Source organism: Bradyrhizobium diversitatis (genome assembly GCF_016031635.1).
Lineage (GTDB): Bacteria > Pseudomonadota > Alphaproteobacteria > Rhizobiales > Xanthobacteraceae > Bradyrhizobium > Bradyrhizobium diversitatis.
This window is the reverse complement of sequence record NZ_JACEGD010000041.1, coordinates 1-53,300: the sequence shown is the minus strand read 5'-3', so window position 1 is coordinate 53,300 and position 53,300 is coordinate 1. Positions and strand designations below refer to the sequence as shown.

Sequence of the window (53,300 nt, the reverse complement as noted above, 5' to 3'; positions counted from 1 at the left end):
GATGCCCTTCTTGGCCCATCGATTGAAGCGGTTGTAGGCTGTTGTGTAAGGGCCATAGCGCTCCGGCAGATCGCGCCAGGGTGTCCCCGTACGCAGGACGAAGAAGATGCCGTTGAGCACCTTGCGATCATCCGGCCGCGGCCGGCCATTCTTCTTGCCTTCCGCCCCAGGTAACAGCGGAGAGATGATTGTCCACTCGGCGTCTGAAAGATCAAAGCGGGCCATCAGGACCTCCCTTTTGGGAAGCCTTGAATCACTCCGCCTCGTCACTCGCAAGGGGTTTGAGTACAGAACCTAGATGCCGAAGCGGGCGAGCGCGACCCTGATCGCGGCGCGTGGCAGCGATCCGAGCGATAGCCGGCCGATCATCGCGAGATAGGCGAAGGCTTCGCGATATCTGCCGAAGCGGACCGCTTGCATCGCCGAATAGGTGACGAGATGAATCTCGGCGGCCTGGCGCAATCCGCTCGCCGCGCCCTCGGGGAGTCGCGCCAGGATCAGCCCGTCGTCGAAGACCCGCGCGACCGCAGGCAGGAAATCCTGCGGGGTTCGCACCGCCGCGTTCATCGTGTTGGACGTATGCAGGCGATAGTCGAGCAGAAGCTTCGGCGCGAATGCGAACTCGCCGATCGCTGCAAGGCGGCACCAGCAATGCCAGTCCTCGCAATATCTGAGCGAGACGTCGAAGCCGCCGACGGCGCGGAAAGCGTCCGCACGTGTCAGCACAATGCCGCCGTTGACGATGAAGTTCCCGGCCGTGAGCTGCACCAGCACGTCGCCGGACGGCTTGCGGCGTCCCCTCAACAGGTCGCGCCGGCCGATCTGCCGTCCTTCGCCATCGATCGTATTGTAGTCGCCGTAGACGAGAATCGCGCGCGGAGCGCCGCGCGCCGCCGACAGCAGCGCCGCGACCGCACCGGGCCGCAGGCGGTCGTCGGCATCCAGGAAGAGAAGCCACTCGCCGTTCGCATGCCGGGCGCCGAGATTGCGTGCCGCCGACACGCCGGCAGCGTCGTTGTGCAACAGGCGCAGCCGCGGATCGCGCACGGCGCGGACGATTGCCACGGTATCGTCGGTCGAGCCGTCGTCCACGACGATCACCTCGCCGACATCGCCTTGCGTCAGCGCGCTCGCGAGAGTTTCGGCGAGATAGGCTGCTGCGTTCTTGGCGGGAATGACAATGGACACCGCGACCGAATTCGCCGGCAGCAGGCTGCGCAGGCCCGCCGGCGCGCGCGGCGCAACCGGAAGTTCGAGAACGTCGTCGGCGGTGATCAAGCGGCGGCTCGTCTTTTAATGGACTATTAACCAGGGCGCATCTGCCGCGCTGCCAACGCCAGCGAAGGCAATCTCGGCCGTTGCGGATGATATCCCCATTACGGTCGCAGCGTCGCCGCGAAGGTCTGCGCGGCGCCGGTTTCGTGTATTAGCGTTAAGCCGGTGCCATCGCGCCGGTACCAAATCTGGAAGAGTGCGGCTGCAGCCCGGCTGCACCAGTGTCCGCCATCGTCGCGATGCTGGTTGACGGAAGGTTAACGGGGATGAGCTAGAACCTGGAGCTTCCCCGGCTCCATCACCTGCCCATGGATTGCAGCTTGGATCGCAGCGCCGCTGACATCACCGACGTCGAGACCCGGTCGTTCGGCCACGTCCTGCGCGATAGGCTCGCGAGGCTGAATGCCGCGCACGCGGCGCGCTGCCTCGTCGCCGTCGCGGCGCTGCTGCTGGTGCTGGTCACGCTCGATCCGTTCCCGGACCTGCGCAATCCCGACCTCGTCGCCGTCGTCGGCGGACGCATGGCACTGACCTACATCTCCTTCGGCCTCCTGGCTGTGGTCGCGGTTCTGCTCGCCGCCGCCACCGATGCTCCGTCGCTGAGGACCCTGGTGACGCCGCTGCACCTCTGCCTCGTCGGCTGGCTGCTGATCAACATCGCCTTCTCCGAGAACCGCGGCGTTTCGCTCCAGCGGTTCGTGCTCGCGGCCAGCGTGACCTCGCTCGCCGTCTTGCTGCCGCTGTTGCCGCCGACGCAGCGCAGCTTCAATTTTTGCCTCGGTATCGCCGCGCTCGTGCTGCTCGCGCTCTGCTATCTCGGCGTCTTCCTCGCGCCGCAATACGCGATCCACACGGCCCTCGACATCACCGAGCCGCAACTTGCCGGCGACTGGCGCGGCAGCTTTGCCCACAAGAATATCGCTTCGCCGGTGATGACGATCCTGGTCTATGTCGGCATCTACCTGTCCGCGGTGGGCTCGTTCGTGATGGGGCCGGCGGTCGCAGCGCTGGCCGGCATCTTCCTGATCTTCACCGGCGGCAAGACGTCCTCGGTGCTGTGCCTTGCGATCTACGCTCTCGCCTCGCTGGTCTATGTCACGCCGGGCCTGTGGCTGAAGCGGATCATCTGCTTCGTGCCGCTGATCCTGATGAACCTTTTGACGGTCGGCAGCGTCATGAGCCCGGCGCTCGGGGCGATGACCCGGCTGCTTCCGCTCGATCCCACCTTCACCGGCCGTTCCGCGATCTGGGAGTTTGCGCTCGCGGCCGTCGCGGAGAAGCCGATCATCGGTCACGGCTATGCGGCGTTCTGGGACGACGTGACCGCGCGGCAGACCGCCCAGGGCGCCGAATGGGCGACAACCGCGGCGCACAGCCACAACAGCTATCTCGACCTCGCGGTCACCATCGGTCTGCCGGGGCTGATGCTCGTGATCCTCGCCTTCGTGGTCGCTCCGCTCGGCAACTTCCAGACGGCCCAGGCCCACAGCCGCAGCGGCGCACTGGCCAAGCTGTTCCTGACCGTGTGGTTGTTCGGCCTGTACTACGGAGCCACCGAGACCTTCCTGCTCGAACGGCAGAATCCGATCTGGTTCATGTTCGCTCTTGCCGTGGCCGGCCTGCACTTTCTGGCAAGGTTCCAATGCGTCGAGCAAATAGAGCCGAAACGCTGACAGCTTGTCGCAGCCAAGCCGCCGGTGACACCGGCTTAACGATAAGCGGCGAGGTTGCTTGTGGTCTGCAGCAAAACATAATCTATCGGGAAACATTCAGTAATCGTATGTCCAGCGGAATGACGTTTCTCAGCGTCGAGCAACTAGACGGCCAGGTGTCCAGCACGTCGGGAATCGCAATCGATTTCGCGCGTGACTGGCGGCACGTGGCCTCGCGCCTGAGCACCGGGCACCGCACCGCGTTCCAGCATGTTGACTGGCTCGACGCCTGGTACGGGGCGTTTCACGACGTCTCCCCGCTGATCGCCGTGATCTTCGATGCCGCCACTGGCAAGGACATCGCGATCGTGCCGATGATCGGCCATGTCAGGCGTGGCATCCGCATCGTCGAGTTCGCAGACCTCGGGGTCTCCGACAACAATGCGCCGATCCTGGCGCTCGATGCTACGTTGGATGCGGAGGCGACGGATGCGATCAACAAGGCGCTGATCGACGCTTTGCGCGCGTTGCCCGATCGTTTCGATCTGCTCCGCCTGAGGAAGATGCCGGCGCAGGTCGGAGGCAAGCCCAATCCGCTGGTGTCGCTCGGGCGGATCGGATCCTCCTCGCTCAACGGCAATCTCGTGCTGATGGGCGATGACTATCGCGACTACCAGGCCTCGATCAAGCGCCTGCAGATGCCGCGCTGCTGGCGAGTTTTCAGCCGCCATGCCGGCGCGCGCTTCGAGATCGCCACCAACGTCGGGCGCGCGCATGAACTGCTGGACGTGATGGATATGCAGCAGCAGGCGCGCATGCAAAAACTCGGCTCGCCGTTCGTCCTCAACGACGAGACCCATGCGCGGTTCTATCGCGAGGTCGTCCGCCATGGCGTCGCGGAAGGTTATGCCATTGCCTCGGCGCTGGTGTGCGACGAGGGCGTCGTCGCCACCGCGCTCGGCGTCAAGCATGGCGCGACCTATCTCCTGCTGCGCATCAGTCACGCCAGCGATGCATGGTCGAGCTGTTCGCCGGGTCTGCTCGTCACCGAGCGCACCATGGCCGCGCTGCATGCGCAAGGCATCCGCCGCTTCGATCTCAGCATCGGCAACCAGGACTACAAGCGGCGCTTCGGCGCCGAGAGGGTGCCGCTGACCGATGTCAGCGTGGCGCTGTCCTGGCGCGGGTTGCCCTACGCCTGGCGCGACCACGCCGCGCAGGGCCTGCGCCGCTATCCGAAACTCGCCTCCCTCGCGGCGCGGGCGATGGGCAAGGGAATCCGATAATAAAGTGCTGCAGGGTGCAGCGTTCGCGCCGGCCGAGCAGGCTCTACGATCCCGTGCAACTGGCGCAGCGAAGCCGGCCGCGCGAGGCGCGGAATAGGCTGCGACAATACCAGCGACGCGCGAGCGCCTGCGCGGGCTTGCGGATCATCTGCGCGATCAACAAGAGTTCGAAGGCCATTCGTATCGTTCTTCGTCGAATATCCTGGAGCATGATCCCGGAAGGCTGAGCAGCAGCGTTCCGAACGGATCATGCTCCAATAATAGAGCCAAAGCGCAATGACGATTCGTCCTGATCTCATTGCGCTCGAGCTGCAGATGGGGCGGCATTCCCGCATGAGAACGCCGCCCAGGTCGCATCAGCCATGCAAAGCCGAACCGTGCAGCTCAGTCGTGCAGCTCAGCCGTGCAGCTTCTTCGCGGTCTCCGCGATCTGGCGGCCCTGATAGCGTGCGCCGGCGAGCTCGTTGGCGCTGGGCTGGCGGCTGCCGTCGCCGCCGGTGATGGTGGTGGCGCCGTAGGGCGCCCCGCCGGTGACCTCGTCGAGCTTCATCTGGCCGGCGAAGCCGTAGTTCATGCCGACCACCACCATGCCGAAATGCAAGAGGTTGGTGATGATCGAGAATAGCGTGGTCTCCTGGCCACCGTGCTGGGTCGCGGTGGAGGTGAAGGCGCCGCCGACCTTGCCGTGCAGCGCGCCCTTGGCCCACAGCCCGCCGGCCTGGTCGAGGAAGTTCGCCATCTGCGAGGCCATCCGGCCGAAGCGGGTGCCGGTGCCGACGATGATCGCGTCGTAGTTGGCGAGATCCTCGATCTTAGCCACCGGCGCGGCCTGATCGAGCTTGTAGTGCGAGGCCTTCGCGACCTCGGTCGGCACCAGTTCCGGCACGCGCTTGATGTCGACGATGGCGCCGGCTTCGCTCGCGCCTTCGGCGACGGCATTGGCCATGGCTTCGATATGGCCATAGGCGGAGTAATAGAGGACGAGAACTTTGGTCATGGTGGTCTCCGTTGGATTCAGGTTTGATGGATGATTGTTCGGGTCGCCATGCCCGGGCTTGTCCCGGGCATCCACGTTCTTGTTTGCTCGTGGAAAGCCGTGGATGGCTGGGACAGGCCCGGCCATGACGGAGAGAGGACAGCTAGGCCGCGTCGACGAGCACGAGCTCTGAGTCTTCGAGCGCCGTGATCTTCAGCTTGGCCTCGTCGCGGATCGCGGCGCCGTCGCGGGCATTGACGCGGACGCCGTTGATCTCGACGGAGCCCGCCGCGGGCACGAGGTAGAGATGCCGCGACTGCTGCGGCTCGTACTCGGCGCTCTCGCCGGCCTTCAGCGTGGTGGCGAGCACCCGCGCGTCGGCGCGGATCGGCAGTGCGTCCGCATCGTCCCCGAAGCCGCTCGCAATGGTGACGAGCTTGCCGGAGCGGTCCGCCCTCGGGAACGGTTTCGAGCCCCAGGTCGGCTGGCCGCCTCGCGCGGTCGGCTCGATCCAGATTTGGAAGATCCGCGTCCTGGTCGGCTCGAGATTGTATTCGGAGTGGCGGATGCCGCTGCCGGCGCTCATCACCTGCACGTCGCCCGCTTCAGTCCGGCCCTCGTTGCCGAGGCTGTCCTGATGGGTGATTGCGCCCTCGCGCACATAGGTGATGATTTCCATGTTGGCGTGGGGATGGGCGGGAAAGCCGGTGTTCGGTGCGATCTCGTCGTCGTTCCACACCCGCAAGGCGCCGTGGCCCATGTTGTTCGGGTCATAGTGGCTGGCGAAGGAGAAATGATGCTTGGCCTTGAGCCAGCCGTGGTCGGCACCGCCGAGCTTTGCGAAAGGTCTGAGTTCGATCATCTGCATAATTCCCTTTACTTGAACAGGTTGCGCCTTGATCAGGCGCCGAACCCGCCGTCGACATTGAGCACCGTGCCGGTGACGAAGGAGGCCTCCGGGCTTGCGAGGAAGAGGATTCCGGCTGCGACTTCCTCGGGACGGCCGAAGCGCTGGAGCGCGTGCTGCTTGCGCTGGGTCTCGGCGAACTCGCCGCCGTCCTTCGGATTCATATCGGTGTCGATCGAGCCGGGCTGCACCACGTTGACGGTGATGCCGCGCGGTCCGAGGTCGCGCGCCGCGCCCTTGGTGTAACCGACCACGGCCGCCTTGGTCGCGACGTAGTCGGCAAGGCCCGGGAACGAGGCGCGGTCGGCGAGCATCGAGCCGACGGTGACGATGCGTCCGCCTTCACCCATCAATTGCGAGGCGGCGCGGATCGCCGCGATCACGCCGTGCACGTTGATAGCATCCTGGCGGGCAAACGCGTCTGGGTCGGCTTTGGGATCGTCGATCGCGCCGCCGGCGGCAACGCCGGCGTTGTTGACGAGGATATCGAGATGGCCGAACTCCTTGGCGACATCGTTGACGAGCTGCGTCACGTCCTTCGCGGAAGCCTGGTCCGCCTTGAAGGCGCGCGCCCTGACGCCCTTCGCCTTCAATTCAGCGACGACGGCCTCGGCCTTCTCGGGCGAAGCGACGTAGCTGATGGCGACATCCGCGCCTTCATCGGCGAGAGCGCGAGCAGAAGCCGCGCCGATGCCGCGCGAGCCGCCGGTGACGAGGGCAACCTTGCCTGAGAGCTTCTTGGTCATTGGATTTCTCCATTTCCTGAATTTCCGATGACCTTTGGATAAGCTTCCGCCTGTGGTATAGAAATAGAAACTGTTGAAACTCATTGTTTCCTTAACCGCCCTTTTAAGGCCGCTCGCATGGCAAAACTCCCCGATTTCGAAGCGCTCGCGATTTTCGCAAAAGTCGTGGAATTACGGTCGTTTGCGGGGGCGGCGAGCGAGCTGGCGATGTCCAAGGCGACGGTGTCCAAGGCAGTGACCCGGCTGGAGGAGCGGCTCGGCGCGCGGCTGTTCAACCGCACCTCGCGGCGGCTCGCGCTGACCGACGCCGGGCACAAGCTGGCGGAGCGCGCGACGCGGTTGCTGGCCGACGGCGAGGCGGCGGAGAACGAGGCGCTGGCGCAATCGGTCGCGCCGCGCGGGCTGGTGCGGCTCGCCGTCCCCATGACGTTCGGCATCAAGGCCGTGGCGCCGCTGCTGCCGGAGTTCTTCGAGGCCTATCCGGAAGTCTCGGTCGATCTGCACTTGAGCGATGCGACCATCGATCTGATCGGCGAGGGCTTCGACATGGCGGTGCGGATCGCGCGGCTGCCGGACTCTTCGCTGATCGCGCGGCGGCTCTTCACCATGCCGCGCTACACGGTCGCCGCGCCGTCATACCTGAAACGCCACGGACGGCCGACGCATCCGATGCATCTCGCCCAGCACAAGTGCTTCAGCTACGCCTATCTCTCGACGCCGAACGTCTGGCACTACACCAATTCGGCCGGCGAGCAGGCCAGCGTGCGCCCTGGAGGACAGCTTCGCGTCAACAACGGCGAAGCCGTGATGCCGGCACTGATCGCCGGCCTCGGCATCGCCGAGCTGCCCGAGTTCATCGTCGGCGAAGCCATTTCCTCCGGCGAGGTCGAAGTCATCCTGAAGGACTGGACGCAGGCCGAAGGTGCCGTGCACCTGGTGACGCCGCCCGGCGGCCCGCGTCCCGCGCGCGTCGAGGCGCTCGGCGATTTCCTGGCGGCCAAGCTGCCGGGGACCTGCAAGCGGCGGACGCGCGGAAAGGCGAAGGCGTCGTAGAACGAGCACCTTCAACGACCTCGGCAATGACGGTGCTGAACTACGATATCTCCACGCCGTCGATCGCGACGATGCGCAAGCTCGGCTTCAGCGTTTCTTCCAGCTGCGACTTCAATTCGTGAACGCGCGGGTCGTTCGAACGCTTCGCGCACACCGCATATTGATGGACGGATTGCGCCAGCGCCCGCCGCGCTTCCGGTGTTCGCGTCAGCTCGGGCTTTGAAAGCCGCAAGACGATCGCGGCGAGATTCACCAGCATCTCGTCCAATGCGAGGTCGATGGTTCCAACATTTCGCATCGCTCACTCCCTCGGGAGGGGCAACAGCCGGTCCCCGGGAGGCGTTCCCGGCTCCCCCGGATATGGTTAGCGCTTCGTAAACATCTCGCTTCTTGCCCATCGCCGCGCCAGGCTGGAGCGAAACGAATCTTCATGAGAAGACCGGCATGGTAGAGCAGTCCTAGAACCCGGTGCGCAGCATGCCTCGCACCGTGTGCCGGTCATATCCCGGCGCAAACGCGCCCTCGTAGGACGCCTTGAACGAGGTCGCGGTCGTGAGATCCCACCGCATCTCCGCGCCGGTGAGCGCGACCGTGCGCGCGCGTTCGACGCCGGTGATCGCGAAGGGAATGCCGGGGGCCCCCTCTAGGGCCGCCGTGGTGGACGCCGCGCTGCCGGTAAATTCGTGGCGGACGGCGAGGGTCGCGCCGAATTGTGCCGTCTGGCCGTTCGGCATCATCGCTTGGTAATGGCTGCGCAGGCCTGCCGTGCCATAGGCGACGTCGAACCTGCCGGACTGCACCAGCTGGTTTACGCCCGGTGCACCCGCTTCGGACAGACTGCCTTGCCGTGTCGAGTACCAGTCGGCCTTGGCGAACGGCTCCGCCGTGAACCCCCATCCGATCGCAAAGGGGCGTGCGATACCGAGCGAGGCGGCAAAGGTGTTCGCCCGCGAGGAGGCGGTCGCAGTTTCGCCGAGGAACGCGATCGAGCGAGAGGATTCGAGCGCCGCGAAGGAATAGCTGATGGCGGATGCGAGATTGAAGCCGCCCCTCTCGCCGCGCGCGTAGAAGCCCACATGGCCGGCATTGGCGTCGATCCGGTCGGCGCGGCCGGCCATCCGCAGCTGGCCGGTCGATGCGCCGATCGCAAGGCCTGCCGTGAAGCCAGGCATGTGCCAGAGATCGGCGCCGAGTGCTGCGCCGGCAACGGTCGTGTTCGTTCCGAAGGCAATGCCGCTCGCCGCCACCTTGTCCCAATTGCCATAGCCGCCGAACCAGACGCTCCGCGCGGGCGTGAGGCGCCGGCCGGCGAGAGCCTTGCCGATCGGATCCGCCGGCTCCGGGGCGTAGGCGGTGGCCGACATGCGCAGGGTTTCGCCGCGCGACTGCGTGCCCGCATTCCACATGAAGGTCTAGAACATGTCGGCCTGATCGGCAACGAAGCGGCGTCCATCGGCGTGAACTTGACCGGCAAGATCATCGAGGCCGGCCTTGATGCCGGACGCATCGAGTGCGGCGAGCGTGTTGATCGCCGTGGTCAGCGTCCCCGATGCGCCGCCGAGCTGTGCCTGGTCGAGTGCGCCGGCCACCGCAGCCTGGTTCGGCGTCAGCCCCGACAACGTTCCGAAGCCGCCGATCTGCTGCAGAATGAAATAGACGTTGTTGACGTCGTAGCTGAGCTGGCCCGAAACCAGCGGGCTGCCCGACGTCGTGAGGCTGGCGAAACTGCCGCTGACGCCGCCCGTCGCGGTCAGGATCGTATACTGGGTGTTGGCGATGAAACCGGTGCCGAGCGGCACGATCTGCACCGTGCCGCCATTCAGCGTTGCGGTCCCGGTTGCTGCGATCCTGTCGGACTGGCCGGCAGCATTGATCTCGACCTCGAAGGTCGATCCGGTATTGAAGGCGACGTTGCCATTAACGTTGAGCGTGCCGATCGAACTGCCGGGTGCGACCGTGCCGCCACTGTTGACGGCGAGCCCACCCACCGTGCCGGTGCCGCCGAGATAGCCGCCGTTGACGGCGACCACGGACGGCAGCGTGCCGTTCACGAGGAGGCCGCCGGCGTCCACCGTCGTCGTGCCGCTGAAGGCGGTGGTGCCGGTCAGCGTCCAGACCGAGGAGCCGGTTTTCTTCAGCTGCTCGAATCCGTCATATTGGAGAGCCGTGCCGATATTGCTGAGGTCGAACGAGGCGTTGCCGATGCCGCCGAAATTCAGCGTGTCGGTGCCGGTCCCGCCGCGTACTGTCCCGGTGATCGTCGAGCCCGGAGCGAGGGTGAGCGAATCATCGCCCCCGGACAGATCGATCGCCCCGCTGCCGCCGCCCGAGATGGTTCCGGAACTGAGAATGGTGTCGGCGCCGGTAGAGCCCTGGATCGCGATGAAGAAGCCGCCGGAGATCGTGCCGCCATTGATGAGTGTATTGCCGCCGGCGATGAATTGCACGCCGGTATGGCCGCCGCCGATCGATCCGCTGTCATAGACGAGGACGACATTGCCGTTCGACGTCCCGCTGATTCGGAGCCCCGTCGTGTTTGCTCCGGTGCCGACTGCCGTCCCGCGGATGTTGATGAGATTGTTGCTCGAATTGTCGATGACGATCGCCGCCTCGGCGTTGCCCGTACCCTCCGCGATCCCGCCGGCCGCGATCGTCACGGTGTTGCTGTTCGATCCGTTGGAGAGCAGAAGCATTCCGCTGTAGGTCGAGACCGTCGCTTGGTTGTTGACGGTTACATGCGAAGCGATGGTGCCGTCGAAAGTGATCGCCGGAATTCCGGCCCCCGGCGTGAGCGAGGTCGTCGTCCCGTCGCCGACGTTGACCGTGGCGTTGCTGCTGCCAGTGGCGTTGATGTGATCGGTGTTGCCGACGCCGGTGCAGGTCGCGACATCGCCCGAATTGAGCGCGCCGATCGTGCCGGTGCCGGCCACGGTGCAGGCGGCGAGAGCCGGAACAGGAATCAGGGCGATCGGCGGAGCGAGCATGAGCGTCAGCACCGTCGTGACAAGCAGCCTGTTGCGCAGCTTCGTGACCATGGCCTCTCGTTCACGGGCTGGTATTGCGGTCGGCATCGACAATTCCCTCGTTGCAGCAATTGATTGCTAGCGGGGGCGTCGCTTCCGTTCTTGGTAATATGCGAAACGGTCTATGGTCATAGGCGCAAGCGACCGTTTTGCTCCGGCTCTGTTGCCGCACTACAACGGACAGTAACGCCGGCGCGCGATGCGTTGCTGCCGCACGTGGACAAAAGCGAAAATCCGGATGGCTTGAGACGCAGCTGGATCTGAAGTCGGCGCCGCGGCTTAAGTTGAACAGCGACTGATGCGGGGGGCGCCACCGCTCCGCGATCCGTTGCACCGGTTGAACGGGATCAGCGACCGCTTGCCTCTGCGGCCTCAACCACGTCCCGTATCTCCGATGAACATTTCGGCGGGGCTTTGGAATGACGACCGTCGGATGCGAAGGCCGTGACGTGGACGTGGACGACAAGCCGCGGTGGAAGCGGGTTCCAGGCGCCTTTCACGTTTTTTTGTTGAAGCAGAACCTTCCTGCGCCTCATTGATTGAGGAGCCTTTGAATGAGCCTGGAAGGATATGAAACATGCGAACAGAGCGGATCGCGCTAGGTGTGGCGCTCGCAGTCGGCGTCCTGGCACAGAACGCTGCGTCCGCGCAGGAATACCGCGGCACGATGGAACAGCAGATGGCTTGTACGCCCGATGTATGGCGTCTGTGCAGCGACCAGATTCCCGATGTGAATCGCATCACGGCTTGTTTGCAGCAGAACACGCCGCAGCTCTCGAGCGGCTGCCGCGCGGTGTTCCAGTCCAACAACCAGATGCCGCAACAACAGGCGGTGCCGCGCAATCGCGCCGCTCCGCCACCGCGTTACAACGCGGCGCCGCCACCTCCGCCCGCACAGCCGCAGCCTTACGACGAGGATGATTAGCCGCCCGGAAGCATGATCCGGAAAAGTGCGCGGCGGTTTTCCGAAAGGATCATGCTCAAACAACGAGCTCAATCGCGATGACGATTCGTCCTCATCTGATCGCGATTTAGGGACGATGCTCACAGACATCGACCCACTCGGCGGCGACCAGCTCGGCCAGCCGATCGGGCGTGATCCGCACCGCGCTGTGGGTCGAGCCTGCGGCCGGAACCACGACGTCGAACGCCTTCAGCGAGACATCGCAATAGATCGGCAGCGGCGATTTCAGGCCGAAGGGGCAGACGCCGCCAACCTCGTGCCCGGTGATGTCGGCGACTTCCTCCAGACCCAGCATCTTCGGCTTGCCGCCGAACTGCGCCTTCACCTTCTTGTTGTCCATGCGTGAGGTGCCGGCGGCGACGATCAGGATCACGCTCTCGCCGATCCGCAACGACAGCGTCTTGGCGATCCGTCCCGGCTCGACGCCATAGGCTTCGGCCGCCAGCGCCACGGTCGCGGAGCTGATTGGGGATTCGATGACGGAGATGTCGGGGGCTTTCTCGGCGAAGAAGGCGCGAACGGATTCCAGACTCATTCCGGGCAGCTCATTCCAATCTCACAGGCGGGGCGACCCTTACGCGATTCCTGGCAGCTCGGAGAGCGAGCGGACGCGGTGGTCCGGCGCAAAGCCAAGCTCGTCCATCTGGGTACGGATCGCCCTAAACATGGTGAGCGGTGCCACGAGTTCGTTCTCGACGCAAGCCAGCGCCATGGCTTCGGGCGTGACGCGTTCGATCCAGGCAACGTTCAATCCGAAGGATTTCGCACCAGCAACGTCCCAGGGATTGGAGGAGACGAACAGAACCTCATCAGGCGCGGTGCCGAGCATCTCGCCGATCAGCTCATAGGCCTCCGGGCTCGGCTTGAAGATCTTCTTCGCGTCGACGCTGATGGTGGCATCGAGCAGGGCATCGAGGCCCGAATTGCGTACGAGCGCATTGAGCATGTCCGGGCTGCCGTTGGAAAGGATGGCCAGCTTGCGCGGCTTTAGCGCCGTGAGCGCTGCCGTCGCGTCCGGATAGAGATCGAGCTGCAGGTATTTCTCGATCACACGCTCGAATGCGTCGTTCTCGTATGCGAGTCCCAGCATTCGGAGCGTATAGGCGAGCGAGTCACGGGTGACGGCGGCAAAATCCTGGTAGCGTTGCATCAGCGAGCGCAGCCAGGTGTATTCGAGCTGCTTGATGCGCCAGACCTGCGTGATGATCTCACCATAGCCCGGAAACGCATCCTCGGTGATGTCGGCGACCGACTGGATGTCGTACAGCGTTCCGTAGGCGTCGAATACGACGGCTTTCATGCTCATGACCCGTTCCCTTGGATCGTTGCAGGCGCGCGGACCGACTATACCGATGCGGACCGCTTACTGTCGTTTTGTATTCCAGGTCGCCCGCTCGGCGAAGACCCGGCTGACCTCCGCCATGTGCTCGGTCCCCCACGTGCAGAGCGGCACCAGCGCTTGGGCGAGGCTGTGACCCAAGGGGGTGAGACTGTAGTCCACACGCGGCGGCACCTCCTTGTAGTCGGTCCGCTTGATCAGGCCGTCGGCCTCCAGCTCCTTGAGCTGCTGGATCAGCACCTTGTCGCTGACGTCGCGCACGGCTCGACGGAGTTCGCCATAGCGGGTCGGGCCGTCCTGGGCGAGGAAGTAGAGGATCAGCGGTTTCCACTTGCCGGAGACGACCCGCAGGGTCGCATCCAGGCCGCAAGTGAAGCCGGGCAGATTCGGCGTGCAACGCGGGACGTCTGCTTGAGCCTGCGCCGGCGGGGAGAGGAGGTCTGAACGATCTGACGACATTTTTTTGGGTACTTACCAAAAGGTGCATACTTGTCGATAGGTGGGTAGCCCGCCAGCTCAGTGCAACCCTAGTGAAGGAGCACATCATGAGCAGACTACAAGGCAAGACGGCGGTGGTGACAGGCGGCGGAACCGGCATTGGGCTGGGAGCCGCCAAACGGTTCGTCGACGAGGGCGCGTTCGTCTACATCTTCGGGCGGCGGCAGGAGCCGCTCGACGCCGCCCTCGCGCAGCTGGGGTCCTCGGCGCGTGCCGTAAGAGGCTCGGTCACGGATCTGTCCGACCTCGACCGGCTATACGCGACGGTCAAAGCCGAACGCGGCGGACTCGACATCCTGTTCGCCAATGCCGGGACCGGACTGTTTGCGCCGCTCGGCGAGATCACGCCCGAGCACTACGATCACATCTTCGACGTCAATGTGAAGGGGCTGGTGTTCACGGTGCAGAAGGCCTTGCCGCTGATGCGAAAGGGATCGTCGATCATCCTGACCGGTTCGAGCACGGGCGTGATGGGCACGCCGCAATTCAGCATCTACAGTGCGACCAAGGCGGCGATCCGCAACCTTGCGCGCAGCTGGGCGCTCGACCTGCGCGGCACCGGCATCCGCGTCAATGTGCTGTCGCCGGGGCCGACCAAGACGGAGCTGGCATTGGAGATCGTCGGCGAGGAAGCATTCGATGCGCTCGGAAGTGCGACGCCGATCGGGCGAGTGGGCGACCCTTCCGAGACGGGAGCGGCGGCTGCGTTCCTGGCCTCCTCGGACAGCAGCTACATGACCGGCGGCGAGGTCTTCGTCGATGGCGGCCTCGCGCAGGTCTGAGGCCTCGTTCACCTCTCCCGCTTGCGGGAGAGGTCGGCGCGCCTCGGACGATGCGAAGCATCGTTCCCGCGCGCCGGGTGAGGGCTTTCTCCTCTTGGCGATTGTCCCATTGCGGAAACACCCTCTCCCCGACCCTCTCCCGCAAGCGGGAGAGGGAGTTCGCCTGCGTTGTCGCAATCAACCTGATCTCATCGCCTTCCTAGATCCCCAGCAGCTTGCGCGCGTTGGCCTTCAAGACCTTCGGCCGGATCTCGTCGCGGATCTCGATCTTGGCGAAGTCGGACAGCCAGCGGTCCGGCGTGATCACCGGCCAGTCCGAGCCGAACAGCATCTTGTCCTGCAGGATCGAGTTGATGTAGCGCACCAGGATCGGCGGGAAGTATTTCGGCGACCAGCCCGAGAGGTCGATATAGACGTTCGGCTTGTGGGTCGCGACCGACAGCGCCTCCTCCTGCCAGGGGAAGGAGGGATGGGCGAGGATGATCTTGAGGTCGGGGAAATCGGCCGCGACGTCGTCCATGTACATCGGGTTGGAATATTTCAGCCGCATGCCCATGCCGCCGGGCATGCCGGAGCCGACGCCGGTCTGGCCGGTGTGGAACAGCGCGATCGCCCCGCCATTGTTGATCTCTTCATAGAGCGGATAGGCCATGCGGTCGTTGGCGTAGAAGCCCTGCATGGTCGGATGGAATTTGAAGCCGCGCACGCCGTATTCCTCGATCAGCTTGCGCGCCTCGCGCGCGCCGAGCTTGCCCTTGTGCGGGTCGATCGAGACGAAGGGGATGAGGACGTCAAGATGCTCGGAGGCCACCTCCAGCATCTCGTAATTGTTGTAGCGGCGGAAGCCGGTCTCGCGCTCGGCATCGACAGGGAAGATCACCGCGGCGATGTTCTTGGAGCGGTAATAGGCCGCGGTCTCCGGCACGGTCGGTGGATGCTTGTTCGGCGACTTGAAGTACTCGGCCATCTGGGCCTGGAAATCATCATAGCCATCGTCGGCGTGGCAGCCGCAAGGCTCCTCGGCATGGGTGTGGATGTCGATGGCGACGACATCGTCGATAGCAGGCAGCTTCAGCTTCGGCATTGGTTTCCTCCCGACCGGTTGCCAAATTGATTATATGATATAACGAATTTGGCAAGGCATTGCGGGAGGTTATCGGGTAGATCGGGCCGATCCGGCCGCTTCTACTGTGCATGGGGTTGTTTTCGCGAATTTGCTGGCCCGAACCGGGGCAGTGAACATTGACATCACCTCCCGCCATGCCTTAAGAACCGCCCCGTCCCGGGCGGTCGGTCCGCCAGCGGGAAAAATCTCATTTTGCCACATTCGCGCGTGCCGAAACGGTAGTGCCGAACACGGCCTTTCGAACGTTCAGGATTCTGCCATGAAGGTCCGTAACTCGCTGAAATCGCTGCGCGGTCGCCATCGCGCCAACCGCCTGGTCCGCCGCAAGGGCCGGGTTTATGTGATCAACAAGGTGCAGCGCCGCTTCAAGGCGCGGCAGGGCTGATCTCGCCCGGCCGGACGCCTTCGCGCGCCCCGCAAGACCACGGCTCACACGAGTTTGACGCCGCCTTTGCTTTGCAAGGGCGGCTTTGCGCGTTTAGACTTTCGTCATGGCAGTGAGATTCCCTTTCGCCCGTACCCTGTGCCTGGCCCTCGCGCTTGCAGCCGCCGGCCTGACTCCAGCCGTGGCGCAGCAGGTTGAGCCGCCCGGCAAGCAGAAGAAGCTGCCCGAAGCGCCGGCCAAGCTGCCCAAGGTCGATCGCGGCAAGAATCTCGATTTCCTGTTCGGCGCGCTGAAGGCCGCTCCCGATGAGGCCAGCGCCAAGCATGTCGAGGCGCGGATCTGGGCGATCTGGCTCCAGACCCCGAGCGACACCGCGGCGCTGCTGATGTCACGCGCCAAGACCGCGGTCGATGCGAAGAAGGTCGATGTCGCGATCAAGCTGCTGGATTCGGTCATCAAGCTCAGGCCCGATTACATCGAGGCCTGGAATCGGCGGGCGACGCTCTATTACATGCAGAACGACTATGGCCGCTCTCTCGCGGATATCCAGCAAGTGCTGGTCCGGGAGCCGCGCCATTTCGGCGCGCTCGCCGGCCTCGGCATGATCATGCAGGAGGTCGGCGACGAGAAGCGCGCGCTGGACGCCTACCGCAAGGCGCTCGCCGTCAATCCGCACCTCGAAAAGATCCCCGATCAGGTCAAGGCGCTGACCGAGAAGGTCGAAGGCCGCGACATCTAGGGCATGATCGGTCAGGGAACGCAGCAGTTTTCCGAAGAAGATCGTGCTCAAGACAATAGGGACAAGTTGATCAGCTGCCGAGCGGTTGCGGCGTGTCCGGATTAACCACGATCCGAAGCGGGCCGTCGCGAGGGCTATTGCCGGACCTGCTGCAGGCCTACCTGCAGGGCAGGGAGCACAGCCATGAAGCGTTTGGGAGTAGCAGCCATATTGCTGCTCGCGTCGGGAGCGGTGAGCTTCGCCGACGGATTGTTCTGGGTGGTCGGCAACCGCGCCACTGGAAAATGCAATATCGTGACCAGCAATCCCGTGATCATCGGCGATATCTGGTTCGGCGACGGTCCCTACAAATCCAGGGCCGATGCCAAGCTTGCCCGTTCGACGATCCGCGTCTGTCCCCCGGTCACGCCCGAGGAGGAGAAAGAGGAAGACGGTACGGACTAGCCTGCGCTTAATGCAGGACGCTGCTGCCGCGCTCGACGAGGCCGCGGGCGGCGGCCGCGGCGTAAGCCTTTGCGAGCTCGGTCTCGAGATGCTCGTTGATCAGGAGCAGAGCCCGCACGGCACCGCGCAAGTCACCATTGCAGCTCGCGACAATTTCGTCGATTGCAGTGTCGTTCGATCTGAAGCTCATTGAAAATTCTCCGGTCAAACCAGGACAAATCCTGCCGGTCTTTCCCGCATCGCCCGAGGCTGCGAGGAGGATCGGCACCTACCCGCGCCTAGATGGCGGAACCGACCGTGGCGATTATATGGAAGCGGCGATGACGGCTGCATGAAGCTGGTCCGGGGCTTGCGTGCTCTCCTAAATATCGTTGATTTTACTGTATTTTCTCGTTCCGCAATTATGCACATATCCACAGCCCCGGGATTTTCAGTGGAAGCGCGGAAAGCCGGCGGCGAAACTGCCGTGCGATCAGACCCGTAGCTGCCTCGTGCCCAGGACCACCCGGATTTTCTCCATGATCGTGATGTCAGTCGTGACGGCGCTGGTCCTGTTGGCACTGGTCACGCAGGCGGGAATCGTCGCCGTGCAACGCGCCTTTCCCCCTCAGGGCCGGATGGTCGAGGTCGACGGCGCGAGGCTTCACGTCGTCGATATCGGTCCCCGCGATTCGGGCCTTCCGATCGTGATGCTCCACGGCGCGAGCTCCAATCTCGAAGCGATGCGACGGCCGCTCGGCGACATCCTCGCCGGGGACCGCCGCGTGATTCTGATCGATCGTCCCGGCCATGGCTGGAGCACGCGCGGGCGGCGACAGGATTCGACGCCGCAAATCCAGGCGCGGATGATCGATGAGGCGCTTCACAAGCTCGGGATCGATCGCGCGGTCTTCGTGGTGCATTCCTGGAGCGGGGCCCTCGGCGCGCGGATCGCGCTCGATCATCCGCAGCGCGTTGCCGGTCTCGTCATGCTCGCGCCCGTCACTCATCCCTGGCGCGGCGGTGTCGGCCGCTACAACGAGATCATCGCAACGCCCGTGATCGGCCCGCTGCTCGCCTACACGATCACGCTGCCGCTCGGCTATGTCCTCGCTGAATCCGGCGCACGCAACGTCTTCCTGCCGCAAACCATGCCGGATGGCTTCGTCAAGGACTCCGCGACGCCGCTCTTGCTGCGTCCGCGCGAGTTCATCGCCAATGCCTATGATCTGGTGACTCTGAAAGAGTCGGTCGCCGCGCAAGTCGCGCGCTACGGCGAGATAAAGGCGCCGGTCACGATCGTTGCCGGTGAGCCCGACAAGACGGTGAAAACCGGCATCCACGCGCGCCCGTTCGCCGCAGCGGTGCCCAATGCGAAGCTGATCGTGCTGCCCGACCTCGGCCACATGGTGCAGAATGCCGTGCCGGATCTCGTGAAGGCGGAGATCGAGACGATGATCGGCAGGATCGTCCCGGCGCAGGCGGCCGCCGATTAAGGCGCTCTCGAGCGAAGTGGATATCAGTTCGCGTGAAGAAAACGCGTCAGCTCTGGCGGCCGCCCCTTGCGGGCCTACTGCTTGATCTTCCCGTCCTTGTCGTATTGGGCGAGGAAGGCCCAGAGATTGTTGATCTCGGTCTCGTTCTTGATGCCGGCGAACGCCATCTTGGTGCCGGGAATCTTGGCCTTGGGGTCCTTGATATATTCCTTGAACGTGGCCTCATCCCAGGTGATGCCGGAATTCTTGTTCGCGTCCGAGTAATTGTAGTCCGGCGCGGTTCCCGACTTGCGGCCGTTGAGGCCGTTGAGCTCGGGGCCGACCTTGTTCTTGGCGCCTTCGCCGATCGCGTGGCAGGCCAGGCATTTGTTGAACGACGTCTTGCCGGCCGCGACATCCTGCGCCATCGCGGCAGGTGCGGTGGCAATCACGGTGAGGATCGTCAGTGCGCCAAAAGTCAGTTTTGTCATCGGGTGCTCTTCGTCTCTTCCCTGGTGGGTCTGGTCAGTCTCTTGCCTGATCGACAATCGCCGGCCCGCCGCTTTTGGCAGGCCTGTTCGGCTTGGACAAGCCATCAAACCATGACAGGTTTCACGATTTCCTACTTGTCCCAGAGCGAACTCGCGGAACATCGTCGATCCGACTTTCGGATGGCCTACCCAAACAGGCGCGGACGTGATTGATTTGCCGCGACAAATTTGATCGTGAGCGACGAGCCGGAAGGATATGTCATGACCATCATGATGCCTGCGAGCGACCAGGCGGTGCTCGCGCGCCGCGCGGAGATCATTGCTGCGTTGCGCGCAATCGTCCCCGGTGAGGGCGTGATCGACAGCGCAGCCGAGATGCGGGCGTATGAGTCCGACGGGCTGACCGCCTACCGCCAGCCGCCGATGGTCGTGGTGCTGCCCGATACGACCGAGCAGGTCTCGCTCGTCCTGAAATATTGTGCTGCGCAAGGCATCAAGGTGGTGCCGCGCGGCTCCGGCACGTCGCTGTCCGGCGGCGCGCTGCCGCTCGAGGACGGCGTGCTGCTGGGGCTCGGCAAGTTCAAGCGCATTCGCGAGATCGATTTCGACAATCGCGTCGTCGTCACCGAGCCCGGCGTCACCAACCTTGCGATCAGCCAGGCGGTCGCGCATGCCGGCTTCTACTATGCGCCCGATCCGTCCTCGCAGATCGCCTGCTCGATCGGCGGCAATGTCGCCGAGAATTCCGGCGGCGTGCATTGCCTGAAATACGGCATGACCACCAACAACGTGCTCGGTTGTGAGATCGTGCTGATGAGCGGCGAGATATTGCGCATCGGCGGCAAGGGGTGCGAGAACGCGGGCTACGATCTGATGGGCGTCATCACCGGCTCGGAAGGCCTGCTCGGTGTCATCACCGAGATCACGGTGCGCATCCTGCAGAAGCCGGAGACGGCGCGCGCGTTGATGGTCGGCTTTGCGCAAGTCGAGGCGGCCGGCGAATGCGTGGCGCGCATCATTGGTGCCGGCATCATTCCGGGCGGCATGGAGATGATGGACAAGCCGGCGATCCACGCCGCCGAGGCCTTCGTCCATGCCGGCTATCCGCTCGACGTCGAGGCGCTTCTGATCATCGAGCTCGACGGTCCCAAGATCGAGGTCGACGAGCTGATCACGCGCGTCGAGACCATCGCCAATGCCTGCGGCTCGACCACGTGCCAGATCTCGACCTCGGAGGCCGAGCGCAACCTGTTCTGGGCCGGCCGCAAGGCCGCGTTTCCTGCCGTCGGCCGCATCTCGCCGGACTATCTCTGCATGGACGGCACCATCCCGCGGGGCGCGCTGCCGAAGGCGCTTGCGCGCATCCGCGAGCTCTCGGAAAAGTACCAGCTCGGCTGCGCCAACGTGTTCCACGCCGGCGACGGCAACCTGCATCCGCTGATCCTCTATGATGCCAACAAGCCCGGCGAGATCGAACGCGCCGAAGCCTTCGGCGCCGACATCCTGCGCGCCTGCGTCGAGTTCGGCGGCGTGCTCACCGGCGAGCACGGCGTCGGCATCGAGAAGCGCGACCTGATGCCGGAGATGTTCTCCGAGATCGACCTCAACCAGCAGCAGCGGCTGAAATGCGCCTTCGATGCGCAGGGCCTGCTCAATCCCGGAAAGGTGTTTCCGACCCTGCACCGCTGCGCCGAGCTCGGCCGCATGCATGTCCATGCGGGCAAGCTGGCGTTTCCGGACATTCCGCGGTTCTAGATTCGAAGCTATCTCCCGGAGAGGAAAAGCGTCGGTCGGCGTAACGCTCTTGCAGCGGGAGTGATGTGCATTGCTGTGCCCTCGCCCCTTGTGGGAGAGGGCAGCTCCGCTGGTCAACGCGAACTCGCGCGGGTGAGGGGTATCTCTCCGCGAGTTCAGTCGTCACTTGAATTCGCGGGGAGATACCCCTCATCCGGCGCTGCGAGCTTAGACAGCGCAGCCTTCACATCAGCGCATACTGCGCCCGCTCGCGTCTCGCCAGGAGCGGCAGCGCCTGTCCCGCGATGTAGGTCTTGAAATGCGCGCTCTCCTGGTGGGCCTTGAAGGCGGCTTCGTCGCGGAACAGCTCATAGAAGAGGAACTGCGCCGGATTGTCCTTGGCGCGGCTGATCAGGAACAGCTTTACGCCTGGCTCGCCCTGCGCCTGCGGGAGGAAGCCGCGCAGGATCTCGGCAACCCGGTCGGCCTCTTCGGCCTTGGCTTCCCATTGCGCCACGACGAGAAGTCCGCCGCTGAAGGCCTGATGGACGGCTTGTTGGTTCATTGCCTGTTCGTTCATGATGGAGCTCCTTTGCGACGAGGTCTCCCATCGGTAGCAAAGCTCCGGGCGGCAATGGTTCGATGACGATCGTAGTGCGAATGTCGCAGGGTGGCACCGCGCTTCGTCACCCGTCGAATTGATTTCCTGCGCGAATTTCGCTACCGCCTTTGCCCGTGGATACGCTCAAGGTCAGAGACGCCAAAGACGTCGAAGAGGTGGTGCGCGCGGCGATTGCCAATGAGCAGCCGCTCGAGATCATCGGTCATGGCACCAAGCGCAGCATTGGCCATGTCATGGCGACCAATGCGGTGCTCGACGTCTCCGCGCTGAATGCCGTCACCTCCTACGAGCCCAACGAGCTCATCATCACGCTCCAGGCCGGCGCGCCGCTGGCCGACGTGCTGGCGCTGATCGATGCCAAGAACCAGCAATTCGCCTTCGAGCCGATGAACACCGTGCCGCTGCTGGGCACCCCCGCACTCGGGACGATCGGCGGGATGATCGCGGCCGGGCTCGCCGGTCCGCGGCGTATCCGGGCGGGCGGGGCGCGCGATCATCTGTTGGGAGCGCACGCCGTCTCGGGCTTCGGCGACAGCTTCAAGACCGGCGGCAAGGTGGTGAAGAACGTCACCGGCTACGACCTCTGCAAGCTGCTCGCCGGTTCCTGGGGCACGCTGTCGGTGATGACGGAGGTCACGCTCAAGGTGATGCCGAAGCCGGAAGCCGAGCGGACGCTGCTGCTGCGCGGGCTCGACGATGCCGCCGCCAACAAGGCCATGACCGCGGCGCTGGGCTCGCCCTTCGACGTCTCCGGTGCCGCGCATCTGCCGAAATCGGTATCCCGGGCCAGGATCGGGGGGATTGACGACATCGCGGGCCAGGGCGAGGCGCTGACCGCGCTGCGGCTCGAGGGCATCACCGCCTCCGCCGCGCACCGCGCCGGATCGCTGCGCGAATTGCTGGCGCCGTTCGGAACCGCGACGCTGGTCGAGGATGGGGCATCTGCGGCGCTGTGGGCCGCGATCCGCGATGTGCTGCCGTTTGCGGCCAGCGGCGCGCGCGGCGCCTGGCCGGTGTGGCGGATCGTCTGTCCGCCGGCCTCGGGCGCGGCACTCGGCACGCAATTGGCACGCGAGACGGGGGGCGATTTGATCTACGACTGGGGCGGCGGGCTGATCTGGGCGGCAGTGCCACCGAAGCCGGACGCGCATGCCCCGGCCGTGCGCGAGCGTACGAGCGCGGTCGGTGGGCACGCCACGCTGATCCGGGCGACCGAGGATGTCAGGCGCACGATCGACGTGTTCCAGCCGCAGGCGCCCGGGATCGCCGCCCTCAGCGAGCGGGTACGTGCCAGCTTCGATCCGAAGACCATTCTCAACCGGGGACGGCTGACGCGGGGCGCTGCGTCATGAAGACCGAATTCTCGCTCGCGCAACTCGCCGACCCCGACATCGCGGAAGCCGACAAGATCCTGCGGGCCTGCGTCCATTGCGGCTTCTGCACCGCGACCTGTCCGACCTATGTGCTGCTCGGCGACGAGCTCGATAGCCCGCGCGGCCGCATCTATTTGATGAAGGAGATGCTGGAAAAGGACCAGGCGCCGACGGCCGAGGTGGTCAAGCATATCGACCGCTGCCTGTCGTGCCTTGCCTGCATGACGACCTGCCCCTCGGGTGTGAACTACATGCACCTCGTCGACCAGGCCCGGGTCCGGATCGAGCAGCGCTATCAGCGGCCGCTGCCCGAGCGGCTGCTGCGTCAGGTGCTGGCCTTCGTCCTGCCGGACCCGCAGCGCTTCCGCATCAGCATGTGGCTGGCGCGGCTGGCCCGTCCGCTGAGCGTCCTGCTGCCGACGCCCCGGCCTTCGGCGACGCCCGGATTGGTCCAGCGCATCAAGGCGATGCTGGCGCTGGCCCCGAACCAATTGCCGCCGGCTGGGCCTGCCGCAGGCAGCGTATTCGCACCGCTCGGCAAGAAGCGCGGACGCGTGGCGCTCCTCCAGGGCTGCGCCCAGCAGGTGCTGGCGCCGCGCATCAACCAGGCCGCCATCAGCCTCCTCACCCGCCACGGCATCGAGGTGGTCCTGGTCCGGGACGAGCAGTGCTGTGGCGCGCTGACCCATCACCTTGGCAACGACCGGGATGCGCTGGCGCGAGCTCGCGCCAACGTCGCGGCGTGGCGCAAGGAAGCGGCCGGCGAGGGGCTCGACGCCATCCTGGTGACGACCTCCGGCTGCGGCACGGTCATCAAGGACTATGGCTATCTCCTGCGCGAGGACTCCGCATTCGCGGCCGATGCGGCGAAGGTGTCGGCGCTCGCCAAGGACATCACCGAATACGTCGCCGGCCTCGAACTCGCGACGACTGCGAGACAGGACGACGTCGTCGTCGCCTATCACTCCGCGTGTTCGTTGCAGCACGGGCAGAAAATCACGGGCCTTCCGAAAGAATTGCTTTCCAAGAATGGATTCGTGGTGAAAGATGTGCCCGAGAGCCATTTGTGTTGCGGCTCGGCGGGGACCTACAACATTCTCCAGCCCGAGCTTGCGGGCCGGTTGCGCGACCGCAAGGTCGCCAACATCGCAAGCGTCAAGCCGGACATGATTGCCGCGGGCAATATCGGCTGCATGGTGCAGATTGCCAGTGGCACGTCAGTTCCGGTCGTACACACGATTGAGCTTCTCGATTGGGCTACGGGCGGGTCGCGGCCGACATCGAATGCACAAGCTTGAGCTTTCAGGGGCTCGAGCTTTCGTCCGAAGGTGACGGCAGAACGACGCCCGATCGACCATTGTTCGGCGGCAACAGGAGGACCACGATGGCGAAAGCGAAGAAGAAGAAAAGCAAGAAGGCCAAGAAAGCGAAGAAGGCCGTAGCAGCGAGGAAGACCGCAAAGAAGGCAGCCAAGAAGTCCGCAAGAAAGTCTGCCAAGAAGACTGCAAAGAAAGCTGCGAAGAAGTCTGCCAAGAAGGCAGCCCCGAAGAAAGCCGCCAAGAAGGCTGCGGCGAAGTCGGCCAAGAAGGCCGCACCCAAGAAGGCCGCAAAGAAAGCGGCACCGAAGAAGGCGAAGGCAGCTCCTGCTCCGAAGCCGTCGGCACCGGTAGAAGCTCCGGCTCCCGAGCCTGCCTCCGAGACAAGCTGGGCGATGCCTTCGTCTTCTGCGGAACCCGCGCCGGCAGAGGGGCAGGGGTAAGCCCCGGCCGCTCCCTGGCTCTTGAAGCGATCTGCAATCAGGAAGGCCGCGGCGCCGGGCGCTGCGGCCTTTTTGCATCGTCGCACGCTGATTCTGACTCAGCCGTTTGCCGCGCCTTTCTGATTCGTGGCCTGGGCGTCACCCAGCCCGAAGACCCCCGGACTTACACGGGCCCCCTGTGCACTTTGGAATGAGAAAAATGTGATCGGGAAGCCACACAGGCCAACAACCTTTCGTGAATTGGTCAAAACGCCTAAAAAGTCGGCAGATGCCCGCGCTTTTTGCTTCACGGTTCCTATCCGCCAATCCAGATTGTCGCAGTGATGTAATTTGCAATCAGGTCGAGCACCCGGGGGGCTTCCGGGATCCGACTGGGGTCTAAGAACTGGCGATGGGGATCGAAATGAAAAAAGCGGTTTTGTTGGCAACGGCGCTGGCAATGGTCACGGGCTCGGCTTTCGCGGCAGACTTGCGGGTGAAGGCGCTGAAGGCCCCGCCGCCCCCGGCCTTCGATCCCTGGGATGTCGCTTTCGGCGCCGGCATCATGAGCGATTACATCTTCCGCGGTATTACCCAGTCGAACCACAACCCGTCGGTGACGGCCTATTTCGAGCCGCGCTACAACGTCAACAAGGACCTCCAGCTCTATATCGGTACGTCCGCCTCGAGCATTTCGTTCCCGAACCGCGCCGCGGCGGAAGTCGACATCTATGGCGGTATCCGCCCGACCTTCGGCATGTTCGCCTTCGATTTCGGTGTCTGGGGCTACCTCTATCCGGGCGGAAGCTGCTTCGGTTCGCAGGGGACCCTCGCGCAGGGCAATTGCGGTACCGACCTGGATAACTCCCAGGGCGCGATCGGCCTGCCGATCAACGGCAACTTCGCCAAGAAGGACGCAAGCTTCTTCGAAGCCTATGCCAAGCTGAACATCGCCATCAACGACCAGTGGACGGTCGGCTTCAACGAGTACTATTCGCCGAACTTCCTGAACCTCGGCGCCTGGGGCAACTACGCCTCGGTCACGGCCAAGTGGACTGCGCCGAGCACGACCTTCGGCGCCAGTGGCGTCGGCATGTATGTGTCGGGTGAGTTCGGCCGCCAGTGGCTCGGCACGTCCGACATCTTCTACGGCATCGCAGGCGATCCGGTGTACGCGAACGGCATCAAGGAGCCGAGCTACAACACCTGGAACGTCGGTGTCGGCTTCACCTACAAGGTGTTCACGCTCGATCTGCGCTACTATGATACCGATCTGTCGAAGGGTGACTGCAACGCCTTCACCAGTGACTTCTCCGCCACCAACTCGAGCCCCGGCTTCGTCACCCCGATCAACGGTGGTGCGAACGCAGCCACGGCTTTCGGCTCCAACTGGTGTAGCGCTGCTGGCGTCGCCAAGCTCTCTGTCGACCTGACGGCGATGACCAACCTGAAGTAAGTTTCTTTCCGAGACGACTTCACCAAGTCATTCGGCAAGGGCGGCAGGACAACCTGCCGCCCTTTTGCTTTGGGGCTGGTGAGAAGGATGCTCGACCGCTGGGCGAGAGTGCGAAGGATGGGGTTGAAGACCGGCGCTGACGCCTCGCACTCCGTGATTGCGTTTGCAGTGTTGATTCATGGATGTGAACCGCGTCTCGTTCTCGTGCCCCGGACGCAGTGCAGCGCTTCCTCGGCGATGCGAAGCATCGTCCGGTTCAGCGGTGCGCTGCAGAGCCGGGGCCTATCCTTCAAAAGTACGACACCTGGGTCCCGGCTCTGCGCCTCAACGCGCCGGGCTCGGCTCCGCTGCAGCCCGTTCGCCGCCGAGGACATGAATCGTACCGTCCTTCACCAGCGCCACCTTGCGCGTGTGGAAGGCGTCGAGCGTCGAGCGGTGGCCGATCGAGACGATGGTGGCGTGCGGCAGCTTCTCTGCCAGCAGCCGGTAGAGCCGGGCTTCGGAGGGTTCGTCCAGCGACGCCGTGGCCTCGTCCAGGAACAGATAGTCCGGGACATGCAACAGCGCGCGAGCAAGCCCCAGGCGCTGCTGCTCGCCGAGCGAAAGCATCCGGTTCCAGTGGCCGTCCTCCCCCAGCCGCTCGGCAAGGTCTGGCAGCCCGACGGCGATCAGTGCATCGCGCACTTGCGCGGCGCCGAACGCGCCGGGCGCTGCCGGATAGACAACGGCATCGTGCAACATGCCGACCGGAAAATAGGGCCGCTGCGGCAGCATCATCAGCTTTGCCTTCTCGGGGATGACAACCGTGCCGGTACCGAACGGCCAAATGCCGGCGATGGCCCTGAACAGCGTGGACTTGCCGGAGCCGGACGGTCCGGTCACCAACACGCGCTCCGACGTCTCGATGGTGAAGGCCTTGGCGGCAACCAGCGGCGTGCCGTTGGGCAGGTTCACGCAGAGCTGCTCGAGGTCGATATGGCGGCCGCCGCCGGCGACCTCCAGCGCGATGGCAGGCTCATGTGCCGGCAGGTTCGCGGCTGAATCGACGGACATCTCGAAGCCATCGAGGCGCGCAACGATCGAGCGCCACTCCGCGAGTGACCGGTAAGCCGTGACGAAGAACGATAGCGCGCCCTGCACGCTGGAGAAGGCGGATGCGGTCTGCATCATGTCGCCGAGCTGAATCTTCTTGGCGAAGAAGGCCGGCGCCACCAGCACGTACGGAAAGATCACTGCGGCCTGCTGATAGCTGGCCGTGAACGCGGTGAGGCGTTTGGTCCGGCTCATGATGGCGTACCAGTTGGCGATCACGAAGCCGAAGCGATCGAGCAGGCGGGCCCGTTCGGCGCCTTCACCCCTGAGCAGCGCGATCTGCTCGGAATTCTCGCGGACGCGGACGAGATTGAAGCGGAAGTCGGCCTCGTAGCGCTGCTGCTCGAAATTGAGGTTGACCAGCGGCGCGCCGATCCAGTGCGTCAGCGCGGTGCCGAAGATCGCGTAGATCAGCGCGCCCCAGCACAGATAGCCGGGGATCATGAGATCGGTGCCGAACAGGCGTAGCGGCGCGGCGTTGGATAGGCCCCAAAGGATGATGACGAATGAGAACAGCGTCACGATCGACGAGAGCAGGCCGAGCCCGATGGTCAGGGTCTGCTCGACGAAATTCTTGACGTCCTCGGTGATGCGCTGGTCCGGGTTATCGGCCGCATCGCCCTTGAGCTGCATGCGGTAATGCGTGGCGCCCCGAAGCCATTCGCCAAGATAATGCCGGGTGAGCCATTGCCGCCAGCGAATCTGGAGCCACTGGTTCAGGTAAAGCTTGTAGACAGCCAGCGCGATATAGGTGGACGCGAGCGCGACGAAGATCCAGATCTCCCTGACGAAGGTGTCCCAGTCGCTGGTCTGGAGCGCGCTGTAGAACCGGTTCTGCCACTGGTTGACGAGCACGTCGATCGCGACCAGTGCCAGCTCCATCGCGACCACGGCGGCGAGCAGGCCCCGGCCGGCCCATTTGTCTTCCGATCGGAAATAAGGGATGGCGATTCGCCAGACGATCGCGAGCGTGGCGCTAATGTTCTTCACAGAGCAGGGTCTCCTCGGGAGATGTGCATAGCGGCCCAGAGCCAAACACATGAGGCGATGGCGGAAACGGGCGCGCTTAGACTAAAGTCGCAAGATCTGCAATTTGCGTTGGATTGTCGCAGCCCGCAACCCTAGCATGGGCTTCGATGGCCCGGGGCAGGGTGGATCTGGATTTCGCGAGCTTGTGAGCGGACGGGAACCGCCTGCATTCGCGAGGAATTGGCGTCCAGCTCGGGGTTTTCACTTTCAGCGTCAAGCAGGACGGCTCCCCACGCGGGCCGCCTGTCGCAACATGCGTGGGGAGAAAGTCCATGTGGAATCAAATCTATGATCCGCTCAACAGCCCGGTGCTGTCGACCATCGCGGCGGCGGTGCCCGTCGTCACGCTGCTGGTCCTGATCGCGAGCGGCCGCGTCCAGGCGCATATCGCGGCCATCATCGCCGTGATCGTGACCAACGTGATCACGATCTTCGTTTTCACCATGCCCGCGAACATGTCGATCCGCGCCTCGGTGCTGGGCATCGTCACCGGGTTCTTCCCCATCGGCTGGATCGTCCTCAACGTCATCTTCCTCTACCAGGTGACGGTGAGCACCGGCCGCTTCGAATTGCTCAAGCGCGCCATCGGCGGCGTCACCGAGGACCGGCGGTTGCAATTGCTGCTGATCGCGTTCTCGTTCGGCGCGTTCTTCGAGGGCGCCTCCGGCTTCGGCACGCCGGTCGCGATCACCGGCGCCGTGCTGATCGGGCTCGGCTTCTCGCCGCTCGCAGCCTCCGGCCTGTCGCTGATCGCCAACACCGCCCCGGTCGCCTATGGCGCGCTGGGCACGCCGATCCAGGGCCTCGCCTCCGTCACCGGGCTCGATCCCTACATCCTGGGCGCGATGGTCGGCCGGCAATTGCCGTTCTTCTCGTTGATCGTGCCGTTCTGGGTGGTGTGGGCGTTCGCCGGATGGAAAGGCATGAAGGACGTCTGGCCGGCGATCCTCGTCACCGGCTTATCGTTTGCCGTCCCGCAATTCGTGATTTCGAACTACATCAATCCCTGGATCGTCGACATCGGCGCCTCACTGATCTCGATGGGGGCCCTGATCCTGTTCCTCAAGGTGTGGCAACCGAAGCAGCTCTGGCTCTCGCCGGCGTTGCGCGGACACGACGAATCGGCCGCCACCATGGCGGCGGCAAAGCCGCTGGACAAGACGCCGCTGACGCAAAGCGAACTCTTGAGTGCACTGTTGCCGTGGATCATCGTCTGCGTCGTGATGCTGATCTGGGGCAACGGCGCCTTCAAGGGCTGGGCGAACTCGATCTTCGTCTGGAACTATCCCGTGCCCGAGCTGCACCAGATGATCAACAAGATGCCGCCGGTCGCGCCAGGGCCGACGAAAGAGGCTGCGGTGTTCAGCTTCACATACCTGTCGTTCACCGGCACGGGCATGCTGATCGCGGCGATCATCTCCGGCGTTCTGATGGGCGTCGGTCCCGGCCGGCTCGTGGCAGAGTATGGCCGCACCATACGTCTGTGCGCGATCTCGCTGATCACGATCTCGGCCATGCTCGCGATTGGCACCTTGACGCGCCTGTCCGGCGTCGATGCCACGCTGGGTCTCGCCTTTGCCGCGACCGGTGTGCTCTATCCCTTCTTCGGCACGCTGCTCGGCTGGCTCGGCGTGGCGCTGACGGGATCGGATACGTCGTCCAATATCCTGTTCGGCAACCTCCAGAAGATCACCTCCGAGCAACTCGGCCTGTCGCCGATCCTGATGAGCGCGGCGAACTCTTCCGGCGGCGTGATGGGCAAGATGATCGACGCCCAGTCGATCGTGGTCGCCTCCACCGCGACCAACTGGTACGGGCATGAGGGCACCATCCTGCGCTTCGTATTCTGGCACTCGATCGTGCTGGCGTGCCTCGTCGGTGTGCTCGTGACGCTTCAGGCCTATGTCTGGCCGTTCACGGCGATGGTCCTGAAATAGCCGCCTGCGCCTCGTTCGAGGCAAATCCCCGCGAGGTTCGCCCCCGCGGGGATTTTTTGCATCCGGGCGAACCTTCTCAATGGCATCGCCATCTTATAGAAGGTGCCGCAAATCAGGTCGGTCGAGAGGTCTCATGGTTTTGCTCAAGCGATTGGTGTGTGCGGCAGTTGCAATGCTCGCGATGTCCACGCTCGCGCGTGCCGAGGACGGTTTCCCGTTCGGCACCGAGATGACGCTCGAAGCATTGCCGCAAGCGGGCTCGAAGCGGATTCCGAACATCGAGATCGGCGACCATGGCGAAGTCGTGCTGGAGCTCTGGTGCAAGGGCGGCAAGGGCCAGTTCTCGGTTGCCGGCAACACCGTGATCTTCGTTCCCGGCCAGATCCAGGACCGTTCCTGTCCGCCGGCGAAGGCGCAGGCCGACGACGAACTCGTGGCCGCGCTCGGCAGCGTCGAAACCTGGAGGCGACAGGGCGACGTGCTGACGCTGATCGGCCCCAAGCCGCTGCACTTTCGGACGACGGGGAATTGAACGTCAGGTCATTCCGGGGCGCGCATAGCGCGAACTATGGTGCGCAGTTGCGCACCTGAGAATCTCGAGATTGTAGCGCGAGATTCCGGGTTCGACGCTGACGCGTCGCCCCGGAATGACTACGTCACTTCCACTCCGACTTGTCGGCGTCCCAGCGCTGGCCCTTCAGCTCCTTGGCAAGCGCCTCGATCGAGCCGTTGTCGTCAGGCAGATCGCCTTCTTCGTCCAGGCTCGCGTCGTCGGACAGATTGAGCTTGGCACCGCTACTCTCGTCGGCGGTCGTGGTCGCGGGGCTGCCGATCCAGAGCATGAGCTTGTCGGTGGTGCCGGGCTTGTCCGGCGAGACCAGCCCTGCGACCTCGATCGTGTCGGTGAGATCGAGCGCCGGAAAATCCTGGTTCGGCCGCTTGAACACCAGCTTGAGCTTGCCGGTGGCCGGGTCGAAGTTCTGCGAGACCGGCTTTGCGGCGAGCGTCCTGCTCAGCACGCTCGCCACCGCGGTCGCGAGCTTGCCCTTGTTGATCTTGTCGCCCTCGCGCCAGTCCGCCGCGGGAAAGCGGATGGTGCGGTCCATCTCGGTCATGCCCGCGGTCCAGCCTGCGGCCGTGACGCCCGGCATCGCCTTGAATTTCGCCAGCAGCGCGCCGGCACGCTCGGGATCGACCGACATGTTGATGGTCTGCTCGCCTGCGCGCAGTGCGTCGCAGCCGACGGTGAGGCTGGTCAGCGTCACCTCGACCTCCTGGCCCTTCAGGCTCTTCAGGAAGTCGTTCGCCGCGTCGAGCTTGACCTTGACTGCGATCGCCTCCGGCGAGACGTCGGTGAAATCCTTCGGCTGCGGCGTGATGCCGTCGTCGGAGGTCTGGTTGTCCAGAAATTCCCTTTCGCTGAGATCGGAATTGTCGGGCGAGGTGACCTCGGTCACCGCCTGGCCGACCGCAATCTGGCCGCGGAACTCGAACGTATCGCCGGACTGTTTGCGCGTCAGCTTGACGCTGACCGGCGACTTCTCACTGATGCTCTGCGTCGTTCCCGTCAGCGTCTGGCCGGCGACCTGGAGATTGACGACGAAGCGGTCCTTGCGGTCGGAGTTCTTCGCGATCGGGTAGCAGACGTCGAGCACCGCCGCGGTGACCGTCTTGCCCTGGCGCGTCTCCTTCAGGATCACGTCGGCATTGCCGTCCATCAGCCCGTCGATCGAGGTGAAATAGCGCGTCTCGATGCCGCCCGGCGCCGTCGCCTTCGGCGACAGCTTCATCTGGGCGGAGGCGAATTCGGGCGAGACGGCGAGCAGAGCCGCCAGAAGGGCAGTCGAACAAACCGGAAGCGCGCGCATCGACGAAGACCTCGGGCAACGGGCATGATCCGGAAAAGTGTGAAGCGGTTTTCCGAGAGGATCATACCCAAACAGTTAGAATCGGCGCCACCGTAGTGGTTTTTGGCTGCCGGTTGAATTGGAAAGCGAAGAGGCAGGGTCGACAAAAAAGAAGGCCGCCCGGAGGCGGCCTTCGCAATACTGCAATGGAACGGAGCCTAGAAGCCGCCCATGCCGCCGCCGGCCGGCATCGCCGGCGCAGCTTCCTTCTTCGGCAGCTCGGCGACCATGGCTTCGGTGGTCACCAGCAGGCCCGCCACGGAGGAGGCGTCCTGGAGCGCGGTGCGCACCACCTTGGCGGGATCGATGATGCCCTTCTCGACCAGGTCGACATAGTCCTCGGTCTGGGCGTCGAAGCCGAAGGTCTCGGACTTGTTCTCCAGGATCTTGCCGACGACGATCGAGCCTTCCACGCCCGCGTTCTCGGAGATCTGGCGGATCGGGGCTTCCAGTGCCTTCAGCACGATGTTGATGCCGGCCTGGACGTCGTCATTGGCGTTGGTGAGACGGCCCACCGCCTTCTTGGCGCGGAGCAGCGCGACGCCGCCGCCGGGAACGATGCCTTCCTGCACCGCAGCGCGGGTGGCATTGAGCGCGTCCTCGACGCGGTCCTTCTTCTCCTTGACCTCGATCTCGGTGGCGCCGCCGACGCGGATCACCGCGACGCCGCCGGCGAGCTTGGCGAGGCGCTCCTGGAGCTTCTCGCGGTCGTAGTCCGAGGTGGTCTCCTCGATCTGGGCCTTGATCTGGCCGACGCGCGCCTCGATGTCGGGCTTCTTGCCGGCGCCCTTGACGATCGTGGTGTTTTCCTTGTCGATCACCACCTTGCCCGCGCGTCCCAGCATCTTCACCGTGACGTTCTCGAGCTTGATGCCGAGCTCCTCGGAGATGAGCTGGCCGCCGGTGAGGATCGCGATGTCCTCCAGCATGGCCTTGCGGCGGTCACCGAAGCCCGGCGCCTTGACGGCCGCGACCTTGAGGCCGCCACGCAGGCGGTTGACGACCAGGGTGGCCAGCGCCTCGCCCTCGACGTCCTCGGCGATGATGACGAGCGGCTTGCCCGACTGCACCACGGCTTCCAGCACCGGCAGCATGGCCTGCAGGCCCGAGAGCTTCTTCTCGTGCAGGAGGATGTAGGCATCCTCGAGCTCGGCGGTCATCTTCTCGGCGTTGGTGACGAAGTAGGGGCTGAGATAGCCGCGGTCGAACTTCATGCCTTCGACGATGTCGACCTCGGTGTCGAGCGACTTGTTCTCCTCGACGGTGATGACGCCCTCGTTGCCGACCTTCTGCATCGCCTGGGCGATCATCTTGCCGATGGCGGCGTCACCGTTGGCCGAGATGGTGCCGACCTGGGCGACCTCGGAGGAGGCGGCGACCGGCTTGGCGCGCTTCTCGATGTCCTTGACCACGGCCGCGACCGCGGTGTCGATGCCGCGCTTGAGGTCCATCGGGTTCATGCCGGCGGCAACCGCCTTGGCGCCTTCGCGCACGATGGCCTGCGCCAGCACGGTCGCGGTGGTGGTGCCATCGCCGGCGGTGTCGTTGGTCTTCGAGGCGACCTCGCGCAGCATCTGGGCGCCCATGTTCTCGAACTTGTCCTCGAGCTCGATCTCCTTGGCGACGGTGACGCCGTCCTTGGTGATGCGGGGCGCGCCGAACGACTTCTCGATGACGACGTTGCGGCCCTTCGGGCCGAGCGTCACCTTGACGGCGTTGGCGAGAATGTCGACGCCGCGCAGCATGCGGTCGCGCGCGTCTCCGGAAAACTTGACGTCTTTGGCAGCCATGTCTGCAATCCCTCGTGTTTCGTGATGTGTCTTGTTCGTGCTGTTTCCTGCTGCGCTCTCTCCGTCTTACCGGGCTTGTCCGGCCTGCACGGCCGTAGCCGCTTCGGCGGGGCAAGCCCGGGGATGACGATGGAGCATTCAGCGGCCGTTCAGGCAGATGGCCTTAGGCCAGCACGCCCATGATGTCCGACTCCTTCATGATCAGGAGCTCTTCGTTGTCGATCTTGACCTCGGTGCCCGACCACTTGCCGAACAGTACGCGGTCGCCGACCTTGAGGTCGATCGGGATCAGCTTGCCGGTCTCGTCGCGGCCGCCGGGCCCGACGGCGACGACCTCGCCCTGCGACGGCTTCTCCTTGGCGGTGTCGGGAATGATGATGCCGCCCTTGGTCTTTTCCTCGGCGTCGATACGTTTGACCACGACACGGTCATGCAGCGGACGAAATTTGGATTTAGCCATGACGTTTCCCTTTGGAGGCTCGCTTCGGAAGGAGTGGAAGTCGGTGGGGCGGCGCGTCCGTCCACCCTCTCCCTGAGAGACTGAACGGCGCGCTTAGCAATCGGGCTTTCCGAGTGCTAATAGTGCGCCCGGAAATATGGCTTGGCCGCGATCCTGTCAAGCAAAGGTGGTTAAGCGATTGTTGAGGCGGATATAGGATGGTGGCATTGGAAACTCGTTCGGGGCGCCGGCGTACAGCAGGACGTCATTGCTCCGGCAGCGGTTTTGCGCTTGGCTGCGGGAGGGGTGCGGCCGTCGTCTTGTTCGGGGGAATGCCATGATCAGTTCAGCTCACGCGCGCACGGTTGCCAATCTGGCGGCAGCCTCCTGTCTGGCGCTGTTGCTGGGCGCCTGTGGCGGCGGCATGAGCCTGCCGTCCTTCTCGTCATCCTCTCCGCCGCCCGAAGCCGAACCCGGCACAGCGCCGGAAATGCCCGCCACCATCCGCGCGGACGAGATCGTCGGCCGCTGGGGTCTCGCCTCGTTCCAGAACCCGGCCGACCGCGCCCGCACCGAGGCTGCCGCCCGGGCGCAGTGCAAGAACCCCTATGTCATCACCGCGGGCTCCTCCGGCGGCGTGATCATGCATCTGGCCGACCAGGCGACGCCGCAGGAACTGCGGCTGAAGGGCTCGCCGAGCGGCAAGAACTACATCGGACCGGCGGGGCCGACCCCCGGCGAACAGGATCGCGAGATCATCTCCTTCGACGGCCGCGTCCTGATCACCCGCTTCATCGACAAGGACGCCGCCACACGCTACGGCAACATGGTCTACGTCCGCTGCGCGCCGAGGGCGTGATGTCTCTTACCCTCTCCCCTTGTGGAAGAGGGTGGCTCGCCGCGAAGCGGCGAGACGGGTGAGGGGTATCTCTCCGCGAGTGAAAATCTCGCAGTCCAGTTTGCTGAAGCAACCCCTCATCCGGCGCGCCACCTTCTCCCACAAGGGGAGAAGGGAAGGGTGCCCCGCGGTTGGCCTTACAAAACAAAAAACGCCGGCTCGCGCCGGCGTTTTCATTTTCCGAAATCCGCGTCCGCTCAGTCGAACAGCGCGTCGATGTCGTCCTGCGAGGCATGGCCGACGTCGCCGGCGAGCTTCGGGCCGTTGAGGAGCTTCTCGTCGTCGCTGCGGCTGTCGACATGCGCGGGCACATGGGCCTTGATGGCGTCGACACCGCCCCAGATGTCCATCATCGCATTGATGTGCTGCTCGATGAACTTCATCGTGGTCATGACCTTGCTGATGCGCTGGCCGGTCAGGTCCTGGAAGTTGCAGGCCTCGAAGATCGAGATGACGCGTTCCTGGATGTCGTCGGCCAGCCGCTTCTGCTGATCGGCCGAGTCCACCTTGGACATTGCACTGGCGGCCTGGTCGATCGATTCTGCGGCTTCGAGGATCTGCTGGGTCGCCTGCTCGGTGCCGCCGACCACTGCGCCGAGCTCGCCATTGACCTTGGCCATCTCGCCGCCGTCGAAGCTCTTGCCGTGCAGCGTCGCGATCTCGCGCTTGGTGCGATCGATGGCATCGTGGATGAGGTCGAGCTCGACCTTCAGCTTCTCGCACTGCTCGATCTGTGCCCGGTAGGTATCGAGCATGGTGCGCGCTTCGGCCAGCTCGTGGGCCGTCGAGGCGTCGATCGCCGCCATGGCTGCGCTGCCGGACAGTGGGGCGGCACCCTTCGCCATCTGTGCGCGGATCGCGCGCAGCTCGGCCATGATCTCGCTATGCATCGGGGGGGCCTCTTCAACTACATCTGGAATGGGCATCTCGCCACCGACGATATCCTCGACACGAAAACGTTTGCGGTGAACAGCCATCAGGAAACTCCCCCACCTCATTCACGCGTCTTTGTAGGCACAAGCGATTTAACACGAAGTTCACAGCGGGAACTGCCAGGCGGCCCGCGAGCGACGCTCCGCGAAGAAGCGATTAACCATGGACGCGCGGCGTTCATGGAAAATAAACGCTGATCGCCAAATTGCGCCGCCATTCGCGACGTGGTGAATCCAAACGCCCGATGCGTTTACCAAACGAAACGGCTTTTGCTCTTTATTGACCACGTCGCCGGCGCCGATCAGCCAGGCAGCTTCCGCGACGCATGTGATCTAGACGAAACAGTACAGAGTACGTCGATGTTCAAGAAAATGTCTGTCGCGCTGCTCGGCAGCGCTTGCACCTTCATGGCCGGCACCAACGGTGCCGGCGCCTTCGACAACAGCGTGCCGAACGATCCGCCCGCGGTGCTCTACGCGCCGCAGGTGCCGCCGGCGCCGGTGCGCGTCGCTTCCAATTCGAACATGGGTGGCGGCTTCATCGAGTTCCTGTTCGGCGATGGTCCCGGTCGCGGTCCGGCCTACGCGCCGCAGCAGCCGGTGTATCAGCAGCAGCCGGCCTATTACGATCAGCGTCGCCTGCCGCCGATGGGCGAGCCGCAGATGCAAGGCGCAGCTCTCCAGCAGGAGGCGATCGATCCACGGCAGCGTCCGTTCGATCCGAAATTCGAGAAACAGCTCGTTGACTATAACGGCAACGAAAGTCCCGGCACGATCGTGGTCGATACGCCGAACAAGTTTCTCTATCTCGTCGAGGGCAACGGCAGGGCGATGCGCTACGGCATCGGCGTCGGCCGTCCCGGCTTCACCTGGTCCGGCGTGAAGTCGATCACCGCCAAGCGCGAATGGCCGGACTGGACGCCGCCGAAGGAAATGCTGGCGCGCCGTCCCGATCTGCCCCGGCACATGGAAGGCGGTCCGGAAAATCCTCTTGGCGCCCGCGCGATGTATCTCGGCTCGACGCTCTACCGCATTCACGGCTCCAACGAGCCCTGGACCATCGGCACCAACGTCTCCTCCGGTTGCATCCGCATGCGCAACGAGGACGTCATCGACCTCTACGGCCGCGTCAATATCGGCACCAAGGTCGTGGTGATGTGATGCTCGCTTTGCCCTCTCCCCTTGTGGGAGAGGGATACCCCTCATCCGGCGCTTCGCGCCACCTTCTCCCACAAGGGGAGAAGGAAGAGGTTCTGAGCAAGGGTTGGAAAATGAAAACGGCCGCCTCTTGGGCGGCCGTTCCTGCTTGCGCGGCTACCAGACGGCGTCACGCGTAATCGCTGCCGCCGTCGTCGCCGCCGAAATCGCTGTCGTCGGCCATGTCCATGTTGTCGTCGCGATTGTCGTCGTAGTTCTGATCGTTGTTGTCGCGATCGTTCGAGGCCTGGTCCAAGAAGCCCTGGCGGGAGTCCTGGTTCGAGCCGATGTCGTTGAGGCCGGCATCGCGCGACAGCGATCCGCCCGACTGGTCGCCGCCGCCCCAAGGACTTCCACCAGCGCTGCGGTCGCCCAAGGCGTTGGTGTCGCCGAAGGCCTGCTGATGCGACCCACCCATCATGCCGCGGATGCTGGAGAGCAGCAGCGAGCCGCCGACGACGCCGGCCGCTGCCGCGGCCGCGGTGCCGAGGAACGAGCCGCCGCCACCGCCCGCGGGCGGGGCACCATAACCTTGTCCCGGCCCTTGTCCTGGTCCTTGGCCGTAAGCCTGTCCATAAGGCGGCTGGCCGTAGCCCGGCTGCGTCTGCTGCATCGCCTGGCCGGTGTTCCAGACCGGTCGCTGCTCACGCGGCGGCACGTTCGGTACCGAGCCGCGCGAGGGGCTGCCGCCGAACAGCGAGTCGCGCATGGTGTCGAGGAAGCCGCCGGACTGGGCGGGCTCGGGCGCCTGGGCGGCCTCCAGTTCCTGGATGCGATGATGGGCGCGCTTGAGCGCTTCGTCCTGCAGCAGCGTGGTCTGCACCAGCGCGTAGACGGCGCCGGGCGCCTTGCGCAGGCCGTCGGAGATCGCGGCGACCGCATCGGGATCGCGCGGTGCATTTTCCAGCTTTGAAAGCCGGTCGAAAAGGTCGTCGACGAGCTGGCGTTCCTGCGGCGTCATGATCTGTCTCCTTCGCGCAAAATCAAGCGCGCAGGAGATGTAGGGTTCCATTGTGGCCCCAACAGTGCCGGCCGGATTAAATTTCCGTATGCGACAAGCTGCCTCCTGGCCCGCTTTTCGCCGGTTTCATCCCAGTGTCACGTTGCTGTCCGTCAGCAGGCGCGCAAAGGCGTCGCTGGCGAGATAAGCATGCTCGCGCTCACGGACATCGGTCATCGGGTCGAGGCCGGCGAGGACGTCATCGACGAAGCCGGGATGGCACATCACGAGGCCGCCGTCGGGAAGGCCTTCCAGGAACTGCCGCATCAGCGCGCCGAAATCGGCGTCGCGCGTGAAATCATAGGCGCCGGCGAAGCCGGGGTTGAAGCTGAGGCCGGCGCTGCCGGCGCGGCGGCGGAATTGCGCGCTGAGACTGTCGAGCACCATGGCTTTTGGCGAGGCCAGCCGTTGCCTGAGCGGCAGATCGCGGCCGCCCTGACGCACCCAGGCGCCCGGCGCAGTCTCAACCACCGCATCGACGAAGCCGTCGCGGATCTGTGGGTAGAGCTGCACATGCTGGTGGCCGTCGACGAAGTCGGGGGCGCGTCCGAACGCTTCCATGAAGGCTGCCAGCTGCGCCTTGACTTCGTTCCGGAAGAATTCCCGGTCGAGTCGTCGCAAAACGCCCGCGCGCAGCAGCTTCGGAAACGGCATGAACATGTCGCCGTCGAGCGGTCGGAAATGCATGGTGAGCGGCCGGAACGGCGCCGACAGCGTCACGTGCAATCCGATCGTGCAGCGCGGGTTCGTCTTCGCTGCGGACTGAAGCGCCTCTATCTCGCTGCGCGCGATCGCCGGGCCCACCATCATCACCGAGGTGGCGTTGAGGCGGCCGCGTTCGATCAGGTCGCGAATGGCGCGGTTGACGGCGGGGCTGATGCCGTAATCGTCGGCGCAGAGCCAGATTCGCCGCGGGCTCGCGGCCGCGCTCATTCGGCCGCCGTCCTGTTCGCGGCGTCCTGGCTTGAAGGGTCCTCGGCCTTGCCGGCCTCGGAGTGCTTCTCGCTGTGCTCCGCGACGAAGTAGATCGGGCGCGCCTTCAGCTCGGACAGGATTTTGCCGATATATTCGCCGACGATGCCGATCATGATGAGCTGCACGCCGCCGATCGTCATCAGGCCGATCACGAGCGAGGGATAGCCGGGCACCTGCTTGCCGGTCGTGAACACCTCCCAGAGGATCGACAGGCCGAACAGGAAGGCACCTCCGGCGAGAATGACGCCGAGCAGGCTGGCGAAGCGCAGCGGTGCCACCGAAAACGAGGTCAGGCCCTCGATCGAGAGGCCGAGCAGGCTTGCGGCGTTGAAGGTGGTGACGCCATGGACGCGCGCCGCAGGCTCGTAGTCGACGCGGATCTGGCGAAAGCCGATCCAGCTGGCGAGGCCTTTGAAGAAACGGTTGCGTTCCGGCAACTGCCTGAGTGCGGCGACCGCGCGCGGCGAGAGCAGGCGGAAGTCGCCGGCGTCCTCGGGAATCTTCTGGCGTGCGCCCCAATTGATCAGCGCGTAGAAGCCGTGCACCGCGACCCGGCGCAAGAAGGGTTCGTTGTCGCGATGCGCCTTGGCGGTGTAGACGACGTCATAGCCGTCATCGATCCAGTGCCGCACCAGCTGTTCGATCAGCGCCGGCGGATGCTGGCCGTCCCCGTCCATGAACAGGACGGCACCGAGCCGGGCATGGTCGAGGCCGGCCATCAGCGCGGCCTCCTTGCCGAAATTGCGCGACAGCGACACCACCTGGACGTCGATCGCGTCGGCCGGCAGCGACCGCGCGATCGACAGCGTCGCATCCTTGCTGCCGTCGTCGACGTAGACGACCTCGCAAGTCAGCCGATAGCGCTGCCGCAGCGTCTTTGCGAGATCGCAGATGCGCTGATGCAGGGCAGCGAGCCCCGCCGCCTCGTTGTAGACGGGGACGACTATCGACAGCCCCTTCGCAGCGGCACTCGCTGCGGTGGTCGTCATGCCTGATACGTCAGAGCCCAGCGTCATCGATCAAGGTTCCAGAGGCGTTTAGATGTTCTCGACAGCATATGGTAGCTGCCGCTTGCTGTCGCCATGCTGAACGAGCCCCGTGCTCACTGCCCGAGGAACGCCGCGAGCTTGGCGAACAGCGGGTTCTCCCGATCGAACACGTAGTCCAGCGACACCACAGAGACGGTCTCGGCGCCATGCTCGCGCAGGAAGCTCGCCAGCGCATAGAGCTGACCCGGCGGGCAGTGCAGCGTCAGCATGCCTGACGAAGTCGGACCGCCGAACGGCGCCTCGACTCCGTATCGGCTATGGGCCTCGCCGAGCAGGGCGGCGTCGCATTGCCGGAAGCGGGTGCGGACTTCGCGGTACTTGTTGGCCCGCGCCCGCGCTGCGATGTGATCGAGGATGACACGCGCCGTCTCTCGCGCCTGCGGCGACCAGTCGGCCCCTTTGGATGCCACCAGATTGGCCTGGCTGCGCAGGATTGTACCGTCGTCGAGCACCCGCAAGCCGTTGGCGGCGAGCGTTGCGCCCGTAGTGGTGATGTCGACGATCAGCTCGGCGCTGCCGGCTGCCGGCGCGCCTTCCGTTGCGCCTGCGCTTTCGACGATGCGGTAATCGGTGATGCCGTGGGCCTGGAAGAAGCCGCGGGTGAGGTTGACGAACTTGGTCGCGACCCGCATCCGCATGTGATGCTGCTCGCGGAAGCCGGTGGTGACATCGTCGAGGTCCGCCATGGTGCGGACGTCGATCCAGGCCTGCGGCACCGCGACGACGACGTCGGCATAGCCGAAGCCGAGCCCTTCTATCAGCGACACGCGCTTGTCGGCATCGGCGATGTTCTCGCGCACCAGGTCCTCGCCGGTGACGCCGAGATGCGCGAAGCCGCGGGCGAGTTGCGAGGCGATCTCGCTCGCCGAGAGATAGGCGACCTCGACATTGTCGAGACCTGCGATCGTGCCGCGGTAGTCGCGGGCGCCGCCGGCCTTCGACAGCTTGAGGCCGGCACGGGCAAAGAAGGCCTCGGTGTTTTCCTGCAGGCGGCCCTTGGAGGGAACGGCCAGAACGAATGGCGCGCTCATGACTTAAGCTCCCACCTTGCGGCCGATCTTCGTCAGCGCATCCACCCAGACCGAGAAGCCGACCGCGGGGATCGGCTCGCTTGATCCGAGCTGGGTCATCAGCCCGTCATAGCGGCCGCCCGCGACCAGCGGCTCGGCGCCGTTGCCCCGGTGATGCAGCTCGAATTCGAAGCCGGTGTAATAGTCGAGGCCGCGCCCGAACGCCGTCGAGAAGCGGGTCTGCTTCACCTCGATGCCGCGCGCCGCCATGAAGCCGACGCGGCTCTCGAACTGATCGATCGCCGGGGCGAGATCGAGCTTCGCGTCGGTCATGAGTGCGCGCAGCTCGGCTATGGCGTCGTCGGGATTGCCTGATATCGACAGGAAGCGCTTGAGCACGGCGATCGCCTCGCGCGGCAGCGCGCCGCCCTTCAGCGTCGATTGCTCGAGGAAGCGATCGGCGATCTCGGCCGTGGTGCGTCCGCCGACATTGGTGGTGCCGGCGATCGACATCAGATCAGTGACGAAGGCGAGTGCCGCCTTGCGATCGGAGCCGGCGAGGGCGGCCAGCACGCCCTCGTATTCGCTGCGCGTCGCGGTGCTGGCGGCTGCCAGCCGCTCCAGATCCTGCTCCAGGCTGATCTTGCGGTTGAAATCCTTGACTAGGCGGCGGCGCCAGACCGGATAGAGGTTGAGTGCATCCAGCAGGGCATTGAACAGCGCGACATCGCCGGTGCGGATCTCGACATCGCGGACGCCGAAGGCGGCGGTCGCCTCCAGCGCCAGGGCCAACATCTCGGCATCGGCCGCGGCGCGGTCCTGGCGGCCGAACGATTCGATGCCGGCTTGCAGGAATTCGCTGGCCTGGCCGCTGCGGTAGCGAAACACCGGGCCGAGATAGCTGAACCCGGCCGGCTGGCCGGCGCGGGTCGAGGCGAGATAGTCGCGCGCGACGGGAATCGTCAGGTCCGGGCGCAGGCAGAGCTCCTCGCCGGAAAGGTCCGTGGTGAGGTACAGGCTCTTGCGGATGTCCTCGCCGGAGAGATCCAGGAACGGCTCGGCCGGCTGCAGGATGGCGGGCTCGGCCCTGACATAGCCCGCCTGCGCGAACGACAAGAGCAGCGTATCCGCCCAGGCGGCGGAGCCGGCAGCATTTGAGGTGGCAGTCGCGGTCATCTCAGGGTCCATCGGCCCGGCGGAACCGGGCAGGGCAAGGAAGGAATGGGAGTTGGCGCAGCCCTTAGCATGGCCCGAAAGCGGTTTCGACCTCCAAAGGATCAATCGCTTAACGAGTTTCGAGCGACGCCGGCCCCCGTCGGCAGGGTGTAGAACGTGGCATCGATCAGGTAATATAATACCCAATTCCGATGGATCACGTTTCGTCGCGGGACGGGGTCCGTGAGGCGGAGAAACGCCTTGATGAGCCGCAGCGACTCGCATGCTCGCGCCTCGGGCACAACGTCGTCATTCATTGCCATGTCTTCCATCGCGATCGCCGCCCCGGCGGCGCCGGCATCGTCGAAACTGTTGGATGCGCGCTCGCGCAATGAAGTCCTGGCGGCCAGGGTCCGGCAGGCACATCGAAGGTCTCGTCGACAACGATGTTCAGATGCCGCAGCAGGCCGGCGTCACAATGAGAAACTAGGGACGGCTGGCAAGTCGTCGCATACTCATTTTGGGTATGGCCGATGGTCCGTTCGCCGTAGCCATCGTTTACAAGATGAATGTTGGTTTTCGATTCATGCGCAATGCTTCAGATATTATCCGGACGGTCTCGCGGCACACGCTAGCCTATATGCTGTTCTCGATGAGCGAGTTGTTCCGGCACTACGACGAATTCGATCCGCTGGACCTTCTGATCATTCATGCGGTCCTGAACGCCAATGTCATCCACGTGATGAACGATCCGGCGTTGGACGAGAAATTCTCCAGCATTCATGCCGTCGAGCCGGACGTCATCAAGCAGGGGGTCTCTCGTGCCGCACTCTCCCGCTTCCTCAGCCTGCCCCTGGAGACGGTTCGCCGTCGCGTGACGGGACTGAAGAGGCGGAAGATTCTCGCCGAGACGAAGGCCGGACTCATCGTGACCGAGCAGAACGCATTCAGGTTTGGAAACAACCACGAACTGCAGAAGACGAACATGCTGTTGCTCGCGAGGCTGCTTCGCGATCTCAGGCGTGCCGGCATCAGCGGGCCGGATGATCTGCGCGCCTCCAGGGGCGCGGCGTCCGCAAAGAAGGCAAGGTAAGCGACACGATATGGATCAAGGCCATCTCGATACGGCGCGCGAGGGAGCGCGAGAGCTGGCGACGGACCGCTTGATGTCCTTCCAGGAGCTCAAGCCATCGTCGGCCCTCGAGCTCATGGCGTATGACATCGACCATTTCGGCGAGACCGAGAGATATGCCGGCGCTTCCAGCATGCCGTTGTCGGTCGGGGCGACGGCAATCATGCGGGCTCGGCTCAGCCTGCCGACCCTGACCCTCTCTCTGGTGAAAACCTTCCCGAGGATCGTTCGCGGCTATCGATTGACGGATGCCGCCGCCGTCGTGGTGCCGATGGATCACGTGACCTCGGCCCGCATCAACGGGCAACCAATGGGCCGCTCCATCGTCGTTCTGACGGGCAGCTCCGATTGCCTGGTCTATGAGCCGGAGGGCCGGCTGATGGCAGTCGTGTATCTCAGTCCGCCGCAGCGCGAACCCTGGGCGCAACTGGGTGACGGCTATCGCCTGGTGAACCCGCCGTCGGACGTTTTTGCCTCGCTGCGCCGCCTGATCTCCGTCACGCTGGAAATCGCGGCACATGACCCGGACTTCCTGAACGAGCCGATGTCGCTGACCGCCGTCGAGCAGTCCCTGCTCAGCACGATGGACGCTGCGCTGCGCACCAGCGCGAGCGGCGGACCTGCATCGTCCGCCACGGATGGCTATCGGCGGATCGTCGCGGACATGGAAAGATTGATCCGGCAAGACCCGACGGTCTGGCCCAGGACGCCCGAACTGGCCGCGCAGGTGGGCGTGTCCGTCCGGACTCTCCAGAGCGCGACACAGGCCATTTGCGGCATGAGCCCGCATCGCTACAGCCGGGTCCTGCGGCTCTGGTCGGTGCGCAAGCAGCTGCGCATCGGTCCTGGGCGGCGCAGTGTGAAGGCCTGCGCAATTGCGCACGGCTTCTGGCACCTGAGCGAGTTCGCGGCGAGTTACAGGGCGGCCTTCGGGGAGCTGCCGTCCGAGACCCTGCACCGCGCGATGCGGGAAACGATCTAGCCGCCTCCACCGCCCCAGTCGCCCAGCACCGCCTGCACCAACGCCAGGGCCGCCACCGCGGCGGTGTCGGCTCGCATGATCCGGGGGCCGAGGGCCAGCCGCAGGATCCTGGGCTGCCGCAGCAGCAGTGCCCGTTCCTCCTCGGCGAAGCCACCTTCGGGGCCGATCAGCACGTCAATACCTCCGCCGGCCTCACGGCTGTCTTGCAGGCTCTGAACGGGGTCCTGGACCTCCGCCGCCTCATCGCAGAAGATCAGCAACCGGCCCGCGGCGCGCTGGCTCAAGAAGCGCTCCAGCGGCACCGGCTCGGCAACGGTGGCGATGCTGAGGATGCCGCATTGCTCGGCCGCCTCGACCACGTTGGCGCGCATCCGCTCGGTATTGACCCGGGAGGCCTGGGTAAACCGTGTCAGGACCGGCTGCAGGGCGGCGGCGCCCATCTCGATCGCCTTCTGCACCATGTAATCCAGCCGGGCATGCTTGAGCGGCGCGAAGACGTAAGTGAGGTCGGGTAGTCGGTCCTGGGGCCGGGTCTGCTGGAGGATCACGAGGCCATCCGGCCGCTTGCGGCCTTCGATCGCCGCCTGCCACTCGCCGTCACGGCCGTTGAAGGCCAGGACTTCGGCCCCGGCGGCAAGGCGCAGCACGTTGCCGAGATAGTTGCTCTGGTCGCGGTCGAGCGGCACCCTGGCGTCCTGGACGAGGGCGGCATCGACGAACAGGCGGGGAGCGCGAAAATCGTGGGAGGGCATCGTCAGAGGTCCGATTTGCCGCCGTTCTTAACCGAAACCAGTAGTTTTGGGGGTAAATATCGCCGGATTGGTGCGTCCCAGCGCCGCGCTCTTGCCCTATTCCACGGGTTGTTAAGGGCCGGCGGGAATCGTAGAAAAGCGAACACGCTGGTCGCGCTTCAATTGGGAAGACGCCGCCCCCGTAAGCTCCTGCCGGAGAGACTGCCTTCATGATCCGTCGTCTGATGGTTCCGATCACTGCCGCCATGGTCGCCATGGGTGCCGCGGGCGCCCAAGCGCAAAGCGCCTTCCCGGCGCCGCTGCCCGGCCAGGCTGCTACCAGCTCCCCCTTTCCGCCCGTGAACGGCTCGGCACCCGTCGCCTCCGTCGGCACGACGCCGCAATCGTCGTTTCCGGTGAACGGCGCCGCCCCGGTCGGCGGTGCCGGCGCCTTCAGCGCGGCTCCGCCGACGCAAGCCGGTCCCGGCGAGGACTGCATGAAGGCGTTCATGCCCCTGCGCGAAGAAGCCGAGAAGCGCGGCAAGCTGATCAAGGCGGCGAGCGACCGTCACGCGCCGCCGGACGAGGCCTGCAAGCTGATCCGCAATTTCAGCCAGGCCGAGACCAAGATGATCAAGTACATCGAGACCCACGCCGCCAAATGCGGAATCCCGCCGCAGGTCGGCGCGCAGATGAAGGACGGTCACAAGAACACAGAGGCGATGGCGGCGAAGGTCTGCAACGTCGCGCTGCAGATGCAGCAGCAACAGGCGCGTCCGGCCGGCCCGTCCCTGAGCGAGGTACTCGGTTCGGGCTCTGCGCCCGAGGTCAATGCCGGCAAGAAGGGCGGCAGCACCTTCGATACGCTCAACGGCAACGTCCTGACCCGATGATACACGTGCCGCCGATTTGAAGTTCCTACGGTGCTTGCCGCGAGATCCTCATAGGAACTTCAAATCGATAAGCGGCACGTGAATTATAGTTTTCCTGCTAGTGCCCTTGTAGTTTTCGAAGTTCGTACCGGAACACGCCGCGATGGAATACGAACTTCGAAAACTGGGCACTAGCACATCCGCCCGCGTTGCCGATTCCACCGGCAACTGGGTCGATACGCTCGCGCCGCATTGGGCGCGGCCTTACCTGCGCCTGTCCCGCTTCGACCGTCCGATCGGCTCCTGGCTTCTCCTGATGCCATGCTGGTGGTCGGCGGCGCTCGCCGCCGGCATGGCGCATGACGTCCGCGGCCTGCCGCTCACCATCGTGCTGTTCTTCATCGGCGCCTTCGTGATGCGCGGGGCAGGTTGCACGTGGAACGACATCACCGATCGCGATCTCGACGACAAGGTCGAGCGCACGCGCTCGCGGCCGTTGCCGTCAGGGCAGGTGACCACCAAGCAGGCGCTGGCCTTCATGGTCGCGCAGGCGCTGATCGGCCTCCTGGTGCTGCTGCAGTTCAACCGCTTCGCGATCGCGACCGGCATCGCCTCGCTTCTGATCGTCGCGATCTATCCCTTCATGAAGCGCATCACCTGGTGGCCGCAGATCGTGCTCGGGCTTGCCTTCTCATGGGGCGCCTTGATGGGATTTGCCGTCACGTTCGGACACATCGACGTCACCGCGCTCGTGCTCTATGCCGGCGCGATTTCCTGGGTGATCGGCTATGACACGATCTACGCGCATCAGGACGCCGAGGACGACGCGCTGATCGGCATCAAGTCGACCGCGCGCCTGTTCGGCGCGCACACGCACCAGGCGCTGATCCTGTTCTACGGGCTCGCGGTGATGTTGATCGGCATCGCGCTGGCTTCCGCCGATGTGCGCTGGCCGGCCTGGCTCGGGCTCGTGGCCTTCGCCCTGCATCTCGCCTCGCAGATCGTGCGCCTGAAGATCGAAGATCCCGGACTGTGTCTGCGCCTGTTCAAGTCGAACAGGGATGCTGGCCTGCTGCTTTTTGCGGGATTGCTGGTCGACGCGGTGATGCGAGCCGCGTAGGTCTCGTAGGGTGGATTAGCGAAGCGTAATCCACCTCTTCGCTTTCCATGCGGACAGAAGTTGGTGGGTTACGCCTACGGCTAACCCACCCTACGGCACCTTCAATTCCGCGCGATGATCTCGCGCTCGCCCTTATGAACGGTGAGTTCGCGCGTCATCGCAACGCGCCGGCGCATCAGGAATTTCGGGCGGCGGGCGCGGATCGCGTTGGCACGGCGACGGCGCGGCGCGGGCTTGCGGGCGCCTTCGTCGAGCTGCGGCAGCGCGAAGAGCTCGCTCCAGATCGCCCAGGCTTGCGCGATCTCGTCGGCATCGGCGCCGACCAGCAGCGGAATGGACAGCGAGGGATCGCGATGCACGAGGACGAGCGTCTGCACTTCGTCATTGCCGCGCAAGGCGACGCCGGTGAAGTCGGCAACGCGCACGTTGATCGCCATCTGCATGCCGCGGACGGCACGGCGCAGCACGACACGCTCGCGATGAAGCTCGATCTGCCTGACATGTCCGTCGGCGCGCGGGTCATGCGCATCGAAGCGGACCGGAAGGGAAAGGGGGTCGAGCCGCAAGGAGCGGCTCGACCCGGCGGGAGTGATCCCGCATGTTGCTGTTTGACGCCTCACGGCTTTAGTTCTCCCCGCCGGGATTATGTTCCCGGTCGATGCGAGGACCTTAGCGCGGCCCTTTCCGAAACCGCTTAAAAAGCCTGGTTAACCCACCGTCACCGCTGCTCATGATTGACAAGACCTTGGCGCGCATGATTGACGAGACGTTGCGCCGAAGTTGCGAATCTGAGCTTTTGGCAGGCTGAAAATGCTTGAAGTCCGCGCCGTCAGGGCACATCTGTGGGTTCCGGTCCCGAACCCCGCCCCAACAGGATTTCGTTTGTGAACTCTTCACCAAGCTCGACGACCACCCATCGCGACCTGTTCGATCAGTCCGCGCTCTCCGATCTCGCGCAGCGGCTGGTCGAGGCGGCGAGGCGCGCCGGCGCGGATGCGGCCGATGCGGTCGCGGTGCGCGGCGTCTCGCAAGGCGTCGAGGTCCGCGACGGCCGTGTCGAGGAATCCGAGCGGTCGGAGGGCGACGATGTCGGCCTGCGGGTGCTGGTCGGCCAACGCCAGGCGGTGGTCTCGACCAACGACGTCAGCGGCGATGCCGTGACCAAGCTTGCCGAACGCGCGGTCGCGATGGCGCGCGTGGCGCCCGACGACAAATATGTCGGCCTCGCCGATCCCGCCCTGCTCGCGCGCGATTTCCCCGATCTCGACCTGCTCGATCCCGATGTGCCGGCGACCGCCGAGCTCGAGCGCCGCGCGCTCGCGGCCGAAGCTGCGGCGCTCGGCGTGAAGGGTGTGACTAAGTCCGGCGGCGCCTCGGCTTCCGCCGGCATCGGCGGCATGGTGCTCGTGACTTCGACCGGCTTCCACGGCTCTTACCTCCGCTCCAGCCAGGGCATTTCCGCCACCGCCATATCGGGCGAAGGCACCGGCATGGAGCGCGATTACGACTTCACCTCGGCGCCGCACGGCGCCGATCTGTTGTCGCCGGAGACGGTCGGCCGTTCCGCCGGAGAGCGCACCGTGGCGCGCTACAATCCGCGCAAGGTCGAGACCTGCAAGGTGCCGGTCGTGTTCGATCCGCGCGTCGCGGGCTCGCTGGTCGGCCACCTCGTCGGCGCCATCAACGGCGCCTCGATCGCGCGCAAGACCAGCTTCCTGAAGGACAGGCTCGGCCAGCAGCTCTTCGCCAAGAACATCCGCATCATCGACGATCCCTTGCGCAAGCGCGGCCTGCGCTCGCAGACCTTCGATGCCGAGGGCGTCGCGGTGAAGAGGACCGCGCTGGTCGACGACGGCGTGCTGACGACCTGGCTGCTCGATTGCGCCACCGCGCGCGAGCTCGGCCTCGCCACCACCGGCCATGCCCATCGCGGCGTCTCCTCCTCGCCGTCGCCCGGGCCGTACAATCTGCATCTCGAGCCCGGAACGCCGACTCCTGCTGAATTGATCTCGGATATCAAACAGGGCTTCTACGTCACCGATCTGATCGGCTCCGGCGTCAACGGCGTCACCGGCGATTACAGCCGCGGCGCCTCCGGTTTCTGGATCGAGAACGGCGAGATCACCTATCCCGTCAGCGAAGTCACGATCGCCGGGCATCTGTTCGAGATCTTCAAGTCGATACAGCCCGCGAACAATCTCGAATTCCGCTACGGCATCAATGCGCCGACGGTGCGCATCGAGGGTTTGACGCTTGGCGGACGCTGACGCGCACTCTCTGGACGAAACCATTCTGGCCCGCGACGCGGCGCTGCTGAAGGCCACGGTGCGGGAAGCGGGCGCGCTCGCGCAGTCGATGTTTCGCACCGAGCTGCGGAAGTGGACCAAGGGCGCGTCCTCCCCGGTGTCGGAGGCCGACATCGCGGTCAACGATCTCCTCGAGGCGCGCCTGCGCGCGGCGACACCCGACTATGGCTGGCTGTCGGAGGAGAGCGCCGACGATGCGGCACGGCTGTCGCGGCGGCTGACATGGATCGTCGATCCCATCGACGGCACGCGCAATTATCTGGGCGGTCATGACGAGTGGTGCGTCAGCGTGGCGCTGGTGGAGGACGCCTCGCCCGTTCTCGCCGCGGTGTTTGCACCAGCTAGCGACGAGTTCTTCTTCGCGGTGCGCGGCCAGGGCACGACGCTCAACGACAAGCCGGTGCGGGCGACGTCCGGATCCGAGCTCGACTTCGCCCGCGTCGCCGGCCCGAAGCCCCTGGTCGAGCGGCTGAAGCCGTCACTCGGCGAGATCAAGCTGCATCGGCGAATCGGCTCGCTGGCGCTGCGGCTGTGCCGGGTGGCCCATGGCGCGCTGGATGCGGCTTTTGCGGGGGGCAGCAGCCATGATTGGGACCTTGCGGCGGCCGATTTGATCGTGCAGGAAGCGGATGGTAGGATGAGCGACCTCTCCGGAGAACCCATCCTCTATAACCGCCGGGAAGTGGCGCACGGAGTGCTGGTGGCAGCGGGACGCGATCGTCATGCGGGCATTGTCGCGCATTTTCGCAACCGTCCCTTGGCCTGAAGCGCTTCGTCGTGCTTGTCGGACACTGCTTTGCCGGGCAGCCCGCTAGGAACAGAACTCATGCCAGATAGTGCCCCGCAACAACTGCTCCACCTCGTCATCGGCGGCGAACTCGTCGATCTCGAGCACAACGTCTTCAAGAATCTGGACGACGTCGACATCGTCGGCCTCTATCCGAACTATGCCGCCGCCCACGCCGCCTGGCGGGCCAAGGCGCAGAGCACGGTCGACAACGCACAGATGCGCTATTTCATCGTCCATCTCCACCGGCTGCTCGACCCGAATCAAGAACCGGCGCGTTGAAAAGACTGCTTCGCAATACGCTGCGAAGCAGCTGGTTTCAGCGTGCCGTCGGGGTCCTGGCGGCCGAATATCTGCGTCTGGTCTGGCGGACCAACAAATTCACGTTGGATCCCTCGGACGTCTATGGACGCGTCGAGCCGCAGCTCCCCGCGATCTTCGCGTTCTGGCACGGCCAGCATTTCCTGACGCCCTTCATCAAGAATCAGGACAAGGCCTCCTATCGGGCCAAGGTCCTGATCTCGCGCCATCGCGACGGCGAGTTCAATGCGATTACGGCCGAACGGCTCGGCATCGGCACCATCCGCGGCTCCGGCGACCACGGCGGGGCGTTCCATCGCAAGGGGGGTGTGGGCGCCTTCAAGGAAATGGTGCGGACGCTCCAAGGCGGTTGTAATGTCGCGTTGACTGCCGACGTCCCCAAGCGCTCACGCGTGGCGGGGCTCGGCATTATCATGCTGGCACGGGAATCGGGACGGCCGATCATGCCTTTCGCGATGGCGACCAGCCGCTTCGTCCGGCTCAAGAACTGGGACCGCACCACCATCAATCTGCCGTTCGGGCGCGGCGCATTGGTCGGCATCAAGGAAATCCACGTTCCCGCAGATGCCGACGCCGCCGCGATGGAAGCGTTGCGGCAGGAGCTGGAAGACACGTTGAACGAAGCGACCCGCCGCGCCTACGCTCAACTCGGCCGTCCGGGACCGGAAGATGCCTAAGTCGCTGCCTATTGCGCTGCCGATCACGCTGCGGATGTATCGGCGCCTGGCCTCCGGCCTGGTGCCGCTTGCGCCTGCACTGATCAAGCGGCGGCTGAAGCAGGGTAAGGAGGATCCCGCGCGCGTCGGCGAGCGACGGGGGCTGTCCCGCGACGTGCGGCCGCATGGCCCGCTGGTCTGGATCCACGGCGCCAGCGTCGGCGAGGTGCTGGCCGCCGCGGCGCTGGTCGGGCGCCTGCGCGATCTCAATCTGCGCATCCTGCTCACCTCGGGCACCGTCACCTCGGCGGCGGTGGCGGCAAAGCGCTTTCCGCCTGACGTGATCCATCAATACGTACCGTACGACTCTCCGCGCTATGTCGCGCGCTTCCTCGATCACTGGAAGCCGTCGCTGGCGCTGTTCATCGAATCCGACCTGTGGCCGAACCTGATCCTCGCCGGCGCGGCGCGCCGGGTGCCGATGGTGCTGATCAACGGACGGATGTCGCCGCGCTCCTTCCCGCGCTGGCGGCGCATGCACGGCACCATCTCGGCGCTGCTGTCGCGGTTCGACATTTGTCTTGCGCAGTCGAAGACCGATGCCGAGCGCTTTTCCGCGCTCGGCGGCCGCGACGTCGTCACCACGGGCAATCTCAAGCTGGACGTGCCGGCGCCGCCGGCCGATCCAGCAAAGCTCGAACGGCTGATGGCGATGACGCGCGGGCGTCCGATCATCGTGGCGGCCTCGACCCATCCGGGCGAGGACGAGATGCTGATCGCCGCGCATCGCAGCCTCTCCGGTTTCTTCCCGCAGCTTCTCACCGTGATCGTGCCGCGGCATCCGGATCGCGGCTCCGCGATCGCGGGCCTGGTCACGTCCTCCGGCCTGAAGCCCGGCTTGCGCTCGCGCGAGGAACTGCCGACGGCCACGACCGACGTCTACGTTGCCGACACCATGGGCGAGCTCGGCCTGTTCTACCGTCTCTCGCCGATCGTGTTCATGGGCGGATCGCTGATCCACCATGGCGGCCAGAATCCGATCGAGGCGATCAAGCTCGGCGCGGCGATCGTCCACGGTCCGCACGTCTTCAACTTCGCCGACGTCTATGAAGCGCTCGACGGCAGCGGCGGGGCGCGCCAGGCCGATACGCAGGAGGCGCTGGTCAAGCAGCTCGGCCTGCTCCTGGCCGAGCCGATGGTGCGCGACAAGATGCAACGCGCCGGCTCAGGCGTGGTCGAGCAGCTCGGCGGTGCGCTCGATCGCACCATGACCGCGCTCGAGCCGTATCTGCTGCAGTTGCGGATCGAGATGGGGGCCGCGAATGCGTGAGCCGGCCTTCTGGTACCGGCCACATTCCCCGCTATCGCATGTCCTCTTTCCGCTGGGTGCGCTCTACGGCGCCGTCACCGCATGGCGCATGCAGCGCGACGGCGTGGACGCCGGCATTCCCGTGATCTGCGTCGGCAACTACCATGTCGGCGGCGCCGGCAAGACGCCGACCGTGCTGGCGCTGACGAAGCTGCTTCGCGAACTCGGCGAGACGCCGGTCGTGCTCAGCCGCGGCTATGGCGGGCGCCTGAAGGGCCCGGTGATGGTCGACCGCGCCCGTCATGCCGCGGCCGACGTCGGCGACGAGCCCCTGATGATGGCGCGTGACGTCCCGGTCACAGTCGCGCGCGACCGACTCGACGGCGTCGCGCTGGCGAAATCGCAGGGCGCCACCGTGATCCTGATGGATGACGGTTTCCAGAATCCTGGTCTGTTCAAGGACGCGTCGCTGATCGTGATCGACAGCGAGCGCGGCCTCGGCAACGGCCAGGTGTTTCCCGCGGGCCCCCTGCGCGCGCCGTTGCAGGCGCAGCTCGCGCGCACCGACGCGCTGGTGCTGATCGGCGATGGCCGTGCCGCCAACGATGTCG

Annotated in this window: 56 protein-coding genes; 28 read left to right on the top strand and 28 right to left on the bottom strand. The window is 64.9% G+C overall.

Annotation, left to right across the window (positions count from 1 at the left end; genetic code table 11):
• Positions 1–225 (bottom strand): transposase (locus tag H1B27_RS33365; RefSeq protein WP_197968963.1); only part of this gene is annotated, 225 nt, incomplete at its 3' end.
• 69 nt (positions 226–294) lie between these two features.
• Positions 295–1,278 carry a glycosyltransferase gene (locus H1B27_RS33360; RefSeq protein WP_197968962.1) on the bottom strand — a complete coding sequence of 328 codons (984 nt, stop codon included), beginning with the start codon at positions 1,276–1,278 and terminating at the stop codon, positions 295–297.
• A gap of 317 nt (positions 1,279–1,595) precedes the next feature.
• On the opposite strand from H1B27_RS33360, the gene H1B27_RS33355 reads away from it, so the two are divergent.
• Together H1B27_RS33355 and H1B27_RS33350 are read left to right on the top strand one after the other, a co-directional pair.
• The gene (locus H1B27_RS33355) at positions 1,596–2,948 is read left to right on the top strand and encodes an O-antigen ligase family protein (protein ID WP_197968961.1); all 1,353 of its coding nucleotides are present in this window, start codon (positions 1,596–1,598) and stop codon (positions 2,946–2,948) included.
• A gap of 119 nt (positions 2,949–3,067) precedes the next feature.
• Positions 3,068–4,213 (top strand): GNAT family N-acetyltransferase, encoded by a 1,146-nt coding sequence (locus tag H1B27_RS33350; protein WP_197968960.1) that lies wholly within the window; start codon positions 3,068–3,070, stop codon positions 4,211–4,213.
• Between the two features lie 397 nt (positions 4,214–4,610).
• Here the strand turns inward: H1B27_RS33350 and wrbA are convergent, their stop codons facing one another.
• The 3 genes from wrbA to H1B27_RS33335 form a co-directional block, all read right to left on the bottom strand.
• Complete coding sequence (wrbA, locus tag H1B27_RS33345) at positions 4,611–5,210, bottom strand: NAD(P)H:quinone oxidoreductase (protein ID WP_197968959.1); 600 nt, start codon at positions 5,208–5,210, stop codon at positions 4,611–4,613.
• 142 nt (positions 5,211–5,352) lie between these two features.
• Entirely contained in the window at positions 5,353–6,051 is a 699-nt protein-coding gene (locus H1B27_RS33340; RefSeq protein WP_197968958.1) for a pirin family protein, read from the bottom strand.
• Positions 6,052–6,089: 38 nt separating this feature from the next.
• Positions 6,090–6,842 (bottom strand): SDR family NAD(P)-dependent oxidoreductase, encoded by a 753-nt coding sequence (locus H1B27_RS33335; protein WP_197968957.1) that lies wholly within the window; start codon positions 6,840–6,842, stop codon positions 6,090–6,092.
• Positions 6,843–6,959: 117 nt separating this feature from the next.
• Between H1B27_RS33335 and H1B27_RS33330 the strand changes: the two genes are divergently transcribed.
• A complete protein-coding gene (locus tag H1B27_RS33330) occupies positions 6,960–7,895 on the top strand; it encodes a LysR family transcriptional regulator (RefSeq protein ID WP_197968956.1) in 936 nt (311 codons plus the stop codon).
• A gap of 40 nt (positions 7,896–7,935) precedes the next feature.
• On the opposite strand, the gene H1B27_RS33325 is transcribed toward H1B27_RS33330, so the two are convergent.
• The 3 genes from H1B27_RS33325 to H1B27_RS33315 form a co-directional block, all read right to left on the bottom strand.
• A complete protein-coding gene (locus tag H1B27_RS33325; RefSeq protein ID WP_197968955.1) occupies positions 7,936–8,193 on the bottom strand; it encodes a hypothetical protein in 258 nt (85 codons plus the stop codon).
• 160 nt (positions 8,194–8,353) lie between these two features.
• The gene (locus H1B27_RS33320) at positions 8,354–9,259 is read right to left on the bottom strand and encodes an autotransporter outer membrane beta-barrel domain-containing protein (RefSeq protein WP_197968954.1); all 906 of its coding nucleotides are present in this window, start codon (positions 9,257–9,259) and stop codon (positions 8,354–8,356) included.
• A 48-nt stretch (positions 9,260–9,307) separates the two neighbouring features.
• A complete protein-coding gene (locus tag H1B27_RS33315; RefSeq protein ID WP_197968953.1) occupies positions 9,308–10,930 on the bottom strand; it encodes a beta strand repeat-containing protein in 1,623 nt (540 codons plus the stop codon).
• A gap of 565 nt (positions 10,931–11,495) precedes the next feature.
• Here H1B27_RS33315 and H1B27_RS33310 point away from each other — a divergent pair.
• On the top strand, positions 11,496–11,843 hold the full coding sequence (locus tag H1B27_RS33310) for a hypothetical protein (protein WP_061879019.1): 348 nt from the start codon (positions 11,496–11,498) through the stop codon (positions 11,841–11,843).
• 106 nt (positions 11,844–11,949) lie between these two features.
• Here H1B27_RS33310 and H1B27_RS33305 read toward each other — a convergent pair whose 3' ends face one another.
• The 3 genes from H1B27_RS33305 to H1B27_RS33295 are packed head-to-tail and all read right to left on the bottom strand — an operon-like array spanning position 11,950 to position 13,605.
• The gene (locus H1B27_RS33305) at positions 11,950–12,417 is read right to left on the bottom strand and encodes a YbaK/EbsC family protein (RefSeq protein WP_197968952.1); all 468 of its coding nucleotides are present in this window, start codon (positions 12,415–12,417) and stop codon (positions 11,950–11,952) included.
• 39 nt (positions 12,418–12,456) lie between these two features.
• Positions 12,457–13,188 (bottom strand): haloacid dehalogenase type II, encoded by a 732-nt coding sequence (locus tag H1B27_RS33300; protein ID WP_197968951.1) that lies wholly within the window; start codon positions 13,186–13,188, stop codon positions 12,457–12,459.
• Between the two features lie 57 nt (positions 13,189–13,245).
• Positions 13,246–13,605 (bottom strand): winged helix-turn-helix transcriptional regulator, encoded by a 360-nt coding sequence (locus H1B27_RS33295; protein ID WP_197968964.1) that lies wholly within the window; start codon positions 13,603–13,605, stop codon positions 13,246–13,248.
• A gap of 161 nt (positions 13,606–13,766) precedes the next feature.
• On the opposite strand from H1B27_RS33295, the gene H1B27_RS33290 reads away from it, so the two are divergent.
• On the top strand, positions 13,767–14,501 hold the full coding sequence (locus tag H1B27_RS33290; protein ID WP_061879076.1) for an SDR family NAD(P)-dependent oxidoreductase: 735 nt from the start codon (positions 13,767–13,769) through the stop codon (positions 14,499–14,501).
• A gap of 199 nt (positions 14,502–14,700) precedes the next feature.
• On the opposite strand, the gene H1B27_RS33285 is transcribed toward H1B27_RS33290, so the two are convergent.
• Entirely contained in the window at positions 14,701–15,585 is an 885-nt protein-coding gene (locus tag H1B27_RS33285; protein ID WP_197968950.1) for an amidohydrolase family protein, read from the bottom strand.
• Between the two features lie 301 nt (positions 15,586–15,886).
• Between H1B27_RS33285 and ykgO the strand changes: the two genes are divergently transcribed.
• From ykgO to H1B27_RS33270, 3 genes are all read left to right on the top strand, one after another.
• Entirely contained in the window at positions 15,887–16,012 is a 126-nt protein-coding gene (gene ykgO / locus H1B27_RS33280) for a type B 50S ribosomal protein L36 (protein WP_006611362.1), read from the top strand.
• 106 nt (positions 16,013–16,118) lie between these two features.
• Entirely contained in the window at positions 16,119–16,751 is a 633-nt protein-coding gene (locus H1B27_RS33275) for a tetratricopeptide repeat protein (protein ID WP_061879014.1), read from the top strand.
• A 183-nt stretch (positions 16,752–16,934) separates the two neighbouring features.
• The gene (locus tag H1B27_RS33270) at positions 16,935–17,195 is read left to right on the top strand and encodes a hypothetical protein (protein WP_028180447.1); all 261 of its coding nucleotides are present in this window, start codon (positions 16,935–16,937) and stop codon (positions 17,193–17,195) included.
• A 7-nt stretch (positions 17,196–17,202) separates the two neighbouring features.
• Here H1B27_RS33270 and H1B27_RS33265 read toward each other — a convergent pair whose 3' ends face one another.
• Positions 17,203–17,385 carry a hypothetical protein gene (locus tag H1B27_RS33265; RefSeq protein WP_061879013.1) on the bottom strand — a complete coding sequence of 61 codons (183 nt, stop codon included), beginning with the start codon at positions 17,383–17,385 and terminating at the stop codon, positions 17,203–17,205.
• A gap of 328 nt (positions 17,386–17,713) precedes the next feature.
• Here H1B27_RS33265 and H1B27_RS33260 point away from each other — a divergent pair, with 328 nt between their 5' ends.
• On the top strand, positions 17,714–18,670 hold the full coding sequence (locus H1B27_RS33260; RefSeq protein WP_197968949.1) for an alpha/beta fold hydrolase: 957 nt from the start codon (positions 17,714–17,716) through the stop codon (positions 18,668–18,670).
• A 74-nt stretch (positions 18,671–18,744) separates the two neighbouring features.
• Here H1B27_RS33260 and cycA read toward each other — a convergent pair whose 3' ends face one another.
• Entirely contained in the window at positions 18,745–19,140 is a 396-nt protein-coding gene (gene cycA, locus H1B27_RS33255; protein WP_028182288.1) for a cytochrome c-550 CycA, read from the bottom strand.
• Positions 19,141–19,401: 261 nt separating this feature from the next.
• On the opposite strand from cycA, the gene H1B27_RS33250 reads away from it, so the two are divergent.
• Positions 19,402–20,895 carry an FAD-linked oxidase C-terminal domain-containing protein gene (locus H1B27_RS33250; RefSeq protein WP_061879075.1) on the top strand — a complete coding sequence of 498 codons (1,494 nt, stop codon included), beginning with the start codon at positions 19,402–19,404 and terminating at the stop codon, positions 20,893–20,895.
• A 223-nt stretch (positions 20,896–21,118) separates the two neighbouring features.
• Here the strand turns inward: H1B27_RS33250 and H1B27_RS33245 are convergent, their stop codons facing one another.
• Positions 21,119–21,454, bottom strand: coding sequence for a putative quinol monooxygenase (locus H1B27_RS33245; protein ID WP_061879011.1), 336 nt, complete (start codon positions 21,452–21,454; stop codon positions 21,119–21,121).
• 155 nt (positions 21,455–21,609) lie between these two features.
• Here H1B27_RS33245 and H1B27_RS33240 point away from each other — a divergent pair, with 155 nt between their 5' ends.
• The 4 genes from H1B27_RS33240 to H1B27_RS33225 all read left to right on the top strand — a co-directional run bounded on the left by H1B27_RS33240 (position 21,610) and on the right by H1B27_RS33225 (position 26,063).
• Positions 21,610–22,848, top strand: a complete 1,239-nt coding sequence (locus tag H1B27_RS33240; protein ID WP_197968948.1) for an FAD-binding protein — start codon at positions 21,610–21,612, stop codon at positions 22,846–22,848.
• Positions 22,845–24,167 carry a glycolate oxidase subunit GlcF gene (gene glcF, locus H1B27_RS33235; protein WP_197968947.1) on the top strand — a complete coding sequence of 441 codons (1,323 nt, stop codon included), beginning with the start codon at positions 22,845–22,847 and terminating at the stop codon, positions 24,165–24,167. The genes H1B27_RS33240 and glcF overlap by 4 nt, the downstream gene beginning before the upstream one ends.
• A gap of 86 nt (positions 24,168–24,253) precedes the next feature.
• Complete coding sequence (locus H1B27_RS40470; protein ID WP_050995304.1) at positions 24,254–24,628, top strand: hypothetical protein; 375 nt, start codon at positions 24,254–24,256, stop codon at positions 24,626–24,628.
• Positions 24,629–25,031: 403 nt separating this feature from the next.
• Positions 25,032–26,063, top strand: coding sequence for a TorF family putative porin (locus H1B27_RS33225; RefSeq protein ID WP_061879074.1), 1,032 nt, complete (start codon positions 25,032–25,034; stop codon positions 26,061–26,063).
• 324 nt (positions 26,064–26,387) lie between these two features.
• On the opposite strand, the gene H1B27_RS33220 is transcribed toward H1B27_RS33225, so the two are convergent.
• Complete coding sequence (locus tag H1B27_RS33220; protein WP_061879007.1) at positions 26,388–28,145, bottom strand: ABC transporter ATP-binding protein/permease; 1,758 nt, start codon at positions 28,143–28,145, stop codon at positions 26,388–26,390.
• A 311-nt stretch (positions 28,146–28,456) separates the two neighbouring features.
• On the opposite strand from H1B27_RS33220, the gene H1B27_RS33215 reads away from it, so the two are divergent.
• Positions 28,457–30,121, top strand: coding sequence for an L-lactate permease (locus H1B27_RS33215; RefSeq protein WP_061879006.1), 1,665 nt, complete (start codon positions 28,457–28,459; stop codon positions 30,119–30,121).
• A 133-nt stretch (positions 30,122–30,254) separates the two neighbouring features.
• On the top strand, positions 30,255–30,653 hold the full coding sequence (locus H1B27_RS33210) for an META domain-containing protein (protein WP_197968945.1): 399 nt from the start codon (positions 30,255–30,257) through the stop codon (positions 30,651–30,653).
• Positions 30,654–30,777: 124 nt separating this feature from the next.
• On the opposite strand, the gene H1B27_RS33205 is transcribed toward H1B27_RS33210, so the two are convergent.
• The 3 genes from H1B27_RS33205 to H1B27_RS33195 form a co-directional block, all read right to left on the bottom strand.
• Positions 30,778–31,989: a hypothetical protein gene (locus H1B27_RS33205; protein WP_197968944.1), complete on the bottom strand. Its 1,212-nt coding sequence runs from the start codon at positions 31,987–31,989 to the stop codon at positions 30,778–30,780.
• 197 nt (positions 31,990–32,186) lie between these two features.
• Positions 32,187–33,818: a chaperonin GroEL gene (groL, locus tag H1B27_RS33200; RefSeq protein ID WP_197968943.1), complete on the bottom strand. Its 1,632-nt coding sequence runs from the start codon at positions 33,816–33,818 to the stop codon at positions 32,187–32,189.
• Between the two features lie 163 nt (positions 33,819–33,981).
• A complete protein-coding gene (locus tag H1B27_RS33195; RefSeq protein ID WP_025033779.1) occupies positions 33,982–34,278 on the bottom strand; it encodes a co-chaperone GroES in 297 nt (98 codons plus the stop codon).
• Positions 34,279–34,594: 316 nt separating this feature from the next.
• On the opposite strand from H1B27_RS33195, the gene H1B27_RS33190 reads away from it, so the two are divergent.
• Entirely contained in the window at positions 34,595–35,116 is a 522-nt protein-coding gene (locus H1B27_RS33190; protein WP_061879002.1) for a hypothetical protein, read from the top strand.
• A 236-nt stretch (positions 35,117–35,352) separates the two neighbouring features.
• On the opposite strand, the gene H1B27_RS33185 is transcribed toward H1B27_RS33190, so the two are convergent.
• Positions 35,353–36,132 (bottom strand): protein phosphatase CheZ, encoded by a 780-nt coding sequence (locus tag H1B27_RS33185; RefSeq protein WP_061879001.1) that lies wholly within the window; start codon positions 36,130–36,132, stop codon positions 35,353–35,355.
• Between the two features lie 315 nt (positions 36,133–36,447).
• On the opposite strand from H1B27_RS33185, the gene H1B27_RS33180 reads away from it, so the two are divergent.
• Entirely contained in the window at positions 36,448–37,248 is an 801-nt protein-coding gene (locus tag H1B27_RS33180; RefSeq protein WP_197968942.1) for a L,D-transpeptidase, read from the top strand.
• Between the two features lie 166 nt (positions 37,249–37,414).
• On the opposite strand, the gene H1B27_RS33175 is transcribed toward H1B27_RS33180, so the two are convergent.
• From H1B27_RS33175 to H1B27_RS33150, 6 genes are all read right to left on the bottom strand, one after another.
• Positions 37,415–38,245: a DUF2076 domain-containing protein gene (locus tag H1B27_RS33175; RefSeq protein WP_197968941.1), complete on the bottom strand. Its 831-nt coding sequence runs from the start codon at positions 38,243–38,245 to the stop codon at positions 37,415–37,417.
• 126 nt (positions 38,246–38,371) lie between these two features.
• Positions 38,372–39,217 (bottom strand): ChbG/HpnK family deacetylase, encoded by an 846-nt coding sequence (locus H1B27_RS33170; protein ID WP_061877373.1) that lies wholly within the window; start codon positions 39,215–39,217, stop codon positions 38,372–38,374.
• The gene (locus tag H1B27_RS33165; protein WP_197968940.1) at positions 39,214–40,275 is read right to left on the bottom strand and encodes a glycosyltransferase family 2 protein; all 1,062 of its coding nucleotides are present in this window, start codon (positions 40,273–40,275) and stop codon (positions 39,214–39,216) included. Before H1B27_RS33165 ends, H1B27_RS33170 begins: the two co-directional genes overlap by 4 nt.
• 86 nt (positions 40,276–40,361) lie before the next feature.
• Entirely contained in the window at positions 40,362–41,339 is a 978-nt protein-coding gene (hisG, locus tag H1B27_RS33160; protein WP_131869139.1) for an ATP phosphoribosyltransferase, read from the bottom strand.
• Between the two features lie 3 nt (positions 41,340–41,342).
• Complete coding sequence (locus tag H1B27_RS33155; protein ID WP_197968939.1) at positions 41,343–42,494, bottom strand: ATP phosphoribosyltransferase regulatory subunit; 1,152 nt, start codon at positions 42,492–42,494, stop codon at positions 41,343–41,345.
• 101 nt (positions 42,495–42,595) lie between these two features.
• The gene (locus tag H1B27_RS33150; RefSeq protein WP_197968938.1) at positions 42,596–42,865 is read right to left on the bottom strand and encodes a hypothetical protein; all 270 of its coding nucleotides are present in this window, start codon (positions 42,863–42,865) and stop codon (positions 42,596–42,598) included.
• Between the two features lie 194 nt (positions 42,866–43,059).
• Between H1B27_RS33150 and H1B27_RS33145 the strand changes: the two genes are divergently transcribed.
• Positions 43,060–43,566 (top strand): hypothetical protein, encoded by a 507-nt coding sequence (locus H1B27_RS33145; RefSeq protein WP_197968937.1) that lies wholly within the window; start codon positions 43,060–43,062, stop codon positions 43,564–43,566.
• Between the two features lie 172 nt (positions 43,567–43,738).
• On the top strand, positions 43,739–44,587 hold the full coding sequence (locus tag H1B27_RS33140; RefSeq protein ID WP_246515870.1) for a helix-turn-helix domain-containing protein: 849 nt from the start codon (positions 43,739–43,741) through the stop codon (positions 44,585–44,587).
• On the opposite strand, the gene H1B27_RS33135 is transcribed toward H1B27_RS33140, so the two are convergent.
• Positions 44,584–45,339 carry a 16S rRNA (uracil(1498)-N(3))-methyltransferase gene (locus H1B27_RS33135; protein ID WP_197968935.1) on the bottom strand — a complete coding sequence of 252 codons (756 nt, stop codon included), beginning with the start codon at positions 45,337–45,339 and terminating at the stop codon, positions 44,584–44,586. The genes H1B27_RS33140 and H1B27_RS33135 overlap by 4 nt on opposite strands.
• Before the next feature lie 209 nt (positions 45,340–45,548).
• Here H1B27_RS33135 and H1B27_RS33130 point away from each other — a divergent pair, with 209 nt between their 5' ends.
• Both H1B27_RS33130 and ubiA read left to right on the top strand, forming a co-directional pair.
• Positions 45,549–46,211: a hypothetical protein gene (locus tag H1B27_RS33130; protein ID WP_061877379.1), complete on the top strand. Its 663-nt coding sequence runs from the start codon at positions 45,549–45,551 to the stop codon at positions 46,209–46,211.
• 142 nt (positions 46,212–46,353) lie between these two features.
• Positions 46,354–47,310: a 4-hydroxybenzoate octaprenyltransferase gene (gene ubiA, locus H1B27_RS33125; protein ID WP_197968934.1), complete on the top strand. Its 957-nt coding sequence runs from the start codon at positions 46,354–46,356 to the stop codon at positions 47,308–47,310.
• A gap of 101 nt (positions 47,311–47,411) precedes the next feature.
• Here ubiA and H1B27_RS33120 read toward each other — a convergent pair whose 3' ends face one another.
• On the bottom strand, positions 47,412–47,930 hold the full coding sequence (locus tag H1B27_RS33120; protein WP_197968933.1) for a DUF6101 family protein: 519 nt from the start codon (positions 47,928–47,930) through the stop codon (positions 47,412–47,414).
• 264 nt (positions 47,931–48,194) lie between these two features.
• Here H1B27_RS33120 and H1B27_RS33115 point away from each other — a divergent pair, with 264 nt between their 5' ends.
• The 6 genes from H1B27_RS33115 to lpxK all read left to right on the top strand — a co-directional run.
• Complete coding sequence (locus H1B27_RS33115) at positions 48,195–49,577, top strand: TldD/PmbA family protein (protein WP_197968932.1); 1,383 nt, start codon at positions 48,195–48,197, stop codon at positions 49,575–49,577.
• Positions 49,564–50,382 carry a 3'(2'),5'-bisphosphate nucleotidase CysQ gene (locus tag H1B27_RS33110; protein ID WP_197968931.1) on the top strand — a complete coding sequence of 273 codons (819 nt, stop codon included), beginning with the start codon at positions 49,564–49,566 and terminating at the stop codon, positions 50,380–50,382. The genes H1B27_RS33115 and H1B27_RS33110 overlap by 14 nt, the downstream gene beginning before the upstream one ends.
• 60 nt (positions 50,383–50,442) lie before the next feature.
• Positions 50,443–50,685 carry a DUF4170 domain-containing protein gene (locus tag H1B27_RS33105; RefSeq protein WP_061877384.1) on the top strand — a complete coding sequence of 81 codons (243 nt, stop codon included), beginning with the start codon at positions 50,443–50,445 and terminating at the stop codon, positions 50,683–50,685.
• Positions 50,682–51,401, top strand: coding sequence for a lysophospholipid acyltransferase family protein (locus H1B27_RS33100; protein ID WP_061877385.1), 720 nt, complete (start codon positions 50,682–50,684; stop codon positions 51,399–51,401). Before H1B27_RS33105 ends, H1B27_RS33100 begins: the two co-directional genes overlap by 4 nt.
• Positions 51,394–52,710, top strand: a complete 1,317-nt coding sequence (locus tag H1B27_RS33095) for a 3-deoxy-D-manno-octulosonic acid transferase (protein ID WP_197968930.1) — start codon at positions 51,394–51,396, stop codon at positions 52,708–52,710. The genes H1B27_RS33100 and H1B27_RS33095 overlap by 8 nt, the downstream gene beginning before the upstream one ends.
• Positions 52,703–53,300 (top strand): tetraacyldisaccharide 4'-kinase (gene lpxK, locus H1B27_RS33090; RefSeq protein ID WP_197968929.1); only part of this gene is annotated, 598 nt, incomplete at its 3' end. The genes H1B27_RS33095 and lpxK, both read left to right, overlap by 8 nt.

Bases quoted from the DNA above. Each gene is read 5' to 3' on its own strand.
- H1B27_RS33350 (WP_197968960.1), top strand. From the start codon at position 3,068: ATGACGTTTCTCAGCGTCGAGCAACTAGACGGCCAGGTGTCCAGCACG.
- wrbA (WP_197968959.1), bottom strand. From the start codon at position 5,210: ATGACCAAAGTTCTCGTCCTCTATTACTCCGCCTATGGCCATATCGAA.
- H1B27_RS33340 (WP_197968958.1), bottom strand. From the start codon at position 6,051: ATGATCGAACTCAGACCTTTCGCAAAGCTCGGCGGTGCCGACCACGGC.
- H1B27_RS33335 (WP_197968957.1), bottom strand. From the start codon at position 6,842: ATGACCAAGAAGCTCTCAGGCAAGGTTGCCCTCGTCACCGGCGGCTCG.
- H1B27_RS33330 (WP_197968956.1), top strand. From the start codon at position 6,960: ATGGCAAAACTCCCCGATTTCGAAGCGCTCGCGATTTTCGCAAAAGTC.
- H1B27_RS33325 (WP_197968955.1), bottom strand. From the start codon at position 8,193: ATGCGAAATGTTGGAACCATCGACCTCGCATTGGACGAGATGCTGGTG.
- H1B27_RS33320 (WP_197968954.1), bottom strand. From the start codon at position 9,259: ATGTCGGCCACCGCCTACGCCCCGGAGCCGGCGGATCCGATCGGCAAG.
- H1B27_RS33315 (WP_197968953.1), bottom strand. From the start codon at position 10,930: ATGGTCACGAAGCTGCGCAACAGGCTGCTTGTCACGACGGTGCTGACG.
- H1B27_RS33310 (WP_061879019.1), top strand. From the start codon at position 11,496: ATGCGAACAGAGCGGATCGCGCTAGGTGTGGCGCTCGCAGTCGGCGTC.
- H1B27_RS33305 (WP_197968952.1), bottom strand. From the start codon at position 12,417: ATGAGTCTGGAATCCGTTCGCGCCTTCTTCGCCGAGAAAGCCCCCGAC.
- H1B27_RS33300 (WP_197968951.1), bottom strand. From the start codon at position 13,188: ATGAGCATGAAAGCCGTCGTATTCGACGCCTACGGAACGCTGTACGAC.
- H1B27_RS33290 (WP_061879076.1), top strand. From the start codon at position 13,767: ATGAGCAGACTACAAGGCAAGACGGCGGTGGTGACAGGCGGCGGAACC.
- H1B27_RS33285 (WP_197968950.1), bottom strand. From the start codon at position 15,585: ATGCCGAAGCTGAAGCTGCCTGCTATCGACGATGTCGTCGCCATCGAC.
- ykgO (WP_006611362.1), top strand. From the start codon at position 15,887: ATGAAGGTCCGTAACTCGCTGAAATCGCTGCGCGGTCGCCATCGCGCC.
- H1B27_RS33275 (WP_061879014.1), top strand. From the start codon at position 16,119: ATGGCAGTGAGATTCCCTTTCGCCCGTACCCTGTGCCTGGCCCTCGCG.
- H1B27_RS33270 (WP_028180447.1), top strand. From the start codon at position 16,935: ATGAAGCGTTTGGGAGTAGCAGCCATATTGCTGCTCGCGTCGGGAGCG.
- H1B27_RS33265 (WP_061879013.1), bottom strand. From the start codon at position 17,385: ATGAGCTTCAGATCGAACGACACTGCAATCGACGAAATTGTCGCGAGC.
- H1B27_RS33260 (WP_197968949.1), top strand. From the start codon at position 17,714: ATGATCGTGATGTCAGTCGTGACGGCGCTGGTCCTGTTGGCACTGGTC.
- cycA (WP_028182288.1), bottom strand. From the start codon at position 19,140: ATGACAAAACTGACTTTTGGCGCACTGACGATCCTCACCGTGATTGCC.
- H1B27_RS33250 (WP_061879075.1), top strand. From the start codon at position 19,402: ATGACCATCATGATGCCTGCGAGCGACCAGGCGGTGCTCGCGCGCCGC.
- H1B27_RS33245 (WP_061879011.1), bottom strand. From the start codon at position 21,454: ATGAACGAACAGGCAATGAACCAACAAGCCGTCCATCAGGCCTTCAGC.
- glcF (WP_197968947.1), top strand. From the start codon at position 22,845: ATGAAGACCGAATTCTCGCTCGCGCAACTCGCCGACCCCGACATCGCG.
- H1B27_RS40470 (WP_050995304.1), top strand. From the start codon at position 24,254: ATGGCGAAAGCGAAGAAGAAGAAAAGCAAGAAGGCCAAGAAAGCGAAG.
- H1B27_RS33225 (WP_061879074.1), top strand. From the start codon at position 25,032: ATGAAAAAAGCGGTTTTGTTGGCAACGGCGCTGGCAATGGTCACGGGC.
- H1B27_RS33215 (WP_061879006.1), top strand. From the start codon at position 28,457: ATGTGGAATCAAATCTATGATCCGCTCAACAGCCCGGTGCTGTCGACC.
- H1B27_RS33210 (WP_197968945.1), top strand. From the start codon at position 30,255: ATGGTTTTGCTCAAGCGATTGGTGTGTGCGGCAGTTGCAATGCTCGCG.
- H1B27_RS33205 (WP_197968944.1), bottom strand. From the start codon at position 31,989: ATGCGCGCGCTTCCGGTTTGTTCGACTGCCCTTCTGGCGGCTCTGCTC.
- groL (WP_197968943.1), bottom strand. From the start codon at position 33,818: ATGGCTGCCAAAGACGTCAAGTTTTCCGGAGACGCGCGCGACCGCATG.
- H1B27_RS33195 (WP_025033779.1), bottom strand. From the start codon at position 34,278: ATGGCTAAATCCAAATTTCGTCCGCTGCATGACCGTGTCGTGGTCAAA.
- H1B27_RS33190 (WP_061879002.1), top strand. From the start codon at position 34,595: ATGATCAGTTCAGCTCACGCGCGCACGGTTGCCAATCTGGCGGCAGCC.
- H1B27_RS33185 (WP_061879001.1), bottom strand. From the start codon at position 36,132: ATGGCTGTTCACCGCAAACGTTTTCGTGTCGAGGATATCGTCGGTGGC.
- H1B27_RS33180 (WP_197968942.1), top strand. From the start codon at position 36,448: ATGTTCAAGAAAATGTCTGTCGCGCTGCTCGGCAGCGCTTGCACCTTC.
- H1B27_RS33175 (WP_197968941.1), bottom strand. From the start codon at position 38,245: ATGACGCCGCAGGAACGCCAGCTCGTCGACGACCTTTTCGACCGGCTT.
- H1B27_RS33170 (WP_061877373.1), bottom strand. From the start codon at position 39,217: ATGAGCGCGGCCGCGAGCCCGCGGCGAATCTGGCTCTGCGCCGACGAT.
- H1B27_RS33165 (WP_197968940.1), bottom strand. From the start codon at position 40,275: ATGACGCTGGGCTCTGACGTATCAGGCATGACGACCACCGCAGCGAGT.
- hisG (WP_131869139.1), bottom strand. From the start codon at position 41,339: ATGAGCGCGCCATTCGTTCTGGCCGTTCCCTCCAAGGGCCGCCTGCAG.
- H1B27_RS33155 (WP_197968939.1), bottom strand. From the start codon at position 42,494: ATGACCGCGACTGCCACCTCAAATGCTGCCGGCTCCGCCGCCTGGGCG.
- H1B27_RS33145 (WP_197968937.1), top strand. From the start codon at position 43,060: ATGCGCAATGCTTCAGATATTATCCGGACGGTCTCGCGGCACACGCTA.
- H1B27_RS33140 (WP_246515870.1), top strand. From the start codon at position 43,739: ATGCCGTTGTCGGTCGGGGCGACGGCAATCATGCGGGCTCGGCTCAGC.
- H1B27_RS33135 (WP_197968935.1), bottom strand. From the start codon at position 45,339: ATGCCCTCCCACGATTTTCGCGCTCCCCGCCTGTTCGTCGATGCCGCC.
- H1B27_RS33130 (WP_061877379.1), top strand. From the start codon at position 45,549: ATGATCCGTCGTCTGATGGTTCCGATCACTGCCGCCATGGTCGCCATG.
- ubiA (WP_197968934.1), top strand. From the start codon at position 46,354: ATGGAATACGAACTTCGAAAACTGGGCACTAGCACATCCGCCCGCGTT.
- H1B27_RS33105 (WP_061877384.1), top strand. From the start codon at position 50,443: ATGCCAGATAGTGCCCCGCAACAACTGCTCCACCTCGTCATCGGCGGC.
- H1B27_RS33095 (WP_197968930.1), top strand. From the start codon at position 51,394: ATGCCTAAGTCGCTGCCTATTGCGCTGCCGATCACGCTGCGGATGTAT.